A 56,132-nucleotide genomic window follows, 5' to 3' on the forward strand; every position below is an offset into this window, starting at 1 on the left:
GTATTACTCGCTGCAAAACAGCGAAAACCTGAACGATGGACTGGTGATATCAGGAACTGTAAGCCAGTTGGCGAAGTCCACCTAAATCCAGAAAGAGAAGCTGCTTAATAAGCGAGCAAATGATGGCAACTATCTTGAAAAACACCGTATCTGGCCTTTTACTTTTCTAGTAGCTGCGTAGCAGACTTTTTCTAATCACCTCAAGTACCCTAATTGAAATGCCTCTGCTCACTAAAGCTCAACTTACTACTGCCCCATTGCTTCTCAGCCCCACTGAACGGAATCCTTCGAACGCTCTAGGAAAGACCGAACTTATTTAAGCCATGTGTACGGGACCTATACGGATATTTTCGGTAGTTTTCTCCCAAATTTCTCTTTAGATTCACACTATAATATGACACTGGTTGAGTTTCATGTTGAGCGACCGCAATATGGGTAAAATGCAAATAAAGGCGAGTTCCGTCTATAGAGCGTTTGGCATTTACGTGTAGTTTTAGATATGAGGAATTCTCAGGCAAAAATTAGAATTTTGGCAGTTCAACCTAACTAAGGTGAGTCTATCAAGCCTGTAGTTATTCAGTTCCCATTCAAAATGGTATGGCCTTAATATGCTACATAGTGATCAAGGTTATTTGACGGCAAAGGAACCAATGATGGACTTATCATAAGAATACTATTTACACTGAGGGATGCAACACAGAATGAGTTTAATAATTAGGATGTTAGGAGCTAAGGTTTGGCAAAAAAATCAAACTTTCAACAGCTTGACTTAAATTTGCTGCGTACATTAGTGGTCTTATTCAAAGAGAAAAACACTCGAAGAGCAGCAGAAGTATTGTTTACCACTCAGCCCTCTGTGAGCCGTTCTTTGGCAAAGCTCAGGCACCACTTTAAAGATGAACTCTTTACTCGCACACAATATGGCTTAGCGCCTACAGATCGATGTATTGAAATTAATAGAACGTTACCGCTGCTCATGCAGACGTTAGAACAGACCTTAAGTGATACTGAGTTTGAACCGTCAGAGCTGACAGGAACGTTACGTATTGCCACCAACCATTTTCTTGGCGATAGGTATAACTCCAAACTGTTTCTGGCTATCACTGAAGCGTCACCAAAGCTAACGGTAGAGTTTGAAAACTGGAACTCAGATACCGCGTTGAAGCTGCTCAATGGGCAATTACAGGCGGGCATCAATTACTTTCCCATTGAGCTCTCTAAAGAGATATTTCAGCGCAAATTAATGAGCGAATCATTCAGTTTGTACATGCGAAGCGGACATCCTTACCTGTCATCACCAAGCTTGAAAACCATGGTTTCTTACCCGCTTGCGACCGTGCTGGTTCCTGATTGGAACTTAAAACAATCAATGACCGAAAAACTATTGCTCGATCATGATGTTGAATGTCAGTTTAAGCTTCGTTCTGAGAATATAAACTCAATCTTTCAAAGCCTTAAAGACAGCGATCTTATCTTTCCAGCGGCGCATCAGCTGTTAGACAATCGTCCACTAGAAGGCGTGATTAGCGTTGGTCTGCCCGATGATTTTAAAAATTTAGAAATGGATATTTCCTTATACATGCACGTTAAACATCGGCAGTCACCCTACTACCAGTGGTTAGCGTCAATAATGCAAAACTGTCTATCTTAGAGCTTATTTAGATATTCACTTTTGGTATAACTCAAAGCGACTTGGTGTATTAGAAATCAATCATTGAACCCCTTAATCTGAGCATAGTTAAAGAGAAGAGGACGCAAGGAAAGCGACCTGAATCTGATTGTTCACACTAAGGTACATACTATGAAAAAAACGCTGGTTTCTATTGCTCTGTCTTCGGTTGTTTTCTCTGGCTTTTCAATGGCGGAGACTCAATTCCATCAACCCAAAGTTGAGATTGTTAACGGTGTTGTAAGCCCGAAGTCTGCTGAGAAAATTTTCCAAGAGATGGATTATCAACGAGCGGTAATGCTTTACCACTGGGCAATCCCTATGGTTGGTACTCACGGATGGGAACGTGCAAACCGCATTGGTAATATTGAGAAATACCAATTTGGTTCTTATACCGGTTATGAGAATTTGACTGGCATATTAACGCCTAATCAGGTAGTCGATTACCTGATCTCTTTCCCTGTTCTGGATGAGCCTTTGGTATGGGAAGTGCCAGCCGGTTTTAATGCGGGCATGGTGATGGATTATGCACAGCAAACCCAACAGCAAGTCGGTTCAGTTGGCCCTAACCGAGGTGAAGCAGAGAAGATACTACTCATTGGCCCTGGTATTGAGGTACCTGAAAATACACAAGGGTATGATGTAGTTCATGTGCCTACGCGTGTTGCATTTTTAGGGACTCGCAACATGGTTCAAGACCCTAAAGACCATGCTGAATTTAATGAAAACATTAAGCTGTACCCTTATGGTCAAAAAGAGAAAGCAAAGCAACTGATCCCGGTACTTGCTGAAGACACAGAGGATGGTCGTGCGCATTTACAAAGACACCCTCGTGGTATTGAATTCTGGCAGGCGCTTAATGAGATTGTGCAGCGTGAAGAGCCACAAGAGCGTGATATTTTATTTTTGGACATGTTAAAGCATCTTGGCATTGAAAAAGGCAAACCGTTTGAACCAACGAAAGCACAACAAGCATTGCTCGTGGCCGCGGAAGAGCAGGGATTTGTCAACGCCTCTGTTAATTCGTATTCATCACGCTTAAAAGGCTTTAAGTTTTGGGAGGAGAGCAACTGGTACCTACCACTTACTGTCGACCCAACCAATCAGCATCATGACCTCGATGGCAAGGCTTCTTGGTACTGGGAAGCGATCAGCTCAGCCCCTGCAATGGTAACCACAACGCCTGGTGTTGGTTCAACGTACTTAGGTATTTACAGTGATGAAAATGGCCACGGATTTGATGGATGTGAAACTTACAGTCTTGATGTGCCAGACGGTATTCCAGCAAAACAGTTTTGGACTATGACTTTATACAATAACGAAACGCGTGCACTGTTGTTGAACGAAACAATGAATGCAGAACTAGGGAGCTTATCGAACCTAGTGATGAATGAAGATGGCTCAGCAACGTTGACATTTTCTCCTGAACAAAATGGTGCAGAAAACTGGATTCAAACAAACTGTGGTGAAGATTGGTTCGCTTGGTTCCGCTTGTATCAACCAGAGCAAGCGTATTTTGATAAAGACTTCTTCTTACCGAATGTTAAGAAAGCACTATAACGTTGGCTGGTAACGTTTAAATGATGAAAATGCCAACGTATCGAATAGTCCGTTGGCATTTTTTAGTTCAGAAATAGTTGGGTTTTTAGCTGTCTATTTTTTCTAAATCGTTAAGAACAAACTGACCGTTAAAGAAGTTCGTTTCTGGCCCATATAGGCGGAACAGTAAGAAGAACTCTTCACCTTTGTTCACTTCCATGCAGTTAACTTTCCCTTCGCAGTTTGCAGACCAGTTCAGTGTTGCTGTACCGTCGTCATTAAATACGGTGGCTGGCTCGTTTGAGGCGATTCCCACGGTATCCGCACCAATAACATAAGCGCCAGTATGAGTGCTGTAGGTCAGTGCAGACCAAAAACGTTTGGCAGGTACGTCTGATTGCACAGTCATTTGATAGTCAAAATCACCGTTTAGAATCAAGCCATTTTCATCGTGTCCGTTTTTTATGTAAGTAGTTGATTTACTGTCAGCAAGGCTGGCTGGTGGAGCAAAGTAGAAATAGAATGTTGTACCGCGTGATTGATAGTCGTTCCAGCTTGGATCAACGTAAGTCGCTTCTGTCGTCATCATTGTTCTAGGAACAGGCAATGTCCATTGAGCTTTATCACCCCATAGGCGTGGCGCGTAAGTGGCGACATCATGTTGGACTTCTTGATGCAGTTGCAGCGTTGCTTGTTCAAAGAATTTTACTTGCTCTGGCGTTGGATTAAACTCTTGCCCTTTTTCTATGCCTAGGCTTTTCATCATGCCATAGAAGGCTTTTTCATCGGCCTTAATCACTTCGTCTTGAATGCGCTGATTAACGACTTCCCAGTAGCTCATATCAAATTTAATGGTTGCGTCATAAAGCTTACCGAACCAGTCAATATGCTGAGTCTGTTTGTGTTTCTCGCCATAAGGGTAAACTTTGATCTTTTGAACATACTCAACGTGTCGATCCATATCTTCATCAGACGTCGTTGCTGTTAGTGAACGCATTGATAGGTAGCCACGATAGGTATCATAATGAATCGGGAAGTAGCCTTGTGGAACTTCACCTTTAAAATTTGGACCGATTAGAAGGTACTTTCCACCGGCTCCTTTGTCTTCGCCGTCTGGCCCTACATCTGCAATTGGTTTATGCCACGAATCGAGAAAGGTACCAAAAAAGGCATTAGCATTCGTTGCTTCTGGTAGCTCGACAACCACAGCATCATGCTTAGCTAAGTCATGGTATAGGTGGACGTATGGGCTATTGTTATTGCCCGTGACGACTTGAGCCTGTTCATTCATTGGGCGGCTGTAGTAGAAAACAGTTAAGTCATCACCGTTAAAATCTTCAATGGCGCGTGTTGCCATCGCATCGTACATCACTTGTGGCATGATCCAGTGTCCCGCTTCCACCGCTCTTCTTAAAAAACGAGTTTGTTCGATTTCTTGTGCTTGTAATGCTTGTTGTTCGAGTTGGTTTTCAACGCTCGCATGCACAGGGGCTAGGGCACCGAAGGATGTGATTGTCGCAATGGACAGAGCAAGAATAGATTTACGCATTTGGGTACTCACTTATTGGTTGTTTCGTGTGTTGCAGAGACTTTAACAAGTGAGTGCTTTTTCAATTTCGCACGCTGCGAATTTCAGATGATTAAACGTCGCTTTTTAATAAAGTCACTTTCCCATACCCTTGAATCAATCTATTTTCTTCTTCGAGCTTTTTCATCATACGAGAAATTTTATGGCGACTTGTGCTGAGATAAAGGGCGAGCTGATCGTGCGTGATAATAATGGATGCGTTGGAATCTTGAAGTTGCCCTAATCGTTCAATAACTCGTTCTTCAAGTGGCTTGGTCGTAATGCTGTCGAATTTATAGTACATGGTACGAAGCCGACCAACGACGTTGTGACAGATGAATTGGTGTAGCTCATGGCTTATCGTTGGATCCTGCTTTAACTGGGCCCATGAGAGGTTAAACTCAATGACATCAGTTAAGGCTGTTACGGTATAGGGAAGGGGGAGTCCATCAATATAGGCGGCGTCACCGTACCAAAATCCATCGCCACATTTCTCGACGATGACATAGTTTCCTTTCTCATCGATGTAAGAGACTTCTACTTTGCCGGAGATTAATAAACCAATGCGGTTGGGAGTGTCTCCTTGACGAAAGACGTGGCTTCCCGTTTTATGATGTTGGGTTTTATGTTGAAGAGAAAAAAGTTTGTGTAGACGTGGGTATAGGTCTGGGTTGATGTACTGTTTTAGTAGCAGAGTGATATTTTCTGTGTCGTTGTGGGCCATATGAATAGGTTCGCTCTCCAATTGGTTGTTTTGGTTAGAGTAGCAGCAAGCCACCTGTTAAGTGGCTTGCTATAGATTAGAAATTCAATTACTCACAGAAGTCTTGAGTTGTAATAACCTTGCCCACTTGAGGCCCGTAGAAGCGCTCAACATAGTAATACGGTTCACCTGCGTTTACTGGCATCCAGTAAGTGTCATCGTTAGGATTTTCGACGCTGAACGTGATTTGGATATTACCGTCTTTATTCGGCTTGGTGTTGTACGCGTTATAGACATCTTGTGCGTTTGGCAAGGTGTTACGTGTTAATGCGCTATAACGTGTAATTGACCAAAACTCTGAAAGGTTATTTGTGTAAGGCATAGTCACCACATAAGGTTTATCGCCATTTAAACGCTTGCCATCGCACTGATTAAATATGCCCGTATAGTAGGCATGATCAACTGGCAGTCCTAGGTGACCAACAATTGCAGCAGCGCGAACTCTTGGATCTTGCGAACGAGGCTCTGTACTATCAATTGGCCCAAACATTCCAGTGTTATCTTTAACATTTTTCGGGAACCACTGGCCAGCCCATTGGAACATCGCTTTATGGTTTTCTACATTGTACCCTTGTGCTTGTTCGAGAATGCCTTGGTTTTGTGCATAGATATCATGAGTGTCTAACGTAAATTGGATTGCGTCATCGAATTTTAATTTACCAACAGTCCCGGTTAGCTTAATTTCCTTTTGGATCGCCAATGTGTTTTCTAAATCCTCAGGTGTTTTTACCTGAGTGCGAATAAACACATGTGGGTAGTCGCCACGACTTTTGATTACTGTTCCTTCAGGAATTTTGCCTTGATAGTCATGGCGAACGAATACGTAGCGGCCTGATGGGCGAATCTCGTCATAAGTGACGTAATGCTCTTGGTCGGTAATCATGATCGAGAAGTAACGATCGCTTGAAACTTCCGGTAGTTCGAGGACAACTGGACCGTTTGTTGTATCGACAACAGCCTTTGTATAAAGATGGTCGAGTGCAGGAGTAACAACAGGATCAGTGCCTTCAGTTGGTAGGGTGGTAGTATGAAGCAGAACATTGGTTCCACCCGCCTGAGCCGCCGTTTTTTTCATGTATTCTGCATGGTGGAACACTTTGTATGCGTGAAGTTCAGGCACAGTTGGTTCAGAGATATTCTGCGCAACGACAGAGCCTGTCATTAAGGTTGAAAGTGCTAGAGCAAGAGTTTTAACGTTCATAGTGTTACCCGCTATCAGTGGATGCCTACTGGCAAATGTATTGGACTGAGCACACTGTATACGGTGAAAGATGTTTAAAATAATGAATCGTTGATAAAGATGTTATAGCAAAAAGTAATATCACCGGCGATTTAAGAAATGCGTTATTGGTATAACTTGAATATCAACAACTCATTATATTAACCGAGTTAGGAAAATTAAAATGTACTTACGTTAAATCGGAGGACATTTTATGAAAAAGACAACCGCAGCAGCATTGATCATCGGCAGCTTTGCCATCCTTGCGATTCTTCCTGCAATTGCTGAAGAATCCTCTCCAGATATGAGTGACCCAACTGCAGTGTATACTTCGGTGGGGGCAGGTTATGGCACAAAAGGGCACAACCTAAAATTGGGAATACAGTTACCTGATTCGGGTGAGGGTTCTGCTCATATGATCTCATTGGAGTCTAAAGAAGGCGGGGATACCTATCGTGGTCGATATTTTAAACTGAATACGACGACAGGTTTTGCCAGTAGTATCGATGCCAATTACAACCGTTTAACCGGCGTTGCTCAGGTTTCCGCTGGTGGTCTACAAACCATTCCTATCACTGATCAATTCACCATTTATCCAAGCCTTTATTTAGGAACAATGATAGCGAACGAACGTAATGATGCTGGAGATAAAGTCGGTGTCGATTTCCCTGCGATTACAGCCACAGCACTGTTATACACTAAGTACCAATTTACTGAGAATGTCTGGTTAAATGTAAACCCTTCCTTTACTTCAAGTGTATACGGCAGTAAAACGGACGTGTTTGACTTAGAGGCATCTCTGGGTTACCAGTTTACCCCTGTTCTGAATATGCGCTTGTTTCATAACAATAATATGTCAGTGGGGACCTACAACGACGACACCTACGAAAGCGTCACTCGTTTAGAGTTTAACTACGCGCTTTAGGTATTAGCGCTGTTTAGATAAGTTTCATTTCATTATTTTCTATAAATATTAGGTTCATTTTGGGTTATGGATGACCCCTTTTTCTGTATTTGTGTGACCTCTATTTTTTCCCCTTTCTACTTTGATATATTACCTATCATATTCCTCTCCATGGTTACCCGCATGAAACAGTTAGATCTGAATCTATTAAAGGTTCTGCGTGCTCTGCTTGAACAAAAAAACACGAAGAAAGCAGCGGAAGTCCTTCACCTAAGCCAACCTGCGGTAAGTCGATCGTTGAGTCGCCTACGAGACTACTTTGATGACGAGCTGTTTATCCGCACCTCACACGGGCTAGAACCAACGGCTAAAGCGGAAGAAATAGCAGGGCGTCTGCCCATGGCGATGGATCTGCTTTACGATGCGGTGAATGGTGGGGAAGTGTTTGATCCAAGTGCTTATCACGGTAAAGTCACGATTGCTTTGAATGGGTTTATAGCACAATGGCTTGCACCAGAGATCATTACCCGGATTGTAAAGCAAGCCCCTAATATTGAGCTCCATCTCACCAACTGGGAGGCCTCAACGCCAGATGCGATTATGGATGGACATATCCATGTTGGTGTTAATTATTTCCCACTGGATCTCTCAAAGCAGCTTGTGCAGGCAAAGCTTGGAATGGATAGCTTTGTGGTGATCGGTCGTAAAGAACACCCGTTATCATCTGTGACTATAGAGCCTGAGGACTTTAAAACCTATGCCGTCGCATCGCAGTTGATCCCAAACTGGAATGAGCATCAGAATCGAACCGCAGAAGGGCTGAAAGCGTTTGGTATCACACCGAAGATCCAACTGAGAAGTGCGCATCTAAACATCATTTTAGATACGATAAACAATACCGATATTGTGTTCCCATGCTCTGAACGGTTGGCGAACAACATTTCAGAGAGTTATAAGATGTGGCGTATCAGCGATAAATTAGAGATTCCGAATGGGGAGTTTGCCGCCGTGATTTCGAACAAAACACGCAAACACCCTTTGCAAAGCTGGTTACTTAGCTGCATCAAAGAGTGTGTGCAAAAGGCTGTGCCAATCGAGTGACATGCTCTTGTAATACTGGGTACTGATTTGAGCAAGTTCTGCCATACTAAAAATAATTGATATTTTGCTACATTCGAAATCGTTCTAAAACGGAATTGTCCAATTCCTAGTTTCGACTGATTCAAGGCACACTTCATCAAAGCATCAATTGACTTACTTTTCCTCATTTAACTATGTGGCCAAATTTACTAACCCACTACACGTAGCCCGACAACACCGTTGTCAGAATCACAAGTAAGGGCTTTGTTCTCAGAGTTCAATAGTATCAGGTTCTTTGAGCGAGATGAAAAAGCCAAGATTTCGTTAGGCAGAATGAAACATTGGCATACATATTCTATGGTCTCGATGAAGCGTAGCGTAATTAACGAAAATGTAGGGCTTCAAGTCATTTTCTCTAATTTTATAAAAGCGGTTTGTGGCCTTTTCATTATTGGGGAGGTGATACGTTCAATCATGAAAACTCATTTAACAAAGTCATGACCTTACCACCAAATATGCGAAAGTGGACATCATATTTATCGCTAAAATGGATACCGATAAAGCTACGTGTAATTCGCAAGCTAATTATTTGCTGTTTGGAGGAAAAGTAGGTCACTTCGGAGTCTAAGAAGTTTATATATTGACGAACTTCACGGAAGAGAGCTTTGAAGAGACTTTCCTTAGCAGAAAATAATATAGAGAGAAGCATAGAACGTGGTAAGGGAGCCGATTTTAGAAGCTCATTTTCCTTAGGACTCATGAGTAGCGGCTCTATGTCATTGCACTGGTGTTCACTCATAATGTTTTCAATGTCTAATCCGACAATAACATCGGTTTTTTTATTCTTAACTAACGAAATAGCAATCGAGTCGGTATGAGAAATGGCGCCAATGATCTCCTTAGGCCAAACCGGTTCTCGGAACCTGCCAATAGGGATATCAACATGTCTAGAAAATTGAATAGCTCTTAGTGCATCTCGAGCGGCTAATCTACCTGCAAGAAACTCTGCTTGACGTTTTGTGACAGAAGTTTCAATAGATTTTGGAATTGCTACTTCTTGCTGAGCATAATCTGATATAGAAAAAAGTTTGATATCATAATGCCTTACTTGGATGGTTTCGCTTCCAATGTCATATGTCTCCTTATGAGAGGCAAAATTCATAAATCTCTGTCCATTTCACGTTTTAAAATGTGCTTTCTGAGTCCATACTCGAAGCACGACACTTAGTTTTGATATGGCTTGTTTCCTTGACACGCGGTGCGATGACCTTAACAAGCGATGATGATGCCTCACGGAGCTGCGGTAGAACGCAGCAGAGTTGATAATACCAATTTGTTGGTCTTCCCGCTGGGTAATAACGGGAGTGAGTCGACCAGAAAGTACTGAGATGGAAGGGCAACGCTTGGTAACGACTTAGCCAACATGACTGCCAGTTCTTCCTGGCAGTCAGCGCCATCGTGTGTTTTGTAAAACAGACATAGACGTTGATCTTAGCAAATGGCACTACATTGAGCCACATTGGCGTGGTTTAAGCTAAGGTTTTCTATTTCGGACAGCTCGATTCGATGTCCGCGGATTTTGACCTGATTGTCGATTCGGGAGACGTAAACGAAATGCCCATCCTCCATTATGTGGGCGAGGTCTCCGGTCAGGTAGACCGGTTGTTTTTCGCTTCCGGAAAGGGTGAGTTTGACAAACGATTGAGCGGTTTTGGACTCATCGTACAAATACCCCATGGCCAAACCGGAACCGGCGATGGCCAACTCGCCTTCCAGCCCGGGGAGAGTGATCGGATGGCAGGTGCTCGGATCGACGAGGTAGAAGTCTTCGCTTGGAAGGGGACGCCCGATGGGCACGGTATTGCCTTGGCGACGGCCCGCGCGCAATGCGTCTGGCGTCACTCGGAAGCACGAGCTCCATATGGTTGTCTCGGTGGGACCATACATGTTGTACAAATCAAACCCCATCTCGACCAGCTCTGTCGCCAGATTAACGGGTAGCGCTTCACCTCCGCTCAACAGTACGGTCCCCTGAGGAAAGGTAAGCCCAATCCCTGTGATACAGGAGAGCGCCGACGGTGTGGCTTGCAGATGGGTGATGCCCTTCGTTGCCACGGTATCGTGGAGTTCAAACGGGGAGAGAAAGAGGTTAGTTTTGGACAAGTATAAGGCCCCAGAGACCGTCAACGGCAGAAACAGTTCGACCAAGGAAATATCAAACGATAATGTGGTGTTCGCCAGAAATGTCATCTCGCTTGAGAGGTCCAACTCAGTGGTAAGATCGTTCAGTGTGGCGAATAAGGCTTGATGGCTGATCATCACGCCTTTCGGCACACCGGTAGAGCCTGATGTGAACAGTAGGTAGGCCAGTGTGTCAGGGCTGGATGACGAGGCCCCGACAGGAGGGCGCTCTGTGGCGCGAGTGAGGTCGGCGGGTGAGGCCAGCAATCCCTGTGACTGAAGGCTCTGAGTGAATGCGTCGTCGATGTCGGTGATGACGAGACTCAGTCGGTAGCTGCGGGCAATGGTTGTCAGTTTCTCGGACGGGTCGCCGGGATTGAGCGGCACATAGGTCAATCCCGCTTTCCAGATGCCTAAGGTCATCGGCAATAAGAAGACATTTCGTTGGCAATAAACCCCTACTAGGCAGGGCTCGTCGGCTCTTGGAACAGCCAATAAATGGCTGGCGACTACATCGGCGATGTGGGCCACTTCTTGGTACGTATACGTGCTGTCACCGTCGGTGATGCAGATGTTGTGGGGAAAATGACAAACACTGTCATCAAAGGTGTCGATAACCGTTAGCATGGTACGTCCTCCAGAGCGCTGTCGACCAGCGACCTGAGGACAGGGTAGGTCGGTGTTTGTTGAAAGGCAGTGAACGAAAAGCGAATGTTGAACGTTTGGCAAACCGCACCGAGCATTCTGACCATGGACAGTGAGTTACCGCCGCTGTTGATGAAGTCAACGTCCGGCCTGAACTGTTCGCTTTGCGTATGGGTCAGCCAGAGCGATTGAAGGGTAGTGTCTACTTGAGGATGGTGCATAGGGCCTCCTTATTGGCGGATTCAAGTGCCGAGATCTCTTGGTTTATCTGGATAGCGATGCTGAAGTTTAGGTAGTCTTCAAGTGCGATTTGGTAGAAATCGTCAATCAGAGCGGACACAGACGTAATGGCCCCCGTTAGATCCTTGAGCGTCATCGGGGCATCGTCGGTGAACAAGGCAAGCATCCGTTGAAGCAAGGCCTGAGACGCCGTGCTCAGTGGCCCATTGCGGTGCAGATGTTGCGCTTTCTTGACCCATTTGGGGCCGGTGAAACACAAGCCATTCATGGCCAAAAATGAGGAAGCAATCCGGAACACCACGCTGCGGAGCATCGAGAGGCAGAAAGGACCATTGTCCCTCGCATGTAGGGCATCGTTAAATTCTTGCAGAGCCAAAGTACAGTGACGAATGGCGCTAAAGAGCTCCAAATCGCCGGATTGGAGATGATCGAACTCTAGCTGACCTTGCAGTTGCCAGCCATTCTTGAGAATCGACAACACTTTGATCTCAAGGTCACTCATGTGCGTATTGCCGCTAGCTAATCCTGCGACAAGACTGGTGATGGCGTCAAGATTGACGAGGGTAATGTCAATTTCGTGCCCGTCCACTTCACTGAAAAACTCCGCGACCATCATGCCGCCTCCGGCGCTTTGCTGCCACAGGATCCCGTCGTCAGGGTGGTAGGGGTAGCGATGAGTGCCAGTGACGATAAGATCAATATCGGAGACTGGCGTTGCAGAGCCTTGTGGGATAGAACCGACCAGGAAAATGTGCTCACTCTCGATGCCGGAAACGGCGTCGATGTAGTCTTTGAGATCGAGTCCGGTGAGTTGGGCAAAAGCGCTGAGAAACTCGTCGGGAGAAGCAGGATGAAGAAGGTGCATAGTGTCCATAAAGTGTCCATTGTTAGGCAAAGAGGGCGGTGGCGATTTGAGTTTCCAAATCTTTAATTGTCCAGTGAAGTTGCGCTTTCATTCGTGGATTCCGAGTGAAAAAGTGGCCGTTGGCCTCAATTAGCTGTTGGCATTCAGCAATTCTCTTGGCGTAGTTTTCGGTATTGGTCTGTCGTTCATTGCTGTGGTCGAGGATATTGACCAATAAATCGGGGATATGAAGCGGTAGGTAGCCGTGCGACAGGGCTCGGATAAAGAGCTCGGTGTCCTCGATATAGCGGTATTGGTCGTCAAACAGCCCCGTGTGACTCAGACACTCTTTTTTAAACGTAACCCCAAACCCGGTACCGATACTCAAGAACTCATCGAGCAGCGCCTGGTCATCGTCCTCAGAAATGGTTGGTGCGTAGACGCGAGTCACTTGATCCCCGTTGAAGAACTTTGCACCGGTCCAACTCATGCCAATCTGGCTGTCGGTGGGCGCTAACGCACGCCAGGTTTTGCGCAGAAACTCAGGGTGACAGTGGTCGTCGTCGTCGAGAAAAGAGATGTAGTGTCCTTTTGCTGCTTGAATGCCGATATTACGTGCAAAAGCCGGTCCCCGCCCAAGGCATGAATTGATGACAGACACTCGCTGATCACTGAAGGTGTTCGGCACAATCGGTACGCTGTGGTCGTTTACGATAATGATCTCAAAGTCAGCCATGGTTTGTTTCAAGACACTCTCGACGGAAGCCTTCAGGAGCGACAGACGATTGTAAGTTGGGATGATTACTGAAAAATTCGGCATGGGGGTCCTCAATCACTGGGGGTTTCAGAGCATGGGGTTACGATGGAAGCCAATTCCGTCGCCATGTTTTGTTGAATACGGTGAAGAAAAGGGATGATCTGCAGCGCCGTCTTATTCTGCTTGGCATAATCAAGCTGGATAGTGAGGGAAGACGCAGAAAGGATCACCCCAATCCCCAAGGCGTAAATTCGCTGTGACTGATCGCCGAAGTTGGGTAAGCCCGTGGGCGTCGGCACCTCAGCCACTAAACCTTGATAATCAAATTGATTTTTGCCGTGTTCAATGATGTTTAACACCCTATTGGCGGGTGCGGATGCCGGCATCTGGCGCGGATCCAGCAACATCGCCTTGTCGATTTCTTGGCGATTCACTTGAGCGGTGGCGTTCAAGTCGGTCTGCGCGATCAGAGACAGCCGGCAGGTTTGAGATAGCCAGCCCACAATCTCTTGCTGCTGGCGGCGGCCCGAGCAAACCAGTTCAAACTCGAACTCGGGTTGGCCAAACGTGTCATAATAGGCCATCGCCAGCACCGACATCAGCGTCTCTTCGAGTCCCAGCCCCAAGCTAATTGCAAGCTTTAGCTGGTAATCAGGAGAGTGAAATCGAAAGCTGACGGCGCGTGTTTCGGTCTCCTGATTGAGTCCGGCCACCATCGGCTTAGGTGCCTGGCTATGAGGGGACCGCGGTTGAGAGCAGAGTGAGGGATTCTGCTGGAGATGGCGAATGAAAGAGCCTCGGGTGATCTCAGGGTGACGCGGCCGATCATGCTTCAGTTGGGCCAAACGATGAAAGAGCTCGTTGGTCAATAAAATCATGCTTTGTCTTTCGGCAACGGTATGGTGAATGAGAAAGCAGAAACGGCTGATGGAGGCGTTGTTTGTTGTGAAGGCGACAAACAACACAGGCGAGCTGAGTTGACCAAAGGAGGCTCTGATCTGTGCCAGCGCCTGATGGTGTGCTTCGTCGGTGTGCTCCGCCACAGGGATGACCTTAAAACATCGGCTAAGTATGGCTGGTCGGGTGTGGGCGGTGTAGTAACGGCCATCATCACTGATGGTAAGGGTCAATCCATCGTTATTGTTCACGATCGCCTCAATGATCTCGCCCATGGCCGATAGGGCGACGGGCGTCGATAAATGGTAGATCGGTGAGGTCAGCAGCCACTGATCCAGATCAGACACTTGTTGAGTGAGGAGGTGCCATTGCCTGGGATTCGTCGCAATCCGTTCAGATAACATGAAATATTCCGTTTACAATTCGTTGATGAGTTGTGATATATCGCAGTCCAAACTATGAAACTTCGATAGGTAAAAATCCAAACTTGTCCCCAGTTCATCGACTGCGGCGTGCTTGCGTTCCAGGTAACGTTTTATGCCTTCTGTGCCACACAAGTGAGCGGCGGCCAGAACCCCAGACCAACTGAGGAGCGGGGTTGCCTGGATCATGGATTGCAATTTGCTGAGACCAAAATGCTCAATAAGCACGGTTAAATGGAACTGATGTGAGGATTTGAGTATCGCGTTCTGAGCCGATGGCGTGGTCAGCGTTGAAAAGTCGGTGACGCCCTTCTTACCCGTGAACACGCCTTGCCACTCGTTAACATGTGTCACACACAAGGGCCCATAGGGTCCCTGATGAAGGCGTCGAGTAGTGCCCTTTGACCAGAGCTGCTCGTCCGCGAGGTACGAGTAGTGCTGGGGGCGCGCGGTGCTCTCGCCCGCAACGGCCACTCGTTTAGGTTGGTAGTAGCCCAAGGTTATCATGAGTTCTTCGCCAAACTGGTAACCGACAAATCCCCAGGGGTTGATAGCCTGGTACGCCAGCGCCTGGAAAGAGTGCTGATCGCTGCCCAGAAAGGCTTGCTCTATTCCTAGATTGTGGAAAAACTCCTGAACTGTGATGGTGGCCTTCATCGGTGCCCCGGTTTGCCAATGTCGGTGTAAGCAACCGGGCCTAGCACACCGGATGTGTTGGATAACCGGTCGGTGAAAGTGCTTGCGATAGGATTCATATTGCGTTGAGTCCACACCAGATTCAAAAGACAACAGGTGCTTGCTGAACTCATTCTCCATGATATTTCTCTCTCAAGTGCTTCATGTTGTCATGCCAAGTTTTGGCGTTCAGCTTGACTTGTTTTAGGTAGCTGGCAAAGTCTTCAATACCGTTGACGAGCGTAATACCTCGGGAGACATTGAGCAGCAATCCTTGCCCCTCACGGGTCATGCCAGATAGGATCACGCCTTCCAAATCGCCTCCCTGGGCACCAAACCCCGGAACCAAGAACGTGGTGTTGGGGTGTGCTTGTCTCAGCTGGGCCAGTTCCTCAAGGCAGGTTGCCCCCACGACGAACAAGCTTTGTGCTTCGTCAAACTTGGCCAACACCGCGTTAGCGATTGATTGGTATAGTTTTTCACCACTGGCGAGCAACAGATCCTGAAAGTCTTTCGAGCCGGGGTTAGAGGTTTTGACCAACACCACACAACCTCGGTCCTGGTAATCGTAGTAGGGGGCCAGAGTCTCCAGTCCCATGTAGGGATTGAGTGTGACCGCATCGACGTCATAGCGTTCGTAAGATTCGATCGCATAATTGCTGGCGGTTGAGCCAATATCGCCTCGTTTCGAGTCCAGGATCACCGGAATGGTCGGATACTCGGATTTAATGTAAGCGATGGTTTGTTGCAGTTGTTCTTCCTGTCCGATGGCTGCATAGTGGGCAAACTGGGGTTTGTAGGCCGCGGCATAATGATGGGTCGCATCAATGATGGCTTTGTTGTAGGTAAATATATCATCGCGAAAACCGTAATCACTCAGGATCGCCTTGTCCGGATCGAGGCCAATGCACAGAAAGGACTGTTGTTGTTGGATACGGTTGGATAGCTTTTCGTTAAATTTCATGTTTAATGTGGTCCAATGCTAGGTTTAATAGTTCCGCTTTCGTCATGGTGCCATCTAGGATGGAATACTGAGCGGGGAAGATGTCCAATAGCGTCTGCCTGACCGACTCCATAAACTCGATGTTTTTTTCTTCGAATTTAGCCGTGCTGCCGTCCCTCGTGCGTACTCGTTCGCACGCGACTGACGCAGGCAGATCGGTCAGGAAGGCGAAATCTTCCTCTATCACTTGAGCGTTGATTGCTTTAACAAAATCGATGTCCACCCCGCGGTGTTTGAAGTACGCCAGAGCAGAATACACATATCGGTTACAGATCACCCAGGTGCCCGATTCCAGGGCTGGTAAAATGACTTTTTCGATGTGCTCTAATCGGTCGTAAGCGGACAGTAACGCCATCGCTTCCATGCTGATCCCACGAACACCGTTATCCAGGTAGGCGCGGACATGAGGGTCATTGCGATACCGATCGGAAGGTTGTTTGGTTTGGAGAACGTCGATGCCTTGTTCCTGCAAGCAATGGGCAATCCCCTCCTCAAGGGTTGTTTTTCCTGAGCCGTCGATCCCGCAGATGACGATCAGCTTTCCTCTGTTATTCACTTGTAAGTTCCTTCGTGGCTTGGGTCATGAGTTCAATTTGTTGTTCGGCTGATAGGGCCGTTCTGGTGACGGATTGGCGTGCCTCGCTGTGAAAAATCACTCGCGTACTTGGCTTGGTTGGGGCACCGGTGATCATCAAGGTGATGGTCGCCTGATTGGCTTTTCCGGAATGAAACACGTCTTTGTGGCAATAATGAAAGGTGCCCGTATTGACCATGTACTGGGAATGGGCCATCAGGCGTGTCGAGCCAAGGTTAGTCTTAGTTTTGACCAGTCCAGAGCTCGCATCGGACACCTCATAAAGCGTCATGTCCTGAGCCGAGTCCAAGTCGGTGGCCGTCTCCCAGTTGGTAAATGTCATGCTGCCGCTGATGATGGAAGAGATGAAGTGCCAGCGGTGATTATGGATATTGGTGTCCTGCGAGCCAGCTGGCCAGAAGTGCAGTCTGATCTGCAATTCCGTTTGGCTATCTTTGAACAGAGAAATCTTGAAAAAACCATTCTCGTGCACAATACAACTTCCAGTCGGATATTGACTTTGTTTAACATGTTCTACCGTCGCATTTAATAATTCACTTGGCGTAATTTTAGATATTAGATTGGATATTTTTAACCAAAATGGAGAAGAAGGGGTATTTATTTCATGCTCTGACTTGTTATATCTTATTTCTTCAATAAGAGTGGGTAGTATATTTGTCATGTATTGTGATTGTGGTTACCATTTTATAATGCAGTTAAGTGTAATAGAATAATATAACGACCTTACTTGCGTAAATAATTAATAATTATTATTATTAATTATTTACCACATTATCTGTAAACCTTATCATAGAGTATAAATTGCAGTGTTTTAATGTTGTGTAATAGCAATAGTAATAGTCACAATATAGTAATAGTCACAATATAGTAATAGTCACAATATAGTAATAGTCACAATCAAGTTAAATAAACATTTGATTGTGGTGTAGTGTTGTGTTGTTGAAAGAGTTTGTATCAATGTCTTTTTAAGATTAATTAATGATAGTAAGGTAATAAAATGCTAGATGGACAAGGTATCTGTTATGACAACGCATCCACATCTTATCCCAAGCCTAATTTGGTGCATGAACGGATCAGTTTTTATATCAAGTATGGCTGCGGAAGCTTCAACCGTAGTGCGTTTGATGTTATGGCTCAGGCTAATTCCATTTCTGACGTTACTCGCGGTTTACTGTCCGATTTAATAAAATGTAAACCCGAAGAAATATATTTTACGTCAGGGGCGACAGAATCACTGAATTACCTTATATTTGGTTTGCTGAATAAAGGTGATCACGTCATTATTTCTCCCTGGGAACATAATTCGGTCACTCGACCACTTAATTTTCTGAAAGAAGAGCGAGATATTTCAGTAACGACTTGTCACGCCTCTCTACAGTCTGGTTTTGACACTCAGCAAATAAGTGAACTGATCCAGCCAAATACTCGGCTTGTTATTATTAACCATGTGTCAAATGTGCTGGGCATTGAATCTCCGCTCGCTGAAATCGGTGTCATCGCTAAACATCACCCCGAGATCATTTTTGCTGTCGATGCGTCTCAGTCCATTGGCAGTATTCCTATTGATGTCAGTCAAAGCCACATAGATTTTCTCGCTTTTCCCGGGCATAAGTCCTTGCTCGGTCCGTCGGGTATCGGCGGGTTCTATCTCTCGCACCAGTGCAAATCAAGGCTGAAACCCATTAAGTTCGGTGGGACGGGGATAAAAAGTATTGAACCTGTGATGGTCGAAGAGGGGCCGCACAAATTTGAAGTGGGCACGCCAAATATGTTGGGGATTGTGGGTCTGTGTGGTGCTCTGGAGCACTTATCCGCGAAAGGCATCGGGGCAATTGAAGACCACATTAAATCGCTGACCCGCTATTTGATCGACAGATTGGAGCGTATGGACCACGTCGTGACTTACCTGCCCGGATCGTGCTCGCCCCATGGGGTGGTGACGATAAACGTCCCGCCCTTGTCACCCAAAGATCTCTCGTCGATTCTGCTGCAGGATTTCAACATCATGACCAGAGACGGATTTCATTGTGCGGTCAGCGCCCACAAAATCGCCAACAGCTATCCGCAAGGCAGTGTCAGGATCAGCATAGGAACCATGACCACCACTGAGGATGTCGACTATTTCTGCGACAGTCTCGAATTAATCAAGTAAGGAGTTGCAATGAGAGTACCTGCCAAGAAATGGCCCAGGAAAACGGGCATTATGTTTGCTGTGGATGTGGAATCGAAAGCCGAAGCGTTTCGTATTTTAGATCTGATAAGTGATGATGTGGATGTGATCAAGTTTAACTACCCGCTGATTCTTAAAGAGGGGCTCAGCGTGATCACCGACATCAAAGCGCGCTACGGTATTCCTGTCTTTGCGGACATCAAAATTGCCGATGTCCCGGTTACCAACGACAGAATAATCCGATTGGCCGCCGATGCGGGTGCCGATGGGGTCATGGCGCACGGCTTTATCGGAGTGGACGCCATTCAGTCAATGCAGCAGGCCGCCCCTGAGACCAAAATTTTCCTGATCACTCAGCTGACCAACCCGGGCGGACTAGATTTTTCGGCCTCTTTTACCCAAGACTTTGCGGAAATGGCAAGAGGTTTGGGACTCGACGGAGTCCAAGCGCCGGGTAACCGCCCGGAAGTTGTTGCACAAGTGAGAGATCTCGTAGGGCCGGATCTGACCATTGTCTGTTGTGGCGTCGGGGCGCAAGGCGGTAAATATGGCCATGCGATCGCGGCCGGGGCGGACTTTGAGATTATTGGTCGTGCGATTTATCAAGCCGAAGATCCCGTGGAGACAGTCAAACACATCAAAGCGGCAACCCAGCAAGCGCTCAAAACCTACGACGCAAAGACGTTGTCTTTGGCCTAAAAAAAGAGCGCCAGTTGGCGCTCCGTTATTGGTGAGGAAAAAACGTGAACATTGATAATCCAATCAGTTATCTCGCTGAGCAAAAACAGATTGTGCTTCATGAATATTGTGCCGAACAATCCAGCCTGGCGACCGAAATGCATCTAGAGGGGACGGTCCGATTAGCTCAGTTAAAGGACACGATGGTTACCTTTGGTTATCATCCGGTCCATTTTACTCGTCTCAAACGACTGCAAGTGCTGGTCGATGGCATTTCATTTCATGTCAATGAAAGCGGCGTGATCAACGCCAATAGCATCCCCTCTCCAGACGTCTTTTTAACCGTGATGACAAAAGTGGGTGAGATGATTTCCCTCTGCATTGAACCCAAAGTCGTGGCCTTGTGATACGCACGGCGTTCAATAAAATCAACCATCCGACGGCGTTCGACATGATGGTCTTCCCCCTGATTGTTCAGGGGGTATTGACCGCGTCACTGCCATACTTTGACCTGTTACTACTATCCAAACTCGGTACAGAAGAAGTGTCTGCCGTCGCCTTATCTGGCGCGATTCTGATGGTGCTGCTGTCGATTCAGATCGGTTTTGCGCAATCAGTGATCGCGTTGAAAGGCGAAGAGGATGCCGCCAACGTTAACGCTTTTTATCTGGCCTTATCGATGGCAACCCTGCTTTCGATGTTGATGGGGCTCTCGCTGTGGCTGAACATCGAGGTGATTGTCGACGCAGTGGTCAGTAACCCGGCTCTCACCGCACTGGTCTCGACCTATCTATCGTGGCTCGTCTTCTCTCTCCCCGTGACCCAAATGACCCTATGTTGTGGTTTTTTCTGCGCAGTTATGGCAAAACCAAGATCACATTAACGGGTTTTTTGATTGAAGTGCCCATCAATGTACTGGTGTCCTATTGGCTGATCTATCCTTGGGCGATGGGGATTGAAGGTGCCGCTCTCGGGAGTCTGATTGCCCGCTTTGTTCGGTTGCTCTGGATGGGCTTTTATACGGTCAAACATATTCACGCACGACAAGGGCAGACAACTGCGTCTATTGACCGGCGAGTGATACTGAAAAAAATATCGGGTCTGTTTGGCGTGTCCTTTGCCAGTAGTGTTGGGGTGAGCGCGGCGTCGGTATTTCTTTATGCGCATCTGGCCCGCTTGCCAAGCGAGACATTTGCGGGGTATTCAATGATCATGAGCATTCAGGGCATGGCCTTAACGGTAATGAATGCGGTGGCATCAATGATTGCTGTCATGGCTAAAATGGACAATAAAAACAACCCTATGTCTGTCGTAGTGTCCTATTCTCATGAGATTGACTACTTTCTCCGCGTGTCTATGGTGTTCTTTTTCTTCGCTTCTATCGTTAGTCTATCGGTGTCAGGTATAGCGCTGGATCTGATGCTGATCAGTACGTTAATCATGGTTTCGTTAGATCTGGGGATGAAGTCACTCAGTAGCTATTTTTCTGTTGCTTATCTCAAGGTGTTTGGCTTTCATCGTGTAGCAGTGACATATGAAGTGCTCGGTAGGTGTGTTTTGCAGTCGTCGATGGTTTGGCTGCTGGTGGTCGTCGATATCCGACAGATTATTGGGTATGTCATGGCCGCGGTTGTCGCAGAAACACTCACGTTGTGCTTACTAAGAAGAGCTTTTGAGCAAAGGAAGATAGAGGCTCGCTCACGTTATCAAGGTGGTAGATTTAACCGTTAAGATAGCGCCTTTGATAACACCCAGTCTAACGCGTCGAAAGACATTGGTAAGGATGCGTGCTAACACACTAAATGAAATGATCTGCACCATCAATACTGGACACCAAATTAAGGGACTTTCCATACATGTGGTTATTCATGAATTGCTAATATTCAATATTCAGTAACTGGTTTTTGTCCAAAACTTTGTTGACGGATGTGCAATTCCTATAATCTGGTGAACGGTAGATATACTGATCGCCATTCCATTCAGTTATAGGTATAGCTTCGCAAGCTCATCCCACTTTTTCTTACCGATAACCTTGGTTAGTTCTGCAATTGAAGCTTCAGAAAGGCTGCCATCTTTGTTGTAAGTCAGAGTCGGCAATCGAGAATCTAAACTCTCCCCTTTATCCATTAAGCTCTGGTCGATAGCTTGCCAAAATGCAGGGCCCTTGACGTAGAACAGTGGGTAATATTGGTACTGTTGCTTCTTTGAGACCAGGTTATTGGCTTCTAACAGTCCCGTACTCGCAAATGGGAAGCTTTGCTTAAAGTCGTGCCACTGAGTCTGAGGACTGGCAAAGTCATACGGCGTCTTGTCTAGAGACTTGTTCGCATAGTACTCCGCAATACTTTCCGATGCCCATAGCGGCATAGTGGTGTTGAGCAAATGCATGGATTCGTGAGCCGCGATCTTAAGCAGCATCGGCATTTCATCATCTTCTAATTGGCCATTGTTTAAGATGGCATTAATCAGAATCTTATCGCTACCGGCTGCGCCACTGACACTGCCCACTTGTTTATCTCGGCTAAAGAAAGCGATATCCCACTGATTCACCGTACTGTCAGGAAATAGGCTAATGAGATAGTTCAACTGGGAGTCAAGTGCAGGCTTCCAGTCGTCCATAGTTTTTAAAATTTGCTCGGTATCTGTGGTGACCTTAATCGTTTTGCCATTGATATCGAGATCGACTGGCTTAAGACCCCAAACTACAAATAGTGGTGGTTGGTCGGCATCAGGCATCCAGCCACATTGATTGTCCGGAGAACAGACTTGCGCGGGTACAGGCTCATCATTATGCGTAGAAAAACGCGGAAGGGAGTTAAATTCACTGACAAAACTCCAGCCCTTGGTTGGCTCATAGCTATCGATTTGTTTGGCGATATCGAAGCCGTCTTGGCCTATCGCAGCAAGCGGTAATTGCCAAGTGACATGGTCACATTGAATAGGCGTTTGGTACTCAATCGCAGATTGGCTTCCATTCGCAGTAACGCAGAATAAAGCGGGCTGTGTGTCGTTAGCGAGTGTTCTTGCTGGCAGAGCGTGAAACGTGCCGAGGGCTTTTGTCTCAACGCTGACGGTTACGGCGTCAGGGCCAGTAGAAGTCGGTTCGATTTGGTATTTGAGCGTTGGTTCAGCAGAAGCAGCAAGCGCAGTAGAGAGCAATAATAGAGACATAGATAGTGGTTACGGGAGATTTGTAATATTGGTTGGAGTAGGGACGCCAACATTAGTTCAATCGAGAGTGCTCGTCATGTTGAGTATTGAACCAGTCCCCCTAAATGGATGAGATGATAAACAAAAACGGACTGGCAATGACCAGTCCGTTTTCTCATTTGTGGCTGCTTGGGGAGGCTACATCTTCTTAAAGATGATCGACGTGTTGATGCCACCAAACGCGAAGTTGTTACTCATTAAGTATTCAACCTCTAGTTCGCGGCCAGTGCCAGTGATGTAGTCTAAGTTGCCACATTGCTCGTCTAACGACTCTAGGTTGAGTGTTGGGCTAAACCAGCCTGTGTGCATCATCTCTAGGCTTAACCAAGCTTCAATCGCGCCACATGCCCCAAGTGTATGGCCAAAGTAGCTCTTCAATGAACTGATTGGCACTTTACCCAGAGCGTTAGCTGTTGCGTTACTCTCTGCAATGTCACCGCGGTCAGTTGCTGTGCCGTGCGCCGAAACGTAATCGATCTTCTCAGGCTCAATACCTGCATCTTGCAGCGCCATTTCCATACAGATCTGCATGGTTTCCATTTGCGGCTGAGTGACGTGGGCAGCGTCGCAGTTGCTGGCAAAGCCAATGATCTCTGCGTAGATCTTCGCACCGCGCGCTTTCGCATGTTCATACTCTTCTAGTACTAGCGTACCCGCACCTTCACCAATCACTAGGCCATCACGGTGGCTGTCATATGGGCGTGGTGTAGACTTTGGCGCTTCGTTCTTTAAGCTGGTCGCAAACAGGGTATCAAATACCGCTGATTCGGTAGGGCAAAGCTCTTCGCCGCCACCTGCTACCATAACGGTTTGGTAGCCATGCTTGATGGCTTCATAAGCGTAACCGATCGCTTGGCTGCCGGATGTACACGCACTGCTGGTTGGAATCACACGACCTTTTAGGCCGAAGAACAGGCCAACGTTAACCGCAGTCGTATGCGGCATCATCTGTACGTAAGTCGTGGCGGTAATTGCTTTGGTGGTTTTGTCATTGAGCATTACACCGAATGCACCAATCGCATCGGTACTGCCCGTTGATGAACCGTAGGCAATACCCGTTTGGCCGTTAGTCAGAACATCGTTACCAATCAATCCTGATTGAATAAGAGCGTTTTCAGTTGCCACAGTGGCAAGTTTTGATACTCGACCCATTCCGCGAACTTGTTTACGCTTGTAGTGCTTTGGTAGTTCAAAGTCATCAACAGGCGCGGCCAGTTTGGTATTTAGGCCATCATATTGCTCGTAAGATTCCATATATTGGGTAGCATTCTCACAAGCGCGAAGCTTAGGTTCTACCGCTTGCCAGTCGTTACCAAACGCGGTCACACCTGACATGCCTGTTACTACTACGCGGCGACTCATACTAAGCCTCCATTTACCGAGATAACTTGGCGAGTCACATAACCGGCGATGTCTGACATTAGGTAGCTAACAAGGCCAGCCACTTCTTCAGGTTCGCCCATACGACGAAGTGGGATCTGTGGCATTGCGTGTTCTTTTACGTGCTCATCAACCATGCCTGTATCAATTAAACCTGGAGCGACACAGTTAACGGTAATTTTGCGCTTAGCGAGCTCTAGTGCCAATGACTTGGTGGCACCAATCACGCCTGCTTTTGCTGCACTGTAGTTAGTCTGACCACGGTTACCCATTAAGCCAGATACAGATGCTAGGGTCACAATTCGGCCACCTTTGCGTTTTTGTACCATTGGCATCACACAAGGATGAAGTACGTTGTAGAAGCTATCTAGGTTGGTATGAATAACACCATCCCACTCTTCTTCCGTCATCGCAGGGAAGGCGGTATCACGGGTAATGCCCGCGTTGTTTACCACGCCATAGTAGGCGCCATGCTGCTCAATATCGGCTTCTAGCTTTTCACGACACTCTTCGCGATTGCTGATATCAAATTGAATCAGACGGCCATTACCACCATTTTTCTCGATGGTATCTAGGGTATCTTGGGCACCCTTCATATCGCCCATATAGTGGACAACAATGGTAAATCCATCTGTAGCAAGTTGGGTTGCAATTGCTTTACCAATACCCTTGCTTGCACCTGTGACTAGTACTTGTCGGGTCATTGTTGACTCCTGATTTTCATTTCTTGTAATTTTTCTTCTGTTGGCACGTATACGTTAAGTTGGCAGCTTGCCATTATTTGTTGTTCGAATTCAATACGTGCCGTGAATACTGCCATTCCGTTATCTTCCATTACTTTTTCAGCAAAAACATCAAGTCGCTGTCCATTTTGGAATCTATCGCAATGAGAAGAGTAACGGCGGCTACCAAGTAGGAAGCCAATCGGTGGCTGCTCACCTTTTTGTAAAGAGTGATAGCCAGACCAAGCGGCGACCGACTGAGCCATAAATTCAATACCAACGTAAGCCGGTAAAGTTTGCGACTCTTGGTCGAAGAACGGGTTTTTAGCTCCGATCTCTACTTGGCAATGAATGCTGTCTGTTTGAATATCTAGCGCTTCGTCGATCAGAATCATCGGATCGTCATGCGGCAAGAGTTGATCAATTGAAGGGAAGTTAGTCATGGGTGTAACCAAAAATTAGACTAATGTTATTACCACCAAAAGCAAAAGAGTTGCTTAAAATTGCTTTGCCCGCCAGCTTAGTCGGAGCTTCAACCAGTGAAACTTCAATATCATCAGCTTTATCTTGGCAATGCTGAATTGGTAGTTCTAAATCATGTTTTAAAATGTGCCATGCAATGGCGGCTTCAGTAGCGCTTGCTGCGCCAAGAGTGTGGCCAGTAAGAGGTTTGGTTGAACTGACAGGAACCTTGGAGCCAAACAGTCGAAAGATGGCTTTGCTTTCCATGCTGTCGTTGAGTGGGGTTGCGGTTCCATGGGCGTTGATATATCCGATGTCATCAGCCGTCAAACCAGCATCAGTGAGCGCTTTTTGCATCGCCACTTCCGCACCATTTCCCTCAGGGTGAGGCGCTGAAATATGGTGAGCGTCAGAGCTGTCTCCGGCGCCAAGTAGCGCGACCTGCGCAGGCTCTTTGCTAACTAACATCAAAGCCGCCGATTCGCCGATATTGATGCCGTCACGGTTGGCATTAAATGGCTGGCATAGGCTTTGCGATAAGGCTTCTAGGCCGTGAAAACCGTTTAATGTCAGTCGACAAAGGGTATCAACACCACCGACAATCACGGCATCAACAAGACCGCTGCGAAGTAAGCGCTGAGCCGTGATAAAGACACGGCCACTGGATGAACAAGCGGTCGATACTGCGTAGCAAGGTCCGGCTAGGCCAAAGTACTGGGCGATAAACTCGCTAGTATTGCCTAACTCTTGCTTGCGGTAGTGATAGTCACTTGGAAACTCGCCAGACTCAATTTGCTGGCTATAAGCTATTTCGCCATCTGAGATCCCAGAGGTGCTGGTTCCGATCACAACTGCAATGCGCGCATGACCAAACTGTTTAATTGCGTGGTGCACAGACTCTTCAATTTGCATTAACGCAGAGAGAGCCAGTTGGTTATTACGAGAGTTAAACTCGTTAAGGTGCTGCGGAATCGCGGGTAGAGATTTGCTGACTTGGCCAATCACGGTAGAAGCTCCTGTATTGAGGGAGCGGGTATCTTTCACCATGTTAGATTGGCGCTGACCACTTAGGCATTGATGGATCTCAGTGGCGTCTGAGCCCATTGCACTATGAAAGCCACAACTTTGAATAAAAATAGGTCTAGAAACGTGTGTTGTCATGGGAGCTACTGCGGTGTCAGTTGTTCTTTTTGATACTGGAGCGTATTAACTTTTATAGTGTAGCCATCAATGAGATGGTGAAAGAGAATTTCTCCATCTAGCTTCTCATTATTACCGTATTTTATGTCGATAATTTGAGTGCCATTGCTATCGAAAATCGCTCGAGAGTCTTCTTTATCAATCACTTGCCACCTTACCTCATTTAAAGGACCTTCCCAAGCAGAAGAGGGCCAGAGAGTGATCATTAGATTAAATAGTACCTGTTCTGGTGCGGGAAGCGCGTTGCCCAAACCGGTTAGAACATCACTGTTTATCGCATCATTTTGATAAGTCAGCGACAAGATACGCGTCCCCCAAGAAGAAAACCCAGCGAGTACTAACTTGTCTGCGCTAACTTGCAGTTGAACGGGCAATTGCTCTGAGCGCGCATTGTCATCAACTGTCCAAGTTGCGGTGATCAGTTGACTGGCATTTAGGCCATAACCAAGAGAACTAGGCGAGGGCAAATTAACCATTTGACCCTGCGCGATTTCAACTTGTGGTGTGGTGTCTTTAGGCTTGGACGCGCAAGCAGCGAGCACGCCGCACATCGTGAGCACCGTTAGTGCTTTTGTTATATGAGCAAGTTTCACGAGTGCCTCTCTTTAATTGCTAATGGTGATAACAGCCAAGCGACAAAGATGCCACTGAGTACCGTGATACCAAAACTATGAATGGCATGAGTCTCACTGAGTGACAGTAAGCCAAACGACAATAGCGTTGTCATAGCCGATAAGGTGATCGCGAGTAATGTACTAGGGCTACGTGCTTTTTCAGCAAAAAACAGTGTGTAGTCGATGCCAATCCCAATAATGAGAATAAGTGCGAGTAAATTGAACAGATTCAGCGTTGAACCGATCGCTGAAGCAGCGGCCAATCCGGCAATACAAGCGATCAGTGACGGAATCAGAATCTTAATTGCATGAGAAAAACCATAGCGCTTGGTCAGTACTCCACCAATGACCAATAAGGCCACGGCGATAAGATCCATCACCTTGATACGGTAATCAGCAAACAGAGCGGAGATTTCAGCCGCTTTGTTTAGATAACTCATATCTGGCTGGTCGGCGACATACTCATTGACTGTTTCGATGTTGTTTAGCTCTTTCAGCAGCACGACGCTCGCGACTTGGTCACCAACGTTGCCGACATAGAGAAAACGAACTGGCTCGGAAACGGAGTGAGTCAAATAATCTTGCAAAGATACTGGCTCAAAGGTTTGAGTTAACTGTGGAACGTCGGTGAGCTTTAACGTGCTGGCTAATGCAGGACCTTGGTTACGGTACAAGTCTTCAATCAGCTTATAGTCAGATTTTTGCATTGCCGACGAGCTAATGTATTGAGTGAGGCTCTGAAAACCTTCAATAACGCCTTGGTTTTGCCACTGGTTAAGTTGGCGATTAAAGGCTTCGAGTTTTTGCAAAAGCTGCTCATCATCATCAGCGGTAACGACCACCATTTGCTGTGATGAGTTTAAGCCACTCAGTTGTGAGATAAAGGTTTCTTGCTGCTTCAACGATTCAGGCATTGCTTGAAGCTGGCGAATATCATCATCGTATTGAAGGTTAGCCAGCGGAACTAATGCCACAATCAGGCACGTTAGTGGTAGTGCGCGGCGCACCACCGGCTTCGACCACACGTTGAGCCAGTGTTGCCAAATGAGCTGGCCGGGAAGAGGTCTGGTTTTACTTGGTTTGACGGCAAGGATTGGATACCAAGCTACGACGGTGGCATACGCTGCGGCTAAACCAATCGATGAAAATAGCGCTAACTGTTGTAGACCCGGGAATGGGGCAATCAGCATCCCCATATAGCCAATCAGACTGGTCAGTAGGCCCATCGTGATGGCAGCAAAGATATGCTTTAATCCTTTTTTGCTGTCCCATTGGTTACCGGCCGCTAACCGTTCGGTGAGGTAATGAAACGCATAGTCGATGGACACGCCAATGAGGCTTGCCCCAAACACTAAGCTAAATAGATGAACGGTACCAAACAGCCATGTTGTCACCGAGAGTGCGGCAATCAAGCCAATCGTGATTGATAGCAATGCCAGTGAAAGAGGGGCAGCACTGCGAAATACGCCGATGATTAAGACGACGACGCCGAGCAGCGAAAACAGTCCGATGGTGCTGATTTCTGATTTGGCGCTTTGTGTGCCGAACTCAGCGTAGAATAGAACTCCAGTGTGATAAAACTCAACGTGATATTGCTCAGTTAGGCTTTGTTCAATTTGCTCGATGTGACTCACACCGTTTTGCGCACTAAGGCTATAGGGAGAGTCTTTGAGTGTTGCTGTAACCAGTACGTATTCTTGCCCTTGATAGCTGGTAGAGAGAAAGCCATTGTTGAGGGTAAAGGCACTGCTAAGCTGGGTGAGTTGTGATAGGTAGTCACGAAAAATCAAAAATGGGTCGCTGCTAAGCTCATTGCCTGTCACGCCAGCAAATGGATTATAAATGCCCTGCAATACATGTTGGGTTTGCGCTTGTGGTTGCTGGGTTAAGCGTTGGCGCTGCTCATCAGTGAGCTGCTGAAAGCGGTGTTGAAAATAATAGGCGGCCCAAAGGCTTTGTTGCTGCTCATCCACTTGGCCGACCACGTCGGTGAATAAACTAGTATCACTAAGGTCTTGAGCTAGCTTACCTGCAGCGGTGTAACTGTTTTGACTCTCAGGGGCAGTAACAACAAACACGACCTTATCACTAAGGTTATTTGAAACGGCCTCGAAAGCTTGTTCTGCCACTGGGTTTTGCTGGTTTTTAGGTAGCAGTTTGAGGATGTCGGTTTCAATCGGTGATTGCGCTGACCATAGCCATTGATAGGACAACATGGCAAAGAATAATCCCACCATTCCTAGCCATGCAATTGCTATTCGTTTACCCATAAACCAAGGATCAGAAGTTGAACTGTTGCTTTTCAACATCGGTTAATCCTTCAGGCTGATGTGTTTGGTTGGTGAAGCTAATGTCGGTTTTGTCGCCGCGAATCTCTAGCAGCTCTAGTTGGTCGATGTTGTCACTGCCTGACAGCGTAATGGATGTGAATACCGCATTAAGTGGCGCATTGAGTGGCGTCAGTTCGATTGTCCACTGGTCAGATTCAGTTTTCAAAGCAATATCAAACTGTTCTTTGAGCGCTTCTGTATCGCCGTGGAAAACAGCCAGGAAAACATGGCTAAAGTAAAACGCCATTGGGTTTTCTTTCGCGGTAATGACCTGAGGCTGTTGACCAGCAAAGGTTTGACGCAGTTTGTCTTGGGTGAGCACTAAACCAACTGGGAACGGCGTTTCTTGTTGCCACAGCAAACCTTGTTCTTTATTGAGGGTAAAGTGGCCCTCAGAGCTTAATGGCTGTTCAAACATCTCAATATGGCGCTGCTGAGTAAAATCCCCTCGTACTGTCTCATGTTGAGAAAGTTGAGTTTGTAGCGAAGCCAAATCTGTAACCGATGACCACGCTAGGGGAGAGATCAAAATTAGCAGTGAAGCCAGACAGCGTTTGATCATGCGATTTTTCCTTCTCGGTGCCATTGCTCGACTTTATCGATAAATACATGTGGTGAGGCGAAACACATCTCTTGTTCTTTGATAGAAACAGCGACTTGAGTGGTGTGTGCTTTACACATGCGTTTGCCTGTTTGAGCATCATAAATGACATAGTCGACACGCAAGCGGTTTTCCCACTCGGTAAGCTTAGCTGTCACACGGATCTCGTGATTAAACGGGATTGCTTTCACGTACTTTACGCGCGTATCAATGATCGGCCACATATAGCCAGATTCATTCATCGCCAAGTAACCGTAGCCAATCTTGTCCATCATGATACGGCGGGCTTCTTCAAAAAAGCGGAAGTAGTTACCGTGGTATATCACACCCATAGGATCGGCATCTTGGAAAGAGGTGACCATAGTCACCTCCGATTCAAGAGGAAAAAGGATCTCTTGCTCCATTACGCCTCCGAATAGAGCGACCAGTGACGCTGCTGGATACGCTCGATAAAGTGACGTAAATCGTGCTCAAGTGGACGGTCTTCAATGACGAATTCGAATTCACTCAATACCGCGTCACGAATCATCTTCAAGTTGTCACTCATGTGGTGCTCATCGAGCTCATTATGACGACGGCGAATTTCTACCGCTTGAATACTCGCTAGCAGTGAAGCAGCAGCTACTTGCTCTGTAAGCTCTAGTACGCGCAGACAGTCACGTGCAGCAATAGTACCCATGCTCACTTTATCTTGGTTGTGACATTCGGTTGAACGTGAGAATACGCTCGCTGGCATGGTGTGTTTCAGCGCTTCGGCTGTCCATGCTGAAATGCCAATTTGAACGGCTTTAAAGCCATGGTTGATTGGCTTACGCTCGCCTTCAGCACCGGTTAGGTTAAATGGCAGGCCGTTATTGAACTTGTAATCCATCAATTGCGCCATTTGGCGATCAAGCAGATCAGCAAGGTTAGCAATACCGGTTTTGAGCGTATCCATTGCCATTGCGATGTGACCGCCGTAGAAGTGACCACCATGCAGGACGCGTTCGTTATCACCATCAATGATTGGGTTATCGTTGGCACTGTTTAGCTCGTTTTCAATCATTGAACGTAGCCATGGCAGAGAGTCTTGAACCACGCCAATTACATGTGGTGCACAGCGTAGTGAATAACGATCTTGTAAGCGGTCACTGTTGCGTGGTGGACGCTCAGCTTTTAGATCATCACGTAGCCAAGCCGCGACTTGTTGCTGACCTAGGTGAGGTTTCACTGCAAATAACGCTTCATCAAAGTGGAAGTCGTTACCGTGCATACCAACAGAGACCATTGCCGTAATCTTGGTACAAAGCTGGGCGAGATACTCCGCGCGTTTATAAGCAAGACAAGCCAGTGCGGTCATAACCGATGTACCGTTCATCAGCGCTAAGCCTTCTTTCGGCTTAAGGTGAATAGGGTCAATGCCTAGCTCAGCGAACACTTCTGCCGTTGGGCGAGTTTCACCTTTGTACAGCACGTCACGTTCACCGATAAGTGCAGCGGCTAAGTAAGAAAGTGGTGTTAAGTCACCACTTGCACCAACAGAGCCTTCTTGCGGGATACGCGGCGCGATATCTTGGTTAATCAGCGTAACGATTTGGTTAAGCAAGTCATGCGTGACGCCAGATACACCCTGAGCCAGTGAACAAAGACGAGTGGCTAATACGGCACGCGCTTGCTCGTGAGACAGCACTTCACCAAGGCCACAGCCGTGGAAGCGAGTCAGGTGCAATGGCAGCTCATCAACCAAGTTAGGTGGAATAGCAACCGTACATGAGTCACCGTAGCCAGTTGTCACGCCATAGATGACGCCTTCTTCCTTTAGTAGTCGCTCCAGAAAAGCGACACCACGGTCGATCTTAGCGGTAAACTCTGCTGAGCTGTTGAGATCGGCATTGGCACCTTGAGCAATGGCTACTACATCTTCGATGGTTAGAGCCTGTGCGCCAAACGTAATGGTTTTAGTGTTTTGCGTCGTCATCGTGCTGATTACTTAATGTCCAAAAATTGAAAAAATTATACCACTGTAAAGGAGCTTGTAGCGTATAGTGCTCTAGGCGATTCGCGTAGTTTTGCACCACATCTTGTAGCGCTTTCTGGCGCTCTTTCCTTGGTAATACGAGTTTGTCGCTAAAATGCTCGAAGTAGACGTTGAAGTGAGGCGTGTCACTGGTGTCATCTCTTAAGCCAAATAGCAAATATACTGGGGCTTTTAACACTGAAGCCAGCATAAATGGCCCTTGTGGGAAAGGAGCAGGTTTGCCCAAAAAGTCAGCCCAAACAGAGCGGCTTTCTTTGCTGGTGGAGGTTCTATCCCCAACAATCACTACCCACTCACCTTGTTCGATCTTCTGTTGCAGCAAAATAGCCGTGTCTGGCCCCATTGAACTCACCTGAATTAGGTTCAAGTCTGACTTAGGATTCACCGCTTTCATGACGGTGTTAAAACGTTCAGCATGCTCAGTAAATACGAGGGCGTTGATTTTAATATGCTTATGTCGGCGACCAAGGGCTCGACAAAGTTCGATATTGCCAAGGTGAGAGCCAAGCAATAGCACGCCCTGATTGTTATCAACCATCTCTTGAAACTGCTCTTGACCATGGATGGTTAGGTTATCCACACTGAAGTCGCCTTTCCATGCGGCAAGCTTATCGATCATGGTATGGCCAAAAGAGAGTAGATGGTGGTAGCTATCTAATGGCTGAGGCAATTCAATCTGCTGCTGAGACGCGTAGCTAGAGAGCTGAGCCAAATAGGTTTCAGAAGCGTGTTTGGCATCTTTACCTGTCAGATGGTAGTAGCGCATCACGAGCTTAAGGATCAGGTTAAATACCTTGCGGCCCAGTAAGCTGTAGATCGCCAGCATCAGTTTAATACCGATGATGGTGCCTTGCTCTTGGCGTTTTGACCAGTGAGCATTGCCGGCAGTTCGACGTTTGCGTGTTAGTAGCTTAGGGATTCTCGGTAACATGCCAAAGAACAATCGTGTATGCATCCAACTGATTTTTACGTTGTCCCACAGAGCATCAAAGTGCGATATACCGCCTTCAGGGTAGATCACGCGCGTTTCAACGAAGTCGATCTCGATATCTTCCCAATACATGCGTACCAAAATCTCGATGTCAAAGTCCATACGTGTGCCGATATCGTATTTATCGAGTACGGCGATGGTGCTTTTCACCGGGTAGGCACGAAAACCGCACATGCTGTCTTTAATCGCAAAAGAGAGGGTCTCTATCCATACCCAGATATGCGTGGCGTAACGACCATAGAGACGCGCTTTCGGCACGCTTTCGTCGTAGATAGGTTGGCCAGAAATCAAATGCTCTGGGTATTGAGCAGAACGTTCCATCAGCTTTGGCAGTGCTTGGATGTCATGTTGGCCATCGGCATCAATTTGAATCACATGACTGTAGCCCAGTTGGCTTGCTTGGCGAATGCCCGCCATAACGGCGCCGCCTTTACCTTGGTTCTGCTCTAAGGTGACTAACGTGACATTATCTAACTGAGAAACTTGGTTTAATGCCTGTTTGGTTTCTTGATTGCTACCGTCGTCCACAACGATAAAAGGGAGTTTAAAAGAGTCTAGTGAAGACACCACAGCGGCGATAGTACTGCCGTGGTTGTAGCAAGGGATCAGAAAACAGGCTTGGTAATGGCTCACACTATCCACCTAACTTCATCTTGCCTGAAGAGTGAATGACTAGACGGTCTGATGTCTGAGAGCTGTATTTGAACGCGAGCTTTTGTTTATCATCGTCCCAAGTTAGCTCAAGAGTCACCACGCTATCGGGTAGGATGGGTTCTTGAAACTTGATCACTTCCATTCCTTTGAAAAGAGGCGGAGTGCCTAAATACTCAATGGCATAAAACAGCGCCCAATCGATTTGACTGACACCAGGCAAAAGTGGGAAGTGGGTAAAGTGACCACGGAAATCCAAGATATTAGCGTCGACCTTCATGATGATAGTCGCGCTCTTGTCTTCGACGTGCACTTCGGTAATGGTTGGTTTTCTTTGTTCCATTGTTATTAATCTTTATTGGAATAGTTTTTCTATTTCAGTGACTTGTCGTTTTCCTTGGCTATTCAAAGGAATCTCATCCACTAAACGATACTTTCTTGGAATCGCGATCGGCTCTAACCAATTTCTTAACGCTTTCCTAAGGGCTATCCAAAATTTTCCCTTACCTAGAGTATTGATCTCTTGATGGCCTTTTTCCGTGAGGACGATAACGGCACATAGCGAGAGTCGATTCTCTTCGGTTTTTGGTATGACAGCGCTCTCCTCAATCCATTCTAGTTGCTCTAAACGTTTTTCGACTTCAACTAGCGAGATACGCTTTTCTTCGACTTTAACGATTCGATCGGTACGACCTTTTAATTCGAACGAAACCTTATCATGAAAATAACACTCATCGGCAGTTTGATACCACTCTTGGCCGTTGATATGTGGCGAGCGTAATCGTAAACAGCGCTCTTCGTTCAACTGAGCTTCAACTCCTGGGAATAACTGCCACGGAGTGGAAGCGGAGAATTGTTGTCTGTGCGCGATACCACCCGTTTCTGTGCTGCCAAACACTTCGATAGGCAATTGATTAAACAGCTCATCACTGTGAATGGCTGCTGAGTTCGCCAGTGGACCACCTGAGGAGAACACGGCCCTAAGCGGAGTGCGTTGGTGTTCTTGAGTTAGGCGTTTTAATAGTGCCGGACTACTGACTAACACGGTGTCTGGGCTAGCATGGTGAACAATTTGCTCTGGGAATTCGAGGTTTTGTATCGCGAATGGTCTAGCGGCACACAGTGGCCATAAAAGGCGGAACAGCAAGCCGTAGATATGTTGATGCGAGACGGTACTTTCAATGCGAGTCCCGTTGATCTTATCACCCCATAAGGACTGTAAAATCGTGAGCTCAATGTCGAGCTGTTCAAGGCTTTTGCTTATCGCTTTTGCTGAGCCGCTGGAACCAGAGGTAAATAAAGTCACTTCCAAGTTGGCTGTGTCTAATGGTTGCCAACTGACCGAGCTGGTTTCAGCGCTTGATGAGGATAGCTTGTTGACTGTTAGGGCTTTTAGTCCCGTTGCAATGGGAACCGCATCATCATGGAGTAAGAGATCAAAGTGTTGTTGTAACTCTTTAACCGCTTCGGTTTGGTAGTTTCCTGGTAGGACGAGGGCTTTTTGCGCGTAACAGGCAGCGAAAAAGCCGACGGCAAACAGGTAGCTATCACTAAAGCATAGCGCGACACGCTTAGCTTCCTGCTTGGATAGTATATTCACGTAGCAGGCAACATCATGTTGAAACTCACACCAAGAGATCACCTGTTGCTGACCAAATGCAACCGGCGTTGCCGAGGTGCGAGGGGCACAGAGCAGGTTTTCAATTGACACAAAGTCAGAAGAAGCGAGTGACATGATGTTTAGTGATCCTTACGAATAAACTGACGAACTATCCATTCGGTACCCATCAGGGTTCCGGCGAGTAGATAACTGATTAGCCCGTTGTAGAGCGTCCAAACCTCTAAAGGCTGAAAGCAGGTATAGAGTGCTATCAGCCCATTAATTATGAAGAATGCACACCAAATTGCAGTAACTTTACGGGTGTAAGCGACGCCGCTTTCTGGCAAGTTAGGCTCTTGAAGGCGAGCTAATCGTTCGATGATGGTTTGCGGTTGCTTGAAACTGGAGGCAAATACAATCAGCATGCATAAGTTGACCACGACGGGGTAAAACGTCATCCATCCATGTTGTTTAAACAGGATGCTTAGGCCAATCAATGAGATCCCAGTTATCGCACTGATTTGAACGACAGACTTGAGTTCTTTTAACTGAGTTCGCTGAACGGAAAACAACCGAACTCCTAAGGCGATGATAAGTACTATCCCCACCAAAGAAATACCAAAACGCTCTATGCCAAAATAGATAGCAAATGGATAAGCAAGCAGAACAACTGCGGACAATACTGTCAGCAATTGGCGCATTAGGCGTCCTTCAGAAGCTCTGTTACTGCGTTTACTACGTCATCAACTGTGCGAACAGTGCTGAATTCCGCAGGTTTGATTTTTTTGCCAGTTACATTTTGTAGGTGAACCACAAGATCGACAGCGTCAATACTATCTAGATCAAGGTCTTGGTATAGATGTGCTTCTGGCACAATATCCGCAGCATCAATTTCAAACAATTCTTCAAGTGCGTCTTTCACTTGGTCAAATACTTGTTCTTTGTTTACATCTGTCATGAAAGTACCTACGAATTATTCACTAGTTTGGGCAGAGATATAGTTTGCAAGATTGCTCACTGACGCAAAGTGCTCACGAGTGTTTGTGTCATCAGCATCAATAACAATGTTGTACTTCTTTTTGATCGCCAAACCAAGTTCTAGTGCATCAATAGAATCTAAACCTAATCCGTCACCGAATAAAGGTGCGTCGGTTTCGATATCTTCAATGGTTAAATCTTCAAGATTAAGCGCATCAATGATGAGTTGTTTGATTTCGTTATGTAGTTTTTCCACTTGGACCTGCTTGTAACTATGGATTTTCAGGAAAGAGTGTTTCCGCTAAATGCTGCTGTAAACGGCGAGCCGCTAACGTTGGAGTTGTAGTTTGCTTGATAAAAGGCTCAACCTCAACTTTATCCTTAACTTCAACAAGGAAAAAAGGCTTAGTTGGGGGCACTTGATACCACTTTTTCTCTTTTGTGAGAAAACTCGGAGAGACCGTAATATGTACTAGACGCAAATCTCTCTTTGTGCGTACTGCTATTTGTGCAGACCCACGTTGTAATTTTGATTCAATACCAGGGGTAGTTCGCGTGCCCTCTGGGAAGACTAATAATACGTTCCCTTCATCAAATCGCTGCTCGCAAATAGATAACAGATCATCAGGCGTTTCATTGGGAATATATCCAGCCGCTTTGACGATATGCTTCATAAATGGGTTGACCCATATGGCAGATTTTACCAAGCAATCACAACGTTCAAGTTGCGACGCGATAAGCACATAATCAATTAGGCTCGGATGGTTGGCAACAATCAGGCAATTTCGGTCTTGTTTCAAAATATCAGCGCCGATGATCTTGTAATCAATCGCACCGGTAAATTTCATCGTTTGACAGAAGAAATTAAACGAACGCTGTATTGCACCTTGAACTTTATATTCGGTTTCCTTTTGTCCCTTAGTCAATAAACGTATGACAGGAATGACAATAAAGCTCAGAACTAACCCGCCGAGCCCGAAAATAGTAAAACAGAAACCGGTCGCGAACACTCGCCAATATTGGTTCATCTTCCTCATGAACGTTTCCAACTGCCCAATTGGCGAGGTGAATCAATGTTCCATTCACGGCGATTTGAAAGGTACTGACGAATAAACTCTAAACCTTGTGGCAGGGCTGGTTGGGTGTCTTGCGTGCTATTGGCAAAAGAAACCTCGAATTGAGCACCGCTCGAAAGCACTAGGCCGAGTCCGTAACCGCGATAGTCTTGGGTTTCAAAGCTTGTATATGGCTCTGGTAGTGGTTCATCAAAGTCGATAACCAGCACTTTGTGGTCAGGGTGTTCACTAAGGTACAACCAAGCTTCCAGTATGGCACTTTGGAAGGTGTTTTCGGCCGCTGAGATTGACGTTAGTGGAATTGGTTTTTTTGTTGCGATAGTCGCAAGGCCCGCGGCGGTATTATGCACTGATTGAGCAAAAGCCATCGGTGATGCTTCTTCACCTTGAATAATATCTTTGATCAGTGCAGCGCTTCGCTGTAATTCGCCGTGACGACTGGCAAAGACTAAGTAATCGACCTCATGCTCGTTGAGTAATTCAATGGCCGTTTGGACTGCCAGTTTGGACAAATTACTCATTCGGCGACGCATCATCGGTGGTATTGCCGAAGTGATCAATTTGCCTTCTTCGGGCCACTGTAAATCAATTGCCCAATTTTCCCAATCTTGAGACAGCGAGAATCCGTTAGAATGCGCGAGCCATGAATCGATATTAAATGAAATGTTTTGAACTGATATTGGCATAAGAGATTGAATTGTTGTGTTTACAGCGAAATACTATTACTGACCTACAAACCTAATAAGGAACTATTAATATGTCACCATTTAAGTTATTCAGCTCACTATTGCTTGCTTTATTACTTGTTGGTTGTGGCCGTGTTCAGCCAGTAATGAATGTTGAGGATACTCCAGTTGGATATAATCTTCAAAGTAAACAAGTTAAGATGGCGATTATGCAAGCAGCTACAAATCGTGGTTGGGTTGTTGAAGAAGTGAGTCCGGGCGAATTTAATGCAAAACTTCATGTTCGCTCGCATTATGCTGAAATTAGAATCCCATTTAATTCTAAGTTTTACTCCATTCTTTATCTCAACTCAGATAATTTAAGAGCAGAAGATGGCAAAATCCATCGTAACTACAATCGTTGGGTTAACAACCTGAATGTAGATATTAAACGTCAGTTGTCGTTGATTGCGGCAGCTCAGTAATTACATAAAAGATAAATAGTTAGGTTTTTCGTGCTAGATAAAAATAAAGATCGATTTAACGCATTACAGGCAAAGACAGAAGCCCAGAAGCTTTCATTTGCACCCATCGCATTTCATACCGCGAGAACATTACGTGATATTGGTGTCTTAAAGGCGTTAGATAATGCAGGTAGCCAAGGCTTATCTGCTGAAGCAATTGCGCAGCAAACCGATATATCGGAATATGGTGTGAAAGTGCTTTTGGATATGGCGATCAGTGCGGATATCGTTTTGTGGGAAAAGCCTAACTATTCTTTAGCCAATCTCGGCTATTTTATTCTTCATGATGGCATGACCAATGCGAACATGGATTTCACCGCTGACGTTTGTTATGCAGCGATGATGCACTTAACAGAATCTATTGTGGAAGGTAAGCCTGCTGGCCTTAAAGAGCTTGGTGAGTGGGAAACCATCTACCAAGGGCTATCTCAGCTACCTGAACAAGCAAAACAGAGCTGGTTTAAATTTGATCACTTCTACTCTGACCGTTCATTCCCAATTTTACTCGAAGAAGTATTCAAATCTAAGCCAAAAACCTTGGTCGATATCGGTGGTAATACAGGCAAATGGGCAATGCAATGTTGCAACCATGATGCCGATGTCGCGATCACTATTGTTGATTTACCGCAGCAGCTTGAAATGGCGATGGCCAATGCTGAGAAAAATGGCTTTGCTGACCGCGTGACGCCATTTCCTGCCAATATGCTTGATAAGCAACAAACTCTCCCAGAGCACGCTGATGTATGGTGGATGAGTCAGTTCCTAGACTGTTTTTCACCAATGGAAATCTTAAGCATTTTAAAGCGTGTTAAAAATCAGCTACGTAGTGGTGACGCGGTTTACATTCTAGAGCTGTTCTGGGATGCGCAAAAATATGATGCTGCATCTTACAGCCTTAACGCAACGTCGCTCTATTTTACTTGCCTCGCGAATGGTAACAGCCGTTTCTATCGCAGCGATGATTTCCTTGAGATCATTGACGCTGCTGGCTTAATGGTTGAAGAGAGAACAGATAACATCGGTCTAGGCCACACATTATTAAAATTAAAAGCCCAGTAAGCGGATACGTCCGTGAGCAACATGATTAGTCGTTATGCATAAAGAAAATACTCAAGTTTTAGTTGTCGGAGCAGGGCCGTCGGGCTCTACTGTTTCTGCGTTACTTCACGCGCAAAACATTCAAGTTACTGTGATTGAAAAAGCGCAGTTTCCTCGTTTTTCTATAGGTGAAAGCCTGTTACCTGCTTGCATGGAAGTCGTTGAGCAAGCGGGAATGTTAGATGCCGTTAATGCGGCGGGCTTTCAATACAAAGATGGTGCAGCGTTTAGGCGCGAAGGGGTGTACACCCAGTTCAACTTTACAGACAAGTTCACGCCGGGCCCGGGGACCACTTTCCAAGTTCAGCGCGGGTCGTTTGATAAAGTGCTGGCAGATAGCGCGGCAGAGCAAGGTGTTGAAATTCGCTATCAACATGAGCTGTTAGAGATGGAGTTTGTCGGTGAACGTTCGCTGCTAACGGTGAACGATGAAAACGGTAACCCATATCAAATTGAAGCGGACTATGTTCTAGATGCAAGCGGCTTTGGTCGAGTGTTGCCGCGCATGCTGAATCTTGAAGAGCCTTCATGTCTACCACCGCGTAAAGCGATCTTCACTCACATTGTCGATAACATCGATGCGGGAGATGACCAATATGATCGCAACAAGATCCTTATTTCGGTCCATCCAGATAACCATGATGTCTGGTATTGGTTGATCCCTTTCTCTAATGGTATTTGTTCTTTTGGTATTGTTGGTGAGCCTGAGTTCTTCGACAGCTATTCAGACGATAAGATTGAAGCGATTAAGCAACTGGCTAGCGAAGAGCCCGGTTTGGCGGCATTGCTTGCCAACGCTGAGTACCCAAATCCGGCTGGTGAACTTGGCGGTTACTCTGCCAACGTTAAGCACCTTGCGACGTCTCATTATGCACTGTTGGGTAACGCAGGTGAATTCCTTGACCCTGTATTCTCTTCGGGTGTGACGATTGCAATGAAGTCTGCGCAATATGCAGCAGAGTGTGTGATCCGTCAGCTAAACGGTGAAAAAGTCGATTGGCAGCAAGAGTACGCTGAACCACTGATGGTCGGTGTAAACACGTTTAGAACCTACGTTGAAGGTTGGTACAACGGTACGCTGCAAGATGTGATTTTCTATCAAAAGCCTAATCCGCGAATTAAGCAGATGATCAGTTCGATCCTTGCAGGATATGCTTGGGATACCGATAACCCTTATGTCAAAAATAGCCTGCAGAGATTGCAGACTTTAGCTGAAGTTGTTCGCGCGGAATAACTGGCCGAGGTTTGATTTATCTCAAGGGTTGAGATAGCGAAACCCCCACTCATTGCTCATACTTTACATATTAGAGTAAGGAGGGTGTGGTATGAAAAACGAACTCGACCCGGGAAAAATCTTGCAAGCGTATGAAACTGTCATGGCGAATGGCTCGCCCACCGAACATGGCAAGATGTATGAAGGCGTTGAAGCGTTCTCAGATTATGATGGCTATAACGTCTACATGCGTGGCAATGGTGTTGAACTTAAAGTAGGTTTTCACAATACCTATCATCTTGAGTACGACCAAGAACATCTACGTGACAGCTTTCTTAAGAAAGTCGCCTTACTGGCAAAATAAAACAAGCCCGCAATGACAGCGGGCTTTTTATTTGTAGGGTAATCAGCCCATTAACGCCAAACGCCCCATTCACCGGTCGTGCCAGGCTCTTCGCCTGTAGTCCACCATTGTGCGGTCCATTCTCTACCGTTGTGGGTGACGACGTCTCCCGCATTATAGACGGCGTTTTGGTCCCATAGATTGACAGGATCAACAGGTGGTGTGTCACCTTTAATTAACGACAGGGCATAGCTAAATGAATTGTCTGGTGCGAACACTTGGTTCGAAGCAATGTTGTTGCTATCAAACATATAGTGATTCATCTCTTGATGCCAAATGCCTACATACCAATCACCCGTTTGTAGCGCGTTAAATTGGTCAGCCATCTCGGCTGGCCAAGTTTGGGTATTGGTGGCTGAAATTGGCAGAGTTAGGTCAACAATCTCGCTACCAGTGGCGTCAAATGTGCGGAAGCGGATGGTGTCGCCAGCTTCTACTGGGCCAAATCCTTGTGGAACAAATGAGCCTAGTGAGGTGAGGTTATTGCCAGGCTCAGTTGGCTCTCCAGGTCCTGTCGGTGGAGTTGTGCCCGATGAGCTAAAGGTAATGTCACTACAGTTGTAGAAACCTTCACCTGCTACATCAATACGTTGCCAGCGAGTATAAAGGATCGCATCACCTGTACGATCCGCTGGGAAGGTGACTTTCATGCGGTAACGTTTTTCTGCATCTACGGCAATATCACCCGCGGTATCAATCAGATCCAGATCATCCCATTTGAGTGGTTTTGAGAAGTCGTGGTTAGGTTTGGTTAAATAGAATTCCCAGTAAGATGGGTTATGAGGCGCTTTGCCAAAGAAGACAAAATCAATTTGATTGTTCTCATCTAAGGCAACATTGGTTCGCTGCCAATGTGGTGAGGCAATGCTCAGACCTTTCTTCGCTGCGTCGCCCGCCGAGCACAGCTGGCCATTAGGCACAATTGCTTTTACGTGTGCCATATCTCGATAGTTAGGGACATTGGCTGCCGTTTCACTTCGTTGTACGAACGGGTAAGCGCCAGACATATCGAAAGCGGCCTGACAAGCTTGGTTTGGGATCTCGTTGGTCCAAAATCCGCCATCTTCATAACAGACATTTTGACGAGCATTTGGATATTCAACCCAGCCATGAGCTGCAACGTTAAATGAACTCAGCGTGGCAATAGTACTTGCTGCAAGGAGTGGGGTGATGACTTTGACGTTCATTATTCATCCTTAAATTAGATTAATAAATTATGCAAATGAGAACACTTCAGTTATTTGCATAGTAAATCTAGCTATGTGAATGAGAGTTAATCAAAGCAATAAGGTTGCGGATTGTAAGAGTTAAAGACGCCTCCAAACAATTTTGTTGGGTCGTGGAATGGTCAGAAGACTCTTTCGAGTGACTTCAAAACTTACCAGTGTAGAAAAAGCCCCTGAGAATAGCGCTGCTAGTATCAGGGGCTCAGATGTTAATCTTCTTCTACCAAGCTTACATCGTCTGCGTAGTCTTCAATGCTGCTAGCATCAGGCTTAGTGCGACCATTTAGCGTATGGAAACGCTTGCGACCACGAGCCAGTTGAACATACTTTAGCCATACGCGTTCTAGTTTTGACTTCGCTTTACCTGGCAGAGCCAGTACTTTTACGAAGTGCTTTTCTTCGGCGTTTTCTGGTTGCAGTTCACCAGACTCCAAACCAAGCATGGTGTCACCATAAAGGGTTAGGATTTCTTCCTCTACAAGCGTAAAATCACCCGACTTGGCAAAGCCTCGTGGGAATTTAGTGTTGTCGTAAAAACGTTTTTTGCCATGACGAAATTGAGTGTCTGACATTTTGGTAGCCTCTATAAATACCTACATGGGGAACTAGAGCGAAAAGTAGGCGTAAAATTCATAAAAGAAAAACAAAACCTTTTTATCTTAACTATTGAATAGTTTTATTAAATTTAGATAACACTTTAGTGATTGAAAGATTATAAAGTTTCACCGTACTTGCTAACCTTACAAGATTGTCGGTAGAGGTAACCCAATGGACGTAAAAGTCTTCAGAACGTTTTTAGAGCTGGCTCAAGTCAGACATTTTGGTAAAGCTGCAGAAAACCTATACATCACCCAAGCAGCGGTGAGTGCTCGTATTAAGCAGCTAGAAAGCTACTTTGATACTCAGCTGTTTATTCGCGACCGTAACAACATCAAATTGACCTCATCCGGTGAACGACTCATTGGCTATGCTGAAGTTATGGTGAGCACTTTGCAGCAAGCTAAGTTAGAGCTTTCTCTAGAAAGTGGCAAAGCATTACAACTGACCCTAGGCGGCACGCCGAGCGTATGGGATGCCTATTTGCAAAACTGTTTGAGTTTAGTGACTGACCAATTTGAAGGTTATGGCTTTATGGCGGAGATCATGGGCCGTGAGGTTCTCAATCGTCAGCTACAAGAGCGTACGCTCGATATGGCGTTTGCGTTTGATCAGATTAAGGCCGATGAGCTGAACTGCAAAAAAGTGGCAGACGTGGTGCTGATTTTGGTTTCTACCCAAGAAGATGCGTTAGAGAGCGTGTTTGAAGGTAAATATGTTTATGTTGACTGGGGAACCAAGTTTGCGTCAGAACATGCAGAGCGACACCCTAAGATTCCAGCGCCTTATTTACGTACATCAACAGCACGTATCGCCCTAGACTTCATTCTTGAAAAGGGAGGAAGTGCTTACTTACCTGCATCTTTAGTTGAACCGTTCTTAGCGAGTGGTCAGCTATACAAGGTACGTGGGGTGGAAGATTGGTATCGTCCAATTTACCTTAGTTACCGTAAGGCAAGTACCTCGGTTGAAGCGATTAAGCAGGTCGAAGAGTTAGTTAAGACTATCGATCCCGTGACTGCATACAGTCTACAACAGATGGCCGATCTGCCTGTTGATGACGAATAACCAATGACACATAAAAAAGCCTCGGGATCCCGAGGCTTTTTTGTAATATGTTTTTATCTATAGACTCATTAAGCTTTCGATCGATTCCTCAATGCTCATTTCGTGATACGAACGTATAGAATGACCATCAGACGCATCAATCAATATACGGTCAATGTTGGTGGGACCGTGCTGGTCAATTATACCTAGTGTTTGTTCAACATCATCACACGTCATAGTGAGATTATCTTTAAGCACAACAGTGCAAGAGTGCAGGTTCATAGCCAACTTCCTTATTATTTATTGTCTGCACTGTTAATCCTAGAAGAAGAATATCCATTGGCAAATACGCTTTAGTTCCGAAAGTGGCTAGTATTTGCCTAATGAAGCTTTAAACTTTAGATAACAGTTTGAAGAATATTAGGAATATGATGGAAAACGGATTTACCTCTTTAACGCAAAATGATTGTCATATTGCTCGAATGGCGCGAGACAGACGCTTTGATGGCCGTTTTTATGTGGCGGTAAAAACAACGGGTATCTTCTGTCGACCTATCTGTCCGGCTAATTTACCTAAGGAAGAGAACGTCGAGTATTTCCTAGATAAAGCGCAAGCCTTACAGGCGGGATATCGACCGTGTCTGCGTTGCAGGCCTGATAGTGCGCCAAGTTCTTGGGCTTGGAAAGGCGTAGAGGCGACGTTTCAAAGAGCGGTAAACTTAATCGAGCAAGGCGCTTTAACTCACTCCTCGTTAACTGATCTTTCTGAGCGCTTGGGCATTTCTGATCGATACCTGCGTAAACTTTTTACCCAGCACATCGGTATGTCACCTAAGCAGTATGCGATTTGTTATCAGTTGATGTTTGCCAAGCAATTGTTGCACACGACCAAGCTGACGATTACCGATATTGCTCTTGCGAGTGGATTCAATAGTGTTCGACGCTTTAATGACGCCTTTAAGCAGACGTTAAAGCTAGCCCCAAGTCAGATACGTAAAGATACCAACCTCGACAACCGTGTGAACCATGTCGATCTGGCGTTTCGAGGGCCACTAGATTGGCAGCATATGCTCGACTTCTACCAATTAAGATCAATTGAGGGATTGGAGCAAGTGACGCCGGAATCGTATCAGCGGTACATTCGAATCGAAGATTGCCGCGGGTGGTTTGCTATTTCTAATCCCAAACCGGGTGTGATGAGGGTTGAATTCAAACTTGATGACATGACCAAGTTACGTACGCTGGTCAATCAAGTCCGCCGTATGTTTGATTTAGACAGTGATGTTTTGCAAATTGAGTCTCAACTTAGTGAAATTGAGCCCGATTTGATTATGCGTTCTGGTATTCGTATTCCCGGAGTTTGGAGCCCTTGGGAAGCGGGCGTTAGAGCCATTTTAGGCCAGCAAGTATCGATCAAAGCGGCGATTGGGCAATTGAATTTGCTGACTCAGACGCTACAGCCAAATGGCGTGACGCACTTTCCTACTCCGCAAGAAATTAGCCAAGCGGACCTGGCATTTTTAAAAATGCCACAGAGTCGAAAAGAAACGTTATCAAGGTTTGCTGACTATATGGTGGAGCATAGTGATGATCCAGTGGATAATTGGCTCGATTTGAAGGGGATAGGCCCGTGGACAGTCAATTACGCACGGCTAAGAGGGAAGAGTGAGCCTAATTGCTTTCTTGATAGCGACCTTGTGGTCAAAAAGGCTTGCCAGAAATTCACCCATTTAACCACCGAGACGGTTTCTCCTTGGGGAAGCTATGCGACATTTCATTGTTGGAGTCACGCATGAAAAAATTTTTTTATACCACTTATACCTCACCATTAGGTGTCATGACCCTACAAGTTAATGATGATGGCATGCTTGGTGCATGGTTTGAGACACAAACGACGCAACCAGAGAGCTTAGGTGAGTACGTAGAAGATCATTACTTACTCAATCACATTACTACTCAACTGGATGAGTATTTTTCTGGTCAACGTAGAGTATTTGATATACCTTTGGCAGCAAACGGAACGGAGTTCCAAAAAAAGGTTTGGCACGCATTAACCACGATTCCTTATGGGCAAACGTGGAGCTATCAAGATTTAGCCCATGCGATTGATAACCCTAAAGCGGTTAGAGCTGTTGGATTGGCAAATGGCAAAAATCCAATTTCGATTGTTGTTCCTTGTCATCGTGTTATCGGTAAAAATGGTAAACTGACTGGCTATGCTGGTGGGGTTGAACGAAAAGCCAAACTATTGGAATTGGAGAAAACGAGGTAGTAATGGGAGTAAAGCACTGGAAAATGACACTTGGTGTTGTCGGCTTTTTATTCGCTGGCTTATTGGGTTGCTCGGAGGAAAAAGCCGAGAGATTGCTCAATAAAGAAACCTACTCATTTATTGGCATCTATGAGAATCAGCATAACGGTGATTTGCTCAAGTTTAGTGATGCAGAAATTACAGTGACTAAAGAAAGGGGTGAAACTTATACCAAACCCTTTGAAGTCGATGGCGATAACTTGATTATCCAGATGCGCAATAACTCCAAAGAGAAGCGTGATGATATCGTGATGCGTATTCACGGAGATAATGAGCTGTTAACCTGTAGTGTTTGTGCGAAATATCAACTCTCTAGCACTTGGGTTAAGCGCTTCGACTAATCCATGAACGATAGATTATGAACAACAAGAGCTGCATTTACGCAGCTCTTGTTGTTTTAGATGCCCGTATTGTTTAGTTGAATAGAGCGGAGTTCATCATTAGGTGGACCGCAATACTTGCCACATAGCCAACAGCAATGACAGGCATCCATTTAAGGTGGCCAAAGAAGGTGTATTTGCCATGTGCTGCACCCATCAGGGCTACGCCAGCGGCAGAACCAATTGAGAGTAAGCTACCACCAACACCTGCGGTCAGCGTCACTAGCAGCCAGTTACCCATATCCATTGTCGGTTCCATGGTTAACACGGCAAACATCACCGGTATGTTATCGACAATAGCAGAAAGAATCCCCACCATGACGTTGGCCCAGATTGGGTCCCATTGGGTATACATCACCTCAGAAATAAGTCCCAGAAAACCAAGCAAGCTTAGACCACCGACACACATTACGACGCCATAGAAAAACAACAGCGTATCCCACTCGGCATGAGAGACTCGTCTAAAGACATCGAATGGAACAACAGAACCTAGGCGTTTGAGCGCGTGATCATCTCGATTCTCGATCGCTATAGCGGCTTTTTTATGCAGTGATGCTTTGAGGGTTCTGCGCAGGAAAAAACCAAAGAACTGCAGATACGCCAGACCCATCATCATGCCAATCACTGGTGGGAAATGCAGCACAGCATGGAACGCAACTGCTGTCGCGATGGTAAGGATAAACAGGGCAACGATACGTCGTGCACCGCGTTTAAGTTCGACATGCTGGTGGACAACATTTGGGCTGGTGTTTGGAACAAAAAACGACATGATTAACGCAGGTAGTACGTAATTGACCACGGAAGGGACAAACAGTGGCATAAATTCAGCAAATGACACATGCCCAGCCTGCCAAACCATCAGGGTTGTGATATCACCAAATGGGCTAAATGCACCGCCTGCGTTCGCGGCCACCACAATGTTGATACAGGCAAGGTTGATAAAGCGAGGGTTATCTCCACCGACCTTCATGACCACAGCACACATTAATAGTGCCGTCGTAAGGTTGTCGGCAATCGGTGAAATAAAGAAGGCCAAAATACCGGTTAACCAGAATAGGGTCTTGAAGTTAAATCCTTTACCGACCATCCACGCTTGTAGGGCATCAAAAAGCCGCCTTTCTTCCATCGCACTGATATAGGTCATCGCCACCAAGAGGAACAGCAGCAACTCGGCGTATTCAAGCAAGTTGTGTTCAAGAGCAGCTTTCGCTATTTCAATTTGGTCGTACTGAGAGTAGACATAGCCAATCATCGCCCAAATCACACCCGCTGCAAGCAACACGGGTTTTGACTTACGCAACTGCAAATATTCTTCAAGCATTACCAGGGCATAGGCAATGGCGAAGATGATCAGTGCAGCATAGCCGATTGTTGATTCAGTTAAGGGAAGCGTTTGACTGGAATTGGTGGCGGCAAAGCTAGATATGGGCAATAGAAAAAGGGTAACAACAAAAATGAACCACGGCATTTTCATACTTTCACTCCTTGAAAGTTCTTGGAAAGTTATTGTTTTTATGATGAATCCATTCTAAAGAGGAATTGATAATCGGTATGTGAAGTAGGTTCAATCTGTTCGAATTGTCACCAATTGATTAACTGATTATGACTAAAGTATGAATCTTTATGATATGCAATGTTGATTTTTATGGTTGGCTTGATGTTCTGTTTATGGTGCTAATCACAAAATATGATAGTAGATGAAAAGTCATTAATAGTTTGTATCACTATTTGATTCCGATCATCACTGTCGCAATGACTTTGAATCAAGATCCTATGTGTTCTGTTCCACATAAGAAAACATAGGTGAATTATGTCCGATCCAACTCAAAAAGAACGCAAAGTTACGTGGGGATGCTACGTTGCCTTAGCGTTCGCAGTGGTATTTTTCTCTGGCTTGATGAAGTCAAATGACTGGTACGGTGTGCTCGATTTTACAACGCTAAATGGTTCATTTGGTAAAGTCGCGTATGACGTTAAAGAGACCGCTGAAGGCGTAGAAGCGGCAACAACCTCGCTACGTGGTAAAGGCGGCAGCGGCGCTCGTGATGGCTTTATCTTTGCGTTAACTCTGATCCCAACGGTTATGTTCGCACTGGGTGTGATCAACGTCCTTGAGCATTACGGTGCATTAGATGCTGCGCGTAAGCTTTTGACTCCGCTACTTCGTCCACTAATGGGTATTCCTGGTAGTTCAGGTCTTGCTCTTATCGCTTCATTGCAAAGTACCGATGCCGGTGCGGCAATGACCCGTCAGTTAAAAGACGAAGGGCGATTAACAAAACGTGAAACCGATGTGTTCACTATGTTCCAGTTCACTGCCGGTGCCACCATCGTTAACTTCTTCTCATCAGGTGCAGTGCTATTTACTCTGACTTTAGCCGACGGTTCTTTAGCGGTGACGTCATCAATCGGCTTAGCGGTAGCGATTATGTTCGTGTTTAAGTTTGTCGGTGCGAACCTATTCCGTATCTACCTAAACCTAACTGAAGGTAAAGCTGATAAAGAAGACAAAGAGACTGAGAACCTAAAAGAGGAGACGGCATAATGAGCGAAGTTAAAGCAAGAAAACCTATGGTAACGGACATTTTCGTTGAAGGTGCTAAAAAAGGTTGGGTGATTGCAACTACCTCTACCGTTCCTAACGTACTGATGGCATTTGTGATCATCAAAGCGCTGCAAATTACCGGCGCATTGGATGCGATGGGGACAATCTTCTCACCGATTATGGCGGTATTTGGCTTGCCGGGTGAAGCGGCAGCAGTATTGATTGGCGCATGGATGTCGATGGGCGGCGCGGTTGGTGTTGTGATTACCCTGTTTGACCAAGGTATTCTTAATGGTGCGCATATCGCTATTTTGGCACCTGCTATCTACCTAATGGGTTCTCAAGTTCAGTACATGGGACGCATCATGGGTCCAATCGGTACCGAAGGTCGCTACATTCCTGTGATGATCGCTATTTCAGTACTTAACGCATTCGGCGCAATGCTTGTTATGAACCTATTCGTTTAAGGTTACGCTATGAACTTTTCACTGAACGACTATTTAGCCGAGCTGCGTCCACTGATTGACGTCGATTGCGGTACTTATACTATCGATGGCATTAAATTTATCGCTGATCAGTTTGAAGCTAAATTTGCTGAGCTAGCAGGTTGGCAGGTAAAGCGCATTGATTGTGGCAAAGCAGGCGTAGGCTTAGAGATTCGTAACAAGCCTGAAGCAGAACAGATTGATGTGATGTTGATTGGCCATATGGATACCGTTTTCCCTGTGGGCACAGCGGAACTTCGCCCAATGACCACCGATGCTGAAAAAGCGTACGGTCCGGGCGTGTCTGACATGAAATCAGGCCTGCTTAATGTGGTCTACGCGATGCGTAACCTTGATCAAGCGGTGCTAGATAAACTGTCTATCTGTATTTGTATGAATCCAGATGAAGAAACAGGCTCGCTCGATTCAGTCGATTGGATTCAAGCAACGGCGAAACAAGCGAAAAACGTTTTGGTTGCCGAAGCAGCGCGTGCAGATGGCGGTTTAGTCAAAGCGCGTAAAGGCATGGCGCGCTATAAGCTGACCTTCAGTGGTGTTGCGGCTCACGCAGGTAATGAACCAGAAAATGGCCGCAGTGCGATCACTGAAATGGCTAACTGGATCATTGCGATTAACGCGATGACTAACTTTGAGTCAGGTACCACGCTGAACGTGGGAATTGTGTCTGGTGGTGCAGGTGCGAACATTGTTCCTGAGCATGCTGAAGCGATTGTTGATGTGCGCTTCTGGAGCAACGCTGAGTATGATGATGTGGATACTGAGTTGAATGGTCTCACTCAACGTCCATTTATTGATGGCGTCTCAATCCAGTTAGAGCGTGAAGCATACAAGCCTTCCATGGTGCCAAGCGAGCAGACTGAAGCCTTGATGACGTTAGTCGAGCAGGCGGCAGATGAGCTATCTATCGACATTAACTGGAAAGAAGTGGGTGGTGGTTCAGATGCGAACAACACGGCTATTTTAGGTGTACCAACGCTTGATGGTTTAGGGCCAATAGGTGCTGGTTTCCACAGTGACCAAGAGTACTTATTACTTGAGTCGATTGAGCCTCGTATCAAGATGTTGATGCGAGTACTAGAAAAGCTTGCTAAGTAATTTCTCCCCCACACCATAAAAATGAAGAAATCCTCAAGTGAAAGCTTGGGGATTTTTTTATTGAGATGCGTTGGTTAATCTCTCGTTCATGTTTACATCGGTACAATCTGTGCCATCAATGGGAAATTTGGAGGCAAAGATGGACTCAGCTGCGACTCTAAAAGCAATGTCAGACCAAACCGCTCAAGCACCCGATGAAAAAACCTTTTGGACAAAGATGAAAGGTTCAGTGAAAAAGGCGGGTGAAGAGTTAGCCGTTATGGGCATTAAATCGTGGCTTGCGATGACTGACTCAGAGACATCGGTAAAGCATAAAGCGGTTCTGGGCGGCGCATTAGCCTATTTTGTATTACCTACCGATATGGTGCCAGATGTGATTGCTGGTGTGGGTTTTACCGATGATATGGCCGCACTGACGTTAGCGGCAAATTCGGTCGGAAGTGCGATCAAACCAGAGCATGAAGAACAAGCTAGAACAAAGCTACAGGCAATGACTGAATAGTTTGCTGGTAAAAGAAAGCCCGGATTCGTTCCGGGCTTTTTTGTGTTGGTTTTATAAGTGGATAATTGGATCTGGATTACCGTCAGGATCTCCACTAGCAGTTCCACTTGATTGAGGGCTACTGCCTTTTATGAGAAGTACACCACAAGCATGAGGGGCTGCCATTGAGGTGCCGTTATAGCTTACAGTACCACCACCCATTCGGGTTGATAGTACAGCGACCCCTGGAGCGGCATAATCAACAGGCGGATTGCCGTAGTTAGAGAAGTAGGCGAATACGTCATTACTGTCTGTCGCCGAGATAGTATAAATGTTGGCATGATTAGCGCGCGCTGGAGAAGATGTATTCGCATGGTTGCTACTGTTACCAGCGGCAAGTGAAACAAGTACACCAGTCTGAGCCAATGCGATAACAGCGTTGTCTAGTGATGTACTCGCACCTCCACCAAGGCTCATATTGGCACAACCTTGTCCACCAGCTGCCCCTGCCACATAATCAACACCAGCAATCACACCAGAGGTAGTGCCTGAACCATTTCGATTCAGCACTTTGATAGGTACTACCGTCGCACCAGCTGCGACACCGACAACATCAATACTATTGTCTATAGCTGCTATCGTGCCTGCAACGTGGGTTCCATGGCCATGTCGATCGTCGGGTGATCGATCTTTGCCTGAGGTAAATGCAGAAAATCCTCTATTTCTGTCTACGTTTAGATCTGGGTGATCTAAGTCAATCCCTGTGTCAATTACCCATGCGGTTTTACCTGCACCGTTTACTGGGCCACCTACACGGGTAATACCCCATGGTGTTTCTTGATTCGCTGTTGGTGGATCGCCCGAGTCATCTTTATTTTTGCCTTTCCCCGGAGGGGGCGCCAAGGCAAACACCAAACTGTCTTGCTCAAAACTCATAATATCGGGTTCGTCACCAAAGACATCTTGTGCTTTAACACAAGGCATATTGACCGCAAAGCCTTTAAGAGTGTGCTTATAGATGTGTTTGGCTTGAGCATTAGCAGCGACCAACATACCTCGTGTTCGTCCTTCTACATCAAATTTGCTCACCGAGTCATCAAATCTGACAATACAGGTATTTTGAGCTTCAGATAGCATTTGACCCATTTGGAAGGTAGGAGGTTCTGCGGAAGTATTTAATGCCAAGGGGGCAAGGGCGAACGCGACTAACTGAGCGATTATCGTGCTTTTCATTTTTCCTACCTTACTCTCATGAGTTATGATCACCAATACTATTGATAATAGTATAAATACAGTATTGTTCGACGAGTTTGACTAGCCGAAATAGGCGAGGAATATTCAACGTGTTGTTGGTACTTTCTTATGATCAAGCATAAGTATCTGATATCTATTAGTCTTAAATAGCCCTAAAAACCACATTTCACCAAAGGTTATAGGGAAATTATTTTAGATTATTGGCAAGTCTGTTCATTGTGACGTTTTTGCCGTGGTTCTTGCTTATAGCTTGGGGTTGGCTCGAAGGGGACAGGAATGGGCAAAGTAGGTACAAAAAAGCCCTCAACCGAAGTTGAGGGCTTTTTAGAGCTAATAAGCAGTAATTAAGCTTCAGAGCGCTTTAAGTGGACTTCTTCTTCTTCAACACCCGCCATTGGGTCGTTAAAGCGATTTTCATCCAGTGCACCTTCTGATTTAGCGACGATGATGGTCACCGCACTGTCACCAGTAATGTTTACCGCAGTACGAATCATATCAAGTAGACGGTCAACACCCATGATAAGTGCGATACCCTCTAAAGGTAGACCTACTTGGTTCAGTACCATCGCAAGCATAACTAGACCAACGCCCGGAACGCCCGCTGTACCAATCGAAGCCAGTGTTGCTGTCATGATGACCATTAGGTAGTCACCCATCGTCAGGTCAATGTTAAACGCCTGAGCAATGAAGGCTGTCGCAACACCTTGCATGATGGCTGTACCATCCATGTTCACTGTCGCACCAAGCGGTATAGTGAACGAAGATACGCGGTTTTCTACGCCCATGCGGTTCTTAGCCGTTTCCATCGTAACTGGAATGGTTGCGTTTGAAGAAGCGGTAGAGAAGGCAAACATGATCGCGTCTTCCATCTTCTTCAAGAAGGTAATTGGGCTTAGACCAGTAAAGCCTTTTAGCATCACGCTGTAAGTAACCAAACCATGCAGCAATAGCGTACCAGCTAGCACTAGGAAGTATTCTGCTAAGTTGAGGATGGCGCCTAAGCCAAGACCAGTAAACAGCTTCGCCATTAGGAAGAACACACCGTAAGGCGCAAGGTTCATCAAAATTGCCACCAGCTTCATGATCACTTCGTTCAAATCAGAGAAGAATGAAGCGATGCGCTCACCTGGCTTACCAGCAGCGCTGATTGCGATACCGAATAGAACAGCAAATACGATAACCTGCAGCGTTTTGCCTTCTGCCATTGCACTGATTGGGTTGGTCGGGAACATATCAATGATCACTTGACCCAGTGATGGCGCTTCAGCCGATTTGAATGAGCTCGCTGCAGTTAAGTCTGCACCTGCACCCGGCTGGAAGAGGTTACCCATAGTTAGGGCAAGAGTGATAGCGACTGCTGTAGTTGCTACGTAGAACGCGAGTGTTTTACCACCCATACGACCCAGTGTTGAAAGATCTTTTAGTGAGCTTGTACCGCAAACAAGTGAAACGAACACGAGTGGGACGACAAGCATTTTCAAGCTAGCGACAAATATTTGGCCGCCGACTTCAAATAGTCCATTAACGATGTATGCATCGACAAATCCGTTGTCAGCAAATAGGCTGCGAATCGCAAAGCCTGTCAAGATACCTGCTACCATACCGAAAATTACACGGCTAGTTAGCGACATCGGTTTCTTGGTATTCATAGTGAACACTCCTTATAGTTATGCACCTTGAGTTCACTTCAAGGCGAGCAGGAGGTTAGCAGGCGACTTTGAAAATAAAAAAGAGAAATAATCGCTCAGATTTATAGATGTGATGATGGTCACTAGAAAATTGACCTATTTAACGAGTTATTAACCAAATATATCACTGTAACTTAACGTTGATTAATGATTTGTAACATGTTTATTTCTAATTATTAAAAACGCAGTCTTTCTCATTACCTGAGAAATCAAGTGCATATATAAATAGGCGCTAATAGGGAGTGCATATATAGTCAGGAGTTATGCACCTATCTTGATGGGTTCTCCCATCGCTTTGCTAAATTACAAAATCCTCAAATAGCTCATAATGTGTATTGGTTTTCGATGTAGGTTGCTCTATGTTAGACGCCAATCATTAGCATAATTAAAACGATCAGAAGTTATGAATACTGCTTTGCTGGGAATGTTTATTCCAACCTTCTTTTTTGTCTCTATTACTCCGGGGATGTGCATGACACTAGCGCTTACCTTAGGTATGAGTATCGGTTATCGCCGCGCGCTGTGGATGATGGCAGGTGAATTGGTCGGAGTCGGCCTAGTCGCTGTTGCTGCAGTATTGGGCATCGCTGCTGTGATGCTTAACTACCCTTGGTTGTTTGTTGCCTTAAAGCTTATTGGTGGTGGTTACTTGTTTTACCTTGGGATTCAGATGTGGCGCTCGAAAGGAAAACTTGCGATTAACCTTGATGAAACTTCGCCAGCACCACAAAGTGATTGGGATCTAGTGGTTCAGGGCTTTGTTACAGCGATTGCGAATCCTAAAGGTTGGGCGTTTATGATCTCTCTATTGCCACCGTTTATCGATCAAAGTGCCGATCTTACTCCGCAGTTGATTGTACTTGTTTCGATTATCCTACTGTTTGAGTTTATCTGTATGACCCTTTATGCCACGGGTGGCAAAGGCTTGAAGCGACTGCTTGGTCAATCGCAAAACGTCCGCTTAATGAATCGTATTTCCGGTACATTAATGATGGGAGTAGGTGTTTGGCTACTGATGAGCTAAACCAAAGGGTGACAAGGCTAAATATCGCTATTAAGCGCAAGAGATTTGCGGTCTAATGTCTGCCTAGCAACAATCCAATTAGAAAGGAAAGTAAGTTTGATGAAGATTTGGGTCGATGCGGATGCGTGTCCAGTCGTGGTTCGTGATATTTTGTTCCGTGCATCTGAACGCACTGGTGTAGAGGTGACCTTGGTTGCCAACCAGTTTATTCGCACTCCGGCATCGCCGAAAGTGACTATGCTGCAAGTCCAAGCGGGCTTTGATGTAGCAGACAACGAGATTGTTAAACGCTGCGAGACGGGCGACCTTGTCATTACTAGTGATATTCCGCTTGCGGATGAGATCATCACTAAAGGTGGTCATGCGCTGAGCTCGCGCGGTGAGATGTTTACTAA

General features: G+C 46.0%; 60 protein-coding genes and 1 pseudogene (1 of these 61 running past the window's edge). 24 read left to right on the forward strand and 37 right to left on the reverse strand.

Features of this window, described 5'->3' with window-relative positions:
• Window positions 1–736: 736 nt before the first annotated feature.
• Together ELS82_RS01635 and ELS82_RS01640 are read left to right on the forward strand one after the other, a co-directional pair.
• Window positions 737–1,651 (forward strand): LysR family transcriptional regulator, encoded by a 915-nt coding sequence (locus ELS82_RS01635; protein WP_134833923.1) that lies wholly within the window; start codon window positions 737–739, stop codon window positions 1,649–1,651.
• 150 nt (window positions 1,652–1,801) lie between these two features.
• Window positions 1,802–3,229 carry a DUF1214 domain-containing protein gene (locus ELS82_RS01640; protein ID WP_134833924.1) on the forward strand — a complete coding sequence of 476 codons (1,428 nt, stop codon included), beginning with the start codon at window positions 1,802–1,804 and terminating at the stop codon, window positions 3,227–3,229.
• An 85-nt stretch (window positions 3,230–3,314) separates the two neighbouring features.
• On the opposite strand, the gene ELS82_RS01645 is transcribed toward ELS82_RS01640, so the two are convergent.
• The 3 genes from ELS82_RS01645 to ELS82_RS01655 form a co-directional block, all read right to left on the reverse strand.
• Window positions 3,315–4,757, reverse strand: coding sequence for a DUF1254 domain-containing protein (locus tag ELS82_RS01645; protein WP_134833925.1), 1,443 nt, complete (start codon window positions 4,755–4,757; stop codon window positions 3,315–3,317).
• Window positions 4,758–4,848: 91 nt separating this feature from the next.
• The gene (locus tag ELS82_RS01650) at window positions 4,849–5,499 is read right to left on the reverse strand and encodes a Crp/Fnr family transcriptional regulator (RefSeq protein WP_134833926.1); all 651 of its coding nucleotides are present in this window, start codon (window positions 5,497–5,499) and stop codon (window positions 4,849–4,851) included.
• 88 nt (window positions 5,500–5,587) lie between these two features.
• Window positions 5,588–6,739: a DUF1254 domain-containing protein gene (locus ELS82_RS01655; RefSeq protein ID WP_134833927.1), complete on the reverse strand. Its 1,152-nt coding sequence runs from the start codon at window positions 6,737–6,739 to the stop codon at window positions 5,588–5,590.
• A 232-nt stretch (window positions 6,740–6,971) separates the two neighbouring features.
• On the opposite strand from ELS82_RS01655, the gene ELS82_RS01660 reads away from it, so the two are divergent.
• From ELS82_RS01660 to ELS82_RS26860, 3 genes and pseudogenes are all read left to right on the forward strand, one after another.
• Window positions 6,972–7,682, forward strand: a complete 711-nt coding sequence (locus ELS82_RS01660; protein WP_244230739.1) for a hypothetical protein — start codon at window positions 6,972–6,974, stop codon at window positions 7,680–7,682.
• A 162-nt stretch (window positions 7,683–7,844) separates the two neighbouring features.
• Window positions 7,845–8,762 carry a LysR family transcriptional regulator gene (locus ELS82_RS01665; protein ID WP_134833928.1) on the forward strand — a complete coding sequence of 306 codons (918 nt, stop codon included), beginning with the start codon at window positions 7,845–7,847 and terminating at the stop codon, window positions 8,760–8,762.
• A 201-nt stretch (window positions 8,763–8,963) separates the two neighbouring features.
• Window positions 8,964–9,119: pseudogene (locus ELS82_RS26860) on the forward strand (SAM-dependent methyltransferase); the annotation flags it as partial.
• Window positions 9,120–9,213: 94 nt separating this feature from the next.
• On the opposite strand, the gene ELS82_RS01675 reads toward ELS82_RS26860, so the two are convergent.
• From ELS82_RS01675 to ELS82_RS01720, 10 genes are all read right to left on the reverse strand, one after another.
• Window positions 9,214–9,903 (reverse strand): 4'-phosphopantetheinyl transferase family protein, encoded by a 690-nt coding sequence (locus ELS82_RS01675; protein ID WP_134833929.1) that lies wholly within the window; start codon window positions 9,901–9,903, stop codon window positions 9,214–9,216.
• 329 nt (window positions 9,904–10,232) lie between these two features.
• A complete protein-coding gene (locus ELS82_RS01680; RefSeq protein WP_134833930.1) occupies window positions 10,233–11,549 on the reverse strand; it encodes an amino acid adenylation domain-containing protein in 1,317 nt (438 codons plus the stop codon).
• Window positions 11,543–11,788: an acyl carrier protein gene (locus tag ELS82_RS01685; RefSeq protein ID WP_134833931.1), complete on the reverse strand. Its 246-nt coding sequence runs from the start codon at window positions 11,786–11,788 to the stop codon at window positions 11,543–11,545. The genes ELS82_RS01680 and ELS82_RS01685 overlap by 7 nt, the downstream gene beginning before the upstream one ends.
• The gene (locus ELS82_RS01690) at window positions 11,770–12,681 is read right to left on the reverse strand and encodes a hypothetical protein (RefSeq protein WP_134833932.1); all 912 of its coding nucleotides are present in this window, start codon (window positions 12,679–12,681) and stop codon (window positions 11,770–11,772) included. Before ELS82_RS01690 ends, ELS82_RS01685 begins: the two co-directional genes overlap by 19 nt.
• A 13-nt stretch (window positions 12,682–12,694) precedes the next feature.
• Window positions 12,695–13,471 (reverse strand): glycosyltransferase family 2 protein, encoded by a 777-nt coding sequence (locus ELS82_RS01695; protein WP_134833933.1) that lies wholly within the window; start codon window positions 13,469–13,471, stop codon window positions 12,695–12,697.
• Between the two features lie 8 nt (window positions 13,472–13,479).
• Window positions 13,480–14,709 carry a hypothetical protein gene (locus ELS82_RS01700; RefSeq protein ID WP_134833934.1) on the reverse strand — a complete coding sequence of 410 codons (1,230 nt, stop codon included), beginning with the start codon at window positions 14,707–14,709 and terminating at the stop codon, window positions 13,480–13,482.
• Window positions 14,710–14,721: 12 nt separating this feature from the next.
• Window positions 14,722–15,384 carry a hypothetical protein gene (locus tag ELS82_RS01705; protein ID WP_134833935.1) on the reverse strand — a complete coding sequence of 221 codons (663 nt, stop codon included), beginning with the start codon at window positions 15,382–15,384 and terminating at the stop codon, window positions 14,722–14,724.
• Window positions 15,385–15,532: 148 nt separating this feature from the next.
• A complete protein-coding gene (gene pyrF / locus ELS82_RS01710; RefSeq protein WP_134833936.1) occupies window positions 15,533–16,366 on the reverse strand; it encodes an orotidine-5'-phosphate decarboxylase in 834 nt (277 codons plus the stop codon).
• Complete coding sequence (gene tmk / locus ELS82_RS01715; protein WP_134833937.1) at window positions 16,356–16,961, reverse strand: dTMP kinase; 606 nt, start codon at window positions 16,959–16,961, stop codon at window positions 16,356–16,358. Before tmk ends, pyrF (ELS82_RS01710) begins: the two co-directional genes overlap by 11 nt.
• Window positions 16,954–17,661 carry a hypothetical protein gene (locus ELS82_RS01720; RefSeq protein WP_134833938.1) on the reverse strand — a complete coding sequence of 236 codons (708 nt, stop codon included), beginning with the start codon at window positions 17,659–17,661 and terminating at the stop codon, window positions 16,954–16,956. Before ELS82_RS01720 ends, tmk begins: the two co-directional genes overlap by 8 nt.
• A gap of 336 nt (window positions 17,662–17,997) precedes the next feature.
• On the opposite strand from ELS82_RS01720, the gene ELS82_RS01725 reads away from it, so the two are divergent.
• From ELS82_RS01725 to ELS82_RS01745, 5 genes are read left to right on the forward strand one after another with little or no spacing between them, the layout of a single operon-like run.
• Window positions 17,998–19,152, forward strand: a complete 1,155-nt coding sequence (locus ELS82_RS01725; RefSeq protein WP_134833939.1) for an aminotransferase class V-fold PLP-dependent enzyme — start codon at window positions 17,998–18,000, stop codon at window positions 19,150–19,152.
• 9 nt (window positions 19,153–19,161) lie between these two features.
• Window positions 19,162–19,869 (forward strand): orotidine-5'-phosphate decarboxylase, encoded by a 708-nt coding sequence (gene pyrF, locus ELS82_RS01730; protein WP_134833940.1) that lies wholly within the window; start codon window positions 19,162–19,164, stop codon window positions 19,867–19,869.
• Window positions 19,870–19,913: 44 nt separating this feature from the next.
• Window positions 19,914–20,255 (forward strand): hypothetical protein, encoded by a 342-nt coding sequence (locus tag ELS82_RS01735; RefSeq protein ID WP_134833941.1) that lies wholly within the window; start codon window positions 19,914–19,916, stop codon window positions 20,253–20,255.
• A complete protein-coding gene (locus ELS82_RS01740) occupies window positions 20,252–20,731 on the forward strand; it encodes an MATE family efflux transporter (protein WP_134833942.1) in 480 nt (159 codons plus the stop codon). The genes ELS82_RS01735 and ELS82_RS01740 overlap by 4 nt, the downstream gene beginning before the upstream one ends.
• Window positions 20,683–21,579, forward strand: a complete 897-nt coding sequence (locus ELS82_RS01745; protein ID WP_134833943.1) for a polysaccharide biosynthesis C-terminal domain-containing protein — start codon at window positions 20,683–20,685, stop codon at window positions 21,577–21,579. The genes ELS82_RS01740 and ELS82_RS01745 overlap by 49 nt, the downstream gene beginning before the upstream one ends.
• Before the next feature lie 252 nt (window positions 21,580–21,831).
• Here the strand turns inward: ELS82_RS01745 and ELS82_RS01750 are convergent, their stop codons facing one another.
• The 18 genes from ELS82_RS01750 to ELS82_RS01835 all read right to left on the reverse strand — a co-directional run bounded on the left by ELS82_RS01750 (window position 21,832) and on the right by ELS82_RS01835 (window position 38,366).
• Complete coding sequence (locus tag ELS82_RS01750; protein ID WP_134833944.1) at window positions 21,832–23,019, reverse strand: hypothetical protein; 1,188 nt, start codon at window positions 23,017–23,019, stop codon at window positions 21,832–21,834.
• Window positions 23,020–23,196: 177 nt separating this feature from the next.
• Window positions 23,197–24,420, reverse strand: a complete 1,224-nt coding sequence (locus ELS82_RS01755; protein ID WP_134833945.1) for a beta-ketoacyl-ACP synthase — start codon at window positions 24,418–24,420, stop codon at window positions 23,197–23,199.
• Window positions 24,417–25,142 (reverse strand): 3-ketoacyl-ACP reductase FabG2, encoded by a 726-nt coding sequence (locus tag ELS82_RS01760; RefSeq protein WP_134833946.1) that lies wholly within the window; start codon window positions 25,140–25,142, stop codon window positions 24,417–24,419. The genes ELS82_RS01755 and ELS82_RS01760 overlap by 4 nt, the downstream gene beginning before the upstream one ends.
• The gene (locus tag ELS82_RS01765; protein ID WP_134833947.1) at window positions 25,139–25,603 is read right to left on the reverse strand and encodes a hotdog family protein; all 465 of its coding nucleotides are present in this window, start codon (window positions 25,601–25,603) and stop codon (window positions 25,139–25,141) included. The genes ELS82_RS01760 and ELS82_RS01765 overlap by 4 nt, the downstream gene beginning before the upstream one ends.
• Window positions 25,596–26,783 carry a beta-ketoacyl-[acyl-carrier-protein] synthase family protein gene (locus ELS82_RS01770; protein WP_134833948.1) on the reverse strand — a complete coding sequence of 396 codons (1,188 nt, stop codon included), beginning with the start codon at window positions 26,781–26,783 and terminating at the stop codon, window positions 25,596–25,598. The genes ELS82_RS01765 and ELS82_RS01770 overlap by 8 nt, the downstream gene beginning before the upstream one ends.
• Before the next feature lie 5 nt (window positions 26,784–26,788).
• Window positions 26,789–27,415 (reverse strand): DUF3261 domain-containing protein, encoded by a 627-nt coding sequence (locus ELS82_RS01775; RefSeq protein WP_134833949.1) that lies wholly within the window; start codon window positions 27,413–27,415, stop codon window positions 26,789–26,791.
• Window positions 27,412–29,745, reverse strand: coding sequence for an MMPL family transporter (locus ELS82_RS01780; protein WP_134833950.1), 2,334 nt, complete (start codon window positions 29,743–29,745; stop codon window positions 27,412–27,414). The genes ELS82_RS01775 and ELS82_RS01780 overlap by 4 nt, the downstream gene beginning before the upstream one ends.
• Window positions 29,717–30,328, reverse strand: coding sequence for a LolA family protein (locus ELS82_RS01785; RefSeq protein ID WP_134833951.1), 612 nt, complete (start codon window positions 30,326–30,328; stop codon window positions 29,717–29,719). The genes ELS82_RS01780 and ELS82_RS01785 overlap by 29 nt, the downstream gene beginning before the upstream one ends.
• The gene (locus ELS82_RS01790) at window positions 30,325–30,771 is read right to left on the reverse strand and encodes an acyl-CoA thioesterase (protein WP_134833952.1); all 447 of its coding nucleotides are present in this window, start codon (window positions 30,769–30,771) and stop codon (window positions 30,325–30,327) included. Before ELS82_RS01790 ends, ELS82_RS01785 begins: the two co-directional genes overlap by 4 nt.
• Window positions 30,771–32,324: an HAL/PAL/TAL family ammonia-lyase gene (locus ELS82_RS01795; RefSeq protein WP_134833953.1), complete on the reverse strand. Its 1,554-nt coding sequence runs from the start codon at window positions 32,322–32,324 to the stop codon at window positions 30,771–30,773. The genes ELS82_RS01790 and ELS82_RS01795 overlap by 1 nt, the downstream gene beginning before the upstream one ends.
• The gene (locus tag ELS82_RS01800; protein WP_167489195.1) at window positions 32,305–34,008 is read right to left on the reverse strand and encodes a glycosyltransferase family 2 protein; all 1,704 of its coding nucleotides are present in this window, start codon (window positions 34,006–34,008) and stop codon (window positions 32,305–32,307) included. Before ELS82_RS01800 ends, ELS82_RS01795 begins: the two co-directional genes overlap by 20 nt.
• 1 nt (window position 34,009) lies before the next feature.
• Window positions 34,010–34,369, reverse strand: a complete 360-nt coding sequence (locus tag ELS82_RS01805) for an ApeI family dehydratase (protein WP_134833955.1) — start codon at window positions 34,367–34,369, stop codon at window positions 34,010–34,012.
• Between the two features lie 12 nt (window positions 34,370–34,381).
• Entirely contained in the window at window positions 34,382–35,761 is a 1,380-nt protein-coding gene (locus ELS82_RS01810; RefSeq protein WP_134833956.1) for an AMP-binding protein, read from the reverse strand.
• Between the two features lie 5 nt (window positions 35,762–35,766).
• Window positions 35,767–36,327, reverse strand: a complete 561-nt coding sequence (locus ELS82_RS01815) for a COG4648 family protein (protein ID WP_134833957.1) — start codon at window positions 36,325–36,327, stop codon at window positions 35,767–35,769.
• The gene (locus tag ELS82_RS01820) at window positions 36,327–36,584 is read right to left on the reverse strand and encodes an acyl carrier protein (protein WP_134833958.1); all 258 of its coding nucleotides are present in this window, start codon (window positions 36,582–36,584) and stop codon (window positions 36,327–36,329) included. The genes ELS82_RS01815 and ELS82_RS01820 overlap by 1 nt, the downstream gene beginning before the upstream one ends.
• Before the next feature lie 15 nt (window positions 36,585–36,599).
• On the reverse strand, window positions 36,600–36,860 hold the full coding sequence (locus ELS82_RS01825; RefSeq protein ID WP_134833959.1) for a phosphopantetheine-binding protein: 261 nt from the start codon (window positions 36,858–36,860) through the stop codon (window positions 36,600–36,602).
• 16 nt (window positions 36,861–36,876) lie between these two features.
• Window positions 36,877–37,641 carry a lysophospholipid acyltransferase family protein gene (locus ELS82_RS01830; RefSeq protein ID WP_167489197.1) on the reverse strand — a complete coding sequence of 255 codons (765 nt, stop codon included), beginning with the start codon at window positions 37,639–37,641 and terminating at the stop codon, window positions 36,877–36,879.
• Complete coding sequence (locus ELS82_RS01835; protein ID WP_134833961.1) at window positions 37,638–38,366, reverse strand: beta-ketoacyl synthase chain length factor; 729 nt, start codon at window positions 38,364–38,366, stop codon at window positions 37,638–37,640. The genes ELS82_RS01830 and ELS82_RS01835 overlap by 4 nt, the downstream gene beginning before the upstream one ends.
• Before the next feature lie 71 nt (window positions 38,367–38,437).
• Between ELS82_RS01835 and ELS82_RS01840 the strand changes: the two genes are divergently transcribed.
• The 4 genes from ELS82_RS01840 to ELS82_RS01855 all read left to right on the forward strand — a co-directional run bounded on the left by ELS82_RS01840 (window position 38,438) and on the right by ELS82_RS01855 (window position 41,544).
• The gene (locus tag ELS82_RS01840; protein ID WP_134833962.1) at window positions 38,438–38,830 is read left to right on the forward strand and encodes a hypothetical protein; all 393 of its coding nucleotides are present in this window, start codon (window positions 38,438–38,440) and stop codon (window positions 38,828–38,830) included.
• A 30-nt stretch (window positions 38,831–38,860) separates the two neighbouring features.
• Window positions 38,861–39,928, forward strand: a complete 1,068-nt coding sequence (locus ELS82_RS01845) for a methyltransferase (protein WP_134833963.1) — start codon at window positions 38,861–38,863, stop codon at window positions 39,926–39,928.
• 34 nt (window positions 39,929–39,962) lie between these two features.
• The gene (locus tag ELS82_RS01850) at window positions 39,963–41,201 is read left to right on the forward strand and encodes an NAD(P)/FAD-dependent oxidoreductase (protein ID WP_134833964.1); all 1,239 of its coding nucleotides are present in this window, start codon (window positions 39,963–39,965) and stop codon (window positions 41,199–41,201) included.
• A gap of 91 nt (window positions 41,202–41,292) precedes the next feature.
• Window positions 41,293–41,544: a DUF3081 domain-containing protein gene (locus tag ELS82_RS01855; RefSeq protein WP_004412449.1), complete on the forward strand. Its 252-nt coding sequence runs from the start codon at window positions 41,293–41,295 to the stop codon at window positions 41,542–41,544.
• A gap of 50 nt (window positions 41,545–41,594) precedes the next feature.
• On the opposite strand, the gene ELS82_RS01860 is transcribed toward ELS82_RS01855, so the two are convergent.
• Window positions 41,595–42,770 (reverse strand): lytic polysaccharide monooxygenase, encoded by a 1,176-nt coding sequence (locus ELS82_RS01860; protein ID WP_134833965.1) that lies wholly within the window; start codon window positions 42,768–42,770, stop codon window positions 41,595–41,597.
• Window positions 42,771–43,018: 248 nt separating this feature from the next.
• The gene (locus ELS82_RS01865) at window positions 43,019–43,381 is read right to left on the reverse strand and encodes a MaoP family protein (RefSeq protein WP_134833966.1); all 363 of its coding nucleotides are present in this window, start codon (window positions 43,379–43,381) and stop codon (window positions 43,019–43,021) included.
• Window positions 43,382–43,577: 196 nt separating this feature from the next.
• On the opposite strand from ELS82_RS01865, the gene ELS82_RS01870 reads away from it, so the two are divergent.
• Window positions 43,578–44,474 (forward strand): LysR family transcriptional regulator, encoded by an 897-nt coding sequence (locus ELS82_RS01870; protein WP_134833967.1) that lies wholly within the window; start codon window positions 43,578–43,580, stop codon window positions 44,472–44,474.
• A 57-nt stretch (window positions 44,475–44,531) separates the two neighbouring features.
• Here ELS82_RS01870 and ELS82_RS01875 read toward each other — a convergent pair whose 3' ends face one another.
• A complete protein-coding gene (locus ELS82_RS01875; RefSeq protein ID WP_053439581.1) occupies window positions 44,532–44,735 on the reverse strand; it encodes a hypothetical protein in 204 nt (67 codons plus the stop codon).
• A 146-nt stretch (window positions 44,736–44,881) separates the two neighbouring features.
• On the opposite strand from ELS82_RS01875, the gene ELS82_RS01880 reads away from it, so the two are divergent.
• Genes ELS82_RS01880 through ELS82_RS01890 form a run of 3 tightly spaced genes read left to right on the forward strand, consistent with a single transcriptional unit; the run spans window position 44,882 to window position 47,105 of the window.
• Entirely contained in the window at window positions 44,882–46,249 is a 1,368-nt protein-coding gene (locus ELS82_RS01880; RefSeq protein WP_370447426.1) for a DNA-3-methyladenine glycosylase 2 family protein, read from the forward strand.
• On the forward strand, window positions 46,246–46,725 hold the full coding sequence (locus tag ELS82_RS01885) for a methylated-DNA--[protein]-cysteine S-methyltransferase (RefSeq protein WP_134833968.1): 480 nt from the start codon (window positions 46,246–46,248) through the stop codon (window positions 46,723–46,725). The genes ELS82_RS01880 and ELS82_RS01885 overlap by 4 nt, the downstream gene beginning before the upstream one ends.
• Window positions 46,726–46,727: 2 nt before the next feature.
• A complete protein-coding gene (locus ELS82_RS01890; protein ID WP_134833969.1) occupies window positions 46,728–47,105 on the forward strand; it encodes a hypothetical protein in 378 nt (125 codons plus the stop codon).
• 73 nt (window positions 47,106–47,178) lie between these two features.
• Here the strand turns inward: ELS82_RS01890 and nhaD are convergent, their stop codons facing one another.
• On the reverse strand, window positions 47,179–48,618 hold the full coding sequence (gene nhaD / locus ELS82_RS01895) for a sodium:proton antiporter NhaD (RefSeq protein ID WP_134833970.1): 1,440 nt from the start codon (window positions 48,616–48,618) through the stop codon (window positions 47,179–47,181).
• Window positions 48,619–48,954: 336 nt separating this feature from the next.
• On the opposite strand from nhaD, the gene ELS82_RS01900 reads away from it, so the two are divergent.
• The 4 genes from ELS82_RS01900 (at window position 48,955) to ELS82_RS01915 (ending at window position 51,792) form a co-directional block, all read left to right on the forward strand.
• Entirely contained in the window at window positions 48,955–49,689 is a 735-nt protein-coding gene (locus ELS82_RS01900) for a nucleoside recognition domain-containing protein (RefSeq protein ID WP_134833971.1), read from the forward strand.
• A complete protein-coding gene (locus ELS82_RS01905) occupies window positions 49,689–50,156 on the forward strand; it encodes a YjiG family protein (protein ID WP_004412439.1) in 468 nt (155 codons plus the stop codon). The genes ELS82_RS01900 and ELS82_RS01905 overlap by 1 nt, the downstream gene beginning before the upstream one ends.
• 9 nt (window positions 50,157–50,165) lie before the next feature.
• Entirely contained in the window at window positions 50,166–51,290 is a 1,125-nt protein-coding gene (locus ELS82_RS01910; protein WP_134833972.1) for a M20 family metallopeptidase, read from the forward strand.
• A 139-nt stretch (window positions 51,291–51,429) separates the two neighbouring features.
• On the forward strand, window positions 51,430–51,792 hold the full coding sequence (locus ELS82_RS01915; protein ID WP_134833973.1) for a YkvA family protein: 363 nt from the start codon (window positions 51,430–51,432) through the stop codon (window positions 51,790–51,792).
• A 51-nt stretch (window positions 51,793–51,843) separates the two neighbouring features.
• Here the strand turns inward: ELS82_RS01915 and ELS82_RS01920 are convergent, their stop codons facing one another.
• Together ELS82_RS01920 and ELS82_RS01925 are read right to left on the reverse strand one after the other, a co-directional pair.
• Window positions 51,844–53,004 carry a S8 family serine peptidase gene (locus ELS82_RS01920; RefSeq protein ID WP_134833974.1) on the reverse strand — a complete coding sequence of 387 codons (1,161 nt, stop codon included), beginning with the start codon at window positions 53,002–53,004 and terminating at the stop codon, window positions 51,844–51,846.
• A gap of 365 nt (window positions 53,005–53,369) precedes the next feature.
• On the reverse strand, window positions 53,370–54,674 hold the full coding sequence (locus ELS82_RS01925) for a dicarboxylate/amino acid:cation symporter (protein WP_134833975.1): 1,305 nt from the start codon (window positions 54,672–54,674) through the stop codon (window positions 53,370–53,372).
• Between the two features lie 442 nt (window positions 54,675–55,116).
• Between ELS82_RS01925 and ELS82_RS01930 the strand changes: the two genes are divergently transcribed.
• Window positions 55,117–55,737 (forward strand): LysE family translocator, encoded by a 621-nt coding sequence (locus ELS82_RS01930; protein WP_134833976.1) that lies wholly within the window; start codon window positions 55,117–55,119, stop codon window positions 55,735–55,737.
• A 99-nt stretch (window positions 55,738–55,836) separates the two neighbouring features.
• Window positions 55,837–56,132: the 5' portion of a YaiI/YqxD family protein gene (locus tag ELS82_RS01935; protein ID WP_053439592.1), read on the forward strand. It continues 163 nt past the right edge of the window; 296 of the gene's 459 nt are visible here — the first part of the coding sequence; its start codon is at window positions 55,837–55,839; its stop codon lies off the right edge, out of view.

The organism is Vibrio ouci (genome assembly GCF_004551525.1).
Taxonomy (GTDB): Bacteria; Pseudomonadota; Gammaproteobacteria; order Enterobacterales; family Vibrionaceae; genus Vibrio; species Vibrio ouci.

What these genes read in the sequence shown, in the direction of transcription:
- ELS82_RS01795 (WP_134833953.1), bottom strand. Translation starts at nt 32,324, where the DNA reads ATGACGACGCAAAACACTAAAACCATTACGTTTGGCGCACAGGCTCTA.
- ELS82_RS01900 (WP_134833971.1), top strand. Translation starts at nt 48,955, where the DNA reads ATGTCCGATCCAACTCAAAAAGAACGCAAAGTTACGTGGGGATGCTAC.
- ELS82_RS01880 (WP_370447426.1), top strand. Translation starts at nt 44,882, where the DNA reads ATGATGGAAAACGGATTTACCTCTTTAACGCAAAATGATTGTCATATT.
- ELS82_RS01780 (WP_134833950.1), bottom strand. Translation starts at nt 29,745, where the DNA reads ATGTTGAAAAGCAACAGTTCAACTTCTGATCCTTGGTTTATGGGTAAA.
- ELS82_RS01725 (WP_134833939.1), top strand. Translation starts at nt 17,998, where the DNA reads ATGCTAGATGGACAAGGTATCTGTTATGACAACGCATCCACATCTTAT.
- ELS82_RS01700 (WP_134833934.1), bottom strand. Translation starts at nt 14,709, where the DNA reads ATGTTATCTGAACGGATTGCGACGAATCCCAGGCAATGGCACCTCCTC.
- ELS82_RS01755 (WP_134833945.1), bottom strand. Translation starts at nt 24,420, where the DNA reads ATGAGTCGCCGCGTAGTAGTAACAGGCATGTCAGGTGTGACCGCGTTT.
- ELS82_RS01830 (WP_167489197.1), bottom strand. Translation starts at nt 37,641, where the DNA reads ATGAGGAAGATGAACCAATATTGGCGAGTGTTCGCGACCGGTTTCTGT.
- ELS82_RS01805 (WP_134833955.1), bottom strand. Translation starts at nt 34,369, where the DNA reads ATGGAACAAAGAAAACCAACCATTACCGAAGTGCACGTCGAAGACAAG.
- pyrF (WP_134833936.1), bottom strand. Translation starts at nt 16,366, where the DNA reads ATGAAATTTAACGAAAAGCTATCCAACCGTATCCAACAACAACAGTCC.
- pyrF (WP_134833940.1), top strand. Translation starts at nt 19,162, where the DNA reads ATGAGAGTACCTGCCAAGAAATGGCCCAGGAAAACGGGCATTATGTTT.
- ELS82_RS01720 (WP_134833938.1), bottom strand. Translation starts at nt 17,661, where the DNA reads ATGACAAATATACTACCCACTCTTATTGAAGAAATAAGATATAACAAG.
- ELS82_RS01925 (WP_134833975.1), bottom strand. Translation starts at nt 54,674, where the DNA reads ATGAATACCAAGAAACCGATGTCGCTAACTAGCCGTGTAATTTTCGGT.
- ELS82_RS01810 (WP_134833956.1), bottom strand. Translation starts at nt 35,761, where the DNA reads ATGTCACTCGCTTCTTCTGACTTTGTGTCAATTGAAAACCTGCTCTGT.
- ELS82_RS01875 (WP_053439581.1), bottom strand. Translation starts at nt 44,735, where the DNA reads ATGAACCTGCACTCTTGCACTGTTGTGCTTAAAGATAATCTCACTATG.
- ELS82_RS01920 (WP_134833974.1), bottom strand. Translation starts at nt 53,004, where the DNA reads ATGAAAAGCACGATAATCGCTCAGTTAGTCGCGTTCGCCCTTGCCCCC.
- ELS82_RS01785 (WP_134833951.1), bottom strand. Translation starts at nt 30,328, where the DNA reads ATGATCAAACGCTGTCTGGCTTCACTGCTAATTTTGATCTCTCCCCTA.
- ELS82_RS01820 (WP_134833958.1), bottom strand. Translation starts at nt 36,584, where the DNA reads ATGACAGATGTAAACAAAGAACAAGTATTTGACCAAGTGAAAGACGCA.
- ELS82_RS01790 (WP_134833952.1), bottom strand. Translation starts at nt 30,771, where the DNA reads ATGGAGCAAGAGATCCTTTTTCCTCTTGAATCGGAGGTGACTATGGTC.
- ELS82_RS01680 (WP_134833930.1), bottom strand. Translation starts at nt 11,549, where the DNA reads ATGCTAACGGTTATCGACACCTTTGATGACAGTGTTTGTCATTTTCCC.
- nhaD (WP_134833970.1), bottom strand. Translation starts at nt 48,618, where the DNA reads ATGAAAATGCCGTGGTTCATTTTTGTTGTTACCCTTTTTCTATTGCCC.
- ELS82_RS01930 (WP_134833976.1), top strand. Translation starts at nt 55,117, where the DNA reads ATGAATACTGCTTTGCTGGGAATGTTTATTCCAACCTTCTTTTTTGTC.
- ELS82_RS01690 (WP_134833932.1), bottom strand. Translation starts at nt 12,681, where the DNA reads ATGGACACTATGCACCTTCTTCATCCTGCTTCTCCCGACGAGTTTCTC.
- ELS82_RS01770 (WP_134833948.1), bottom strand. Translation starts at nt 26,783, where the DNA reads ATGACAACACACGTTTCTAGACCTATTTTTATTCAAAGTTGTGGCTTT.
- ELS82_RS01760 (WP_134833946.1), bottom strand. Translation starts at nt 25,142, where the DNA reads ATGACCCGACAAGTACTAGTCACAGGTGCAAGCAAGGGTATTGGTAAA.
- ELS82_RS01640 (WP_134833924.1), top strand. Translation starts at nt 1,802, where the DNA reads ATGAAAAAAACGCTGGTTTCTATTGCTCTGTCTTCGGTTGTTTTCTCT.
- ELS82_RS01870 (WP_134833967.1), top strand. Translation starts at nt 43,578, where the DNA reads ATGGACGTAAAAGTCTTCAGAACGTTTTTAGAGCTGGCTCAAGTCAGA.
- ELS82_RS01905 (WP_004412439.1), top strand. Translation starts at nt 49,689, where the DNA reads ATGAGCGAAGTTAAAGCAAGAAAACCTATGGTAACGGACATTTTCGTT.
- ELS82_RS01750 (WP_134833944.1), bottom strand. Translation starts at nt 23,019, where the DNA reads ATGTCTCTATTATTGCTCTCTACTGCGCTTGCTGCTTCTGCTGAACCA.
- ELS82_RS01655 (WP_134833927.1), bottom strand. Translation starts at nt 6,739, where the DNA reads ATGAACGTTAAAACTCTTGCTCTAGCACTTTCAACCTTAATGACAGGC.
- ELS82_RS01835 (WP_134833961.1), bottom strand. Translation starts at nt 38,366, where the DNA reads ATGCCAATATCAGTTCAAAACATTTCATTTAATATCGATTCATGGCTC.
- ELS82_RS01745 (WP_134833943.1), top strand. Translation starts at nt 20,683, where the DNA reads ATGTTGTGGTTTTTTCTGCGCAGTTATGGCAAAACCAAGATCACATTA.
- ELS82_RS01910 (WP_134833972.1), top strand. Translation starts at nt 50,166, where the DNA reads ATGAACTTTTCACTGAACGACTATTTAGCCGAGCTGCGTCCACTGATT.
- ELS82_RS01705 (WP_134833935.1), bottom strand. Translation starts at nt 15,384, where the DNA reads ATGAAGGCCACCATCACAGTTCAGGAGTTTTTCCACAATCTAGGAATA.
- ELS82_RS01675 (WP_134833929.1), bottom strand. Translation starts at nt 9,903, where the DNA reads ATGAATTTTGCCTCTCATAAGGAGACATATGACATTGGAAGCGAAACC.
- ELS82_RS01885 (WP_134833968.1), top strand. Translation starts at nt 46,246, where the DNA reads ATGAAAAAATTTTTTTATACCACTTATACCTCACCATTAGGTGTCATG.
- ELS82_RS01645 (WP_134833925.1), bottom strand. Translation starts at nt 4,757, where the DNA reads ATGCGTAAATCTATTCTTGCTCTGTCCATTGCGACAATCACATCCTTC.
- ELS82_RS01915 (WP_134833973.1), top strand. Translation starts at nt 51,430, where the DNA reads ATGGACTCAGCTGCGACTCTAAAAGCAATGTCAGACCAAACCGCTCAA.
- ELS82_RS01840 (WP_134833962.1), top strand. Translation starts at nt 38,438, where the DNA reads ATGTCACCATTTAAGTTATTCAGCTCACTATTGCTTGCTTTATTACTT.
- ELS82_RS01685 (WP_134833931.1), bottom strand. Translation starts at nt 11,788, where the DNA reads ATGCACCATCCTCAAGTAGACACTACCCTTCAATCGCTCTGGCTGACC.
- ELS82_RS01865 (WP_134833966.1), bottom strand. Translation starts at nt 43,381, where the DNA reads ATGTCAGACACTCAATTTCGTCATGGCAAAAAACGTTTTTACGACAAC.
- ELS82_RS01695 (WP_134833933.1), bottom strand. Translation starts at nt 13,471, where the DNA reads ATGCCGAATTTTTCAGTAATCATCCCAACTTACAATCGTCTGTCGCTC.
- ELS82_RS01765 (WP_134833947.1), bottom strand. Translation starts at nt 25,603, where the DNA reads ATGACTAACTTCCCTTCAATTGATCAACTCTTGCCGCATGACGATCCG.
- ELS82_RS01855 (WP_004412449.1), top strand. Translation starts at nt 41,293, where the DNA reads ATGAAAAACGAACTCGACCCGGGAAAAATCTTGCAAGCGTATGAAACT.
- ELS82_RS01815 (WP_134833957.1), bottom strand. Translation starts at nt 36,327, where the DNA reads ATGCGCCAATTGCTGACAGTATTGTCCGCAGTTGTTCTGCTTGCTTAT.
- ELS82_RS01850 (WP_134833964.1), top strand. Translation starts at nt 39,963, where the DNA reads ATGCATAAAGAAAATACTCAAGTTTTAGTTGTCGGAGCAGGGCCGTCG.
- ELS82_RS01660 (WP_244230739.1), top strand. Translation starts at nt 6,972, where the DNA reads ATGAAAAAGACAACCGCAGCAGCATTGATCATCGGCAGCTTTGCCATC.
- ELS82_RS01890 (WP_134833969.1), top strand. Translation starts at nt 46,728, where the DNA reads ATGGGAGTAAAGCACTGGAAAATGACACTTGGTGTTGTCGGCTTTTTA.
- ELS82_RS01860 (WP_134833965.1), bottom strand. Translation starts at nt 42,770, where the DNA reads ATGAACGTCAAAGTCATCACCCCACTCCTTGCAGCAAGTACTATTGCC.
- ELS82_RS01650 (WP_134833926.1), bottom strand. Translation starts at nt 5,499, where the DNA reads ATGGCCCACAACGACACAGAAAATATCACTCTGCTACTAAAACAGTAC.
- ELS82_RS01665 (WP_134833928.1), top strand. Translation starts at nt 7,845, where the DNA reads ATGAAACAGTTAGATCTGAATCTATTAAAGGTTCTGCGTGCTCTGCTT.